Here is a 57,671-nt window from a genome sequence, read left to right as displayed (position 1 = left end):
AGGCACGTTTACCTTCAATGCGGCAGTGGGTTTCTGGACTTGAACCAAAGATACGGAAACCACCAAAGTCGAAGTAGAACAGATAGGGAGATGGGTTGATGCTGCGCAGGGCACGATACAGTTTGAAATCGTCGCCTTCGTACTGCTGGATGAATCGGCGGCTCAACACAATCTGGAACACATCGCCACGCAGACAGTGCTTAATGCCTCGGCGAATGTTCTCACGATGCTCGTCGTCGGTGAGTGTAGAACGCACATCGCCTATTGGATGGAAATCGTAAGCCTTGATATTGGCTTTGTTCATTGCCTTCAGAATGTCGTTTACTTTTTCCTCACCCTCAAGCGAAACAACCTTGAGCGTATTATTAAAGTGGTCGAACACAATCACCACCTTATATAATATATAGAGCAAGTCGGGGGCATCGTTCTTGGCTTGTGTCTCGTCCTTTACGTTGATATCCTCAAAATAGCGCACAGCATTAAAACTGGTATAGCCAAACAGTCCGCACAGCTTGGCATCGTCGCCAGTAACATTAATACGGTCGAGCAGTTCGTGGATAGCCTTGTCGCTGCGATAGGTCTTATTTACCTCTTTCTGCAGTGTGGTGCCATCGGGATAGGTGATGGTTGCTATGCCGTGCCCGATGGCCACGCTGGCCATAGGACCGATACCGATAAACGAGCGTGAGTTGTCCTTTTCGTGATAGTCTGAACTTTCCATCAGGGCGCTCTGTGGGTACAAATCCCTCAGGCGCATATATACCCCCACTGGCGTGTACAAATCCGCCAGAATGGTTTTGCTTGTAGTTGTAAAATTATAAGTAATCATAACTCTCAATCTTCAATTTTCAATCTTCAATTAAAACTCCCCGTATTCTCCCGCCATTGCTTTATTCTTCAGATAAGTCTCTACATCCTTATCGCCGCGACCAGAAACCGTCAGTACCACTACGTCAGTGGGCTTGAATGTGAGTTTTGAGAGAGCTGCAATGGCGTGTGCACTTTCGATGGCGGGGATGATACCCTCCATACGTGTCAATTCGTAACCGCCACGGATGGCTTCGTCGTCGTTGATACTCAGTACCTGTGTGCGACCTTTCTTGGCCATGTTGCAGTGCATGGGACCTACGCCGGGATAGTCAAGACCAGCACTGATGGTGAATGCCTCCTGTATCTGTCCGTTCTCATCCTGCATGACCAGCATTTTCGAACCGTGCAGAATTCCTGTCGTGCCTTTGTGGATGGTAGCAGCAGTATGGTTAGTCTGCCAACCGTGTCCGCCAGCCTCGGCCAGAACGATCTTGGTGCGCTCCTCGTTCACGTAGTGATAGATGGTGCCGGCTGCGTTGCTACCACCACCGATGCAGGCTATCAGATAGTCGGGATAGTCGCGACCAATCTTCTCTTCCAACTGCCATTTGATTTCTTCGCTGATCACGCTCTGCATACGTGCCACCAGGTCGGGGTAGGGGTGTGGGCCCATGGTGCTTCCTACGATATAGAATGTATCTGATGGGTGGCAGCACCAGTCGCGTATAGCCTCGCTACAGGCATCGCTCAGTGTCATGTTTCCTGTACGTACGGGATGCACTGTGGCTCCCAGCATCTTCATACGCTCCACGTTAGTGTGCTGGCGCTCCACATCGGTAGCTCCCATAAACACCTCGCACTGCATATTCATCAGTGCGCATACGGTGGCAGTGGCCACGCCGTGCTGTCCGGCACCAGTCTCAGCTATGATACGTGTCTTGCCCAACTTCTTAGCCAACAGAATCTGTCCGATAGTGTTGTTAATCTTGTGGGCACCTGTGTGGTTCAGGTCCTCGCGCTTCAGGTATAGTTGGCAGCCATACTTCTCGCTCATACGTCTGGCGTAATAAAGTGGACTAGGGCGACCTACATAATCCTTCAGCAGGGCATGGTACTCAGCCTTAAACTCTGCACTCTCGATGATAGGCAGATAGGCCTCCTGCAAGTCGTGTACACACTTGTAGAGTATCTCGGGCACGTAGGCGCCACCAAACTCTCCGTAAAAACCGTTCTCGTCAGCAAAATAATTCTCCATATGATATTTAATTTTCCGCTCGGCTTTGCCGCTTGGCTCCGCCAAGAATTTTCTAAGTTCAATTAAAAAAGGCCCGTCGCTGTCGCGACGAGCCTTTTTATACTATATCTATAGGTATACGGCATTAAACCTCGCGACTTGTTAATCTCGAGCTCTGCCACCACCAATAGTTGTTCTGAATTCTATTCATATTCTATGTTGTCTTTGTAACATTTCGCCTGCAAAAGTAAGTATTTCATTTCAAACCGCCAAACATTTTCTAAACTTTTTATTAAAAAAGTAAGCAAATGTTGCTTTTTGCTTACATAATTTACCCTAACACTAAACCTATTATACCAAAAAGGTAAAGCAAGGTTAGTGTTAGGGTAGAGGGAAAATGGCCTTCTGCTTTGCAGTTGCTATTTACTTAATATCTCTTTGATAAAGCGAGGTGTGTAGCCGCGTTTACTTTTAGCTACTTGTTCGGGAGTGCCGGCACAGAGAATCTCGCCACCACCACGACCACCTTCGGGACCAATGTCGATAATCCAGTCGGCCTGTTTGATAACATCGAGATTGTGCTCGATGATAATAACTGTATTGCCGCGATCCACCAGTTGCTGCAGTACCTGCATCAGGATACGGATATCCTCGAAGTGCAGTCCTGTGGTGGGCTCGTCGAGTATATACATGGTTTTACCTGTATCGCGTTTGGAGAGTTCTGTGGCCAGTTTAATGCGCTGACTCTCGCCACCAGAGAGGGTGGTAGAGGGCTGTCCTAACTTGATGTAGCCTAGACCTACATCCTGTATGCTCTTGATTTTTCGCAGGATGTCGGGCACATTCTCAAAGAACTCCACGGCCTGGTTGATAGTCATGTCGAGTACGTCGGCTATCGACTTGCCTTTGTAGCGCACTTCCAGTGTTTCGCGGTTGTAGCGCTTGCCATGGCAATCCTCACAAGGAACCTGAATATCGGGCAGGAAATTCATCTCGATGGTCTTATAACCATTACCGCCACAGGTTTCGCATCGTCCGCCTTTGACGTTGAACGAGAATCGGCCCGGTTTGTAACCACGAATCTTAGCCTCGGGCAGGTTGACAAACAGTGATCGGATATCGGAGAATACCCCTGTGTAAGTGGCAGGGTTGGAACGAGGAGTGCGACCGATAGGACTCTGATCGACACTCACCACCTTATCTATCAGGTCGAGCCCCTCGATGCTCTCATAAGGCATAGGTCGTTTGAGCGAGCGATAGAAATGGTGCGACAGGATGGGTTGTAGCGTCTCGTTGATAAGCGTACTCTTACCCGAACCACTCACACCGGTTACCACGATGAGTTTGCCCAATGGAAATTCGGCATCGATATGCTTGAGGTTGTTACCCGTGCAGCCACGCAGCACCAGACTCTCTCCAGAGCCCTTGCGACGGTTGGTGCAGGCCATAGTGAGTGTGCCGTTAAGGTATTGCGCTGTAAGGGTATTGGTCTTGAGTAGTTCGGCGGGAGTGCCTTGGAACACCACCTCGCCACCTTTGCGACCGGCACGGGGACCGATATCCACAATGTAATCGGCACTACGCATCATATCCTCGTCGTGTTCTACTACAATTACCGTGTTGCCGATGTCGCGCAGTTCCTTGAGCGAGTTGATGAGCCGCTCGTTGTCGCGTTGGTGCAAGCCAATAGAAGGCTCGTCGAGAATATAAAGCACATTAACGAGTTGTGAACCAATCTGAGTGGCCAGTCGGATGCGCTGGCTCTCACCACCCGACAGTGTTGCCGACTGGCGGTTGAGCGACAGGTAGTCGAGACCTACATCGAGCAGGAAATCCAAGCGTGTCTTGATTTCTTTCAGAATCTCCTTGGCAATAGTAAATTCCTGTTTCGACAGTTTATCACCAATTTCCAAACGGTCGATCCACTGGCGCAGTTCTACCAGATCCATATTGGCCAGTTCGGCGATGTTACGACCACCGAACGTGTATGAGAGTGCCTCACGGTTGAGACGCTGACCGTGGCATTCAGGACAGGTGATCTCGGCCAGAAACTGGTCGGCCCATTTCTGTCCGGTCGATGAATCGTCGTTCTCCATCACTCCACGCAGGTATTTGATGATACCATCGAAGGATACGAAATAGTCGCTGGATGTGCGTACCAAGTCTTTGTCGATGCGCACGTCTTCGAGCGAACCATAAAGTAGTTCGGTCATGGCATCGTCAGGAATATCGCTGATGGGTGTATTTAAGTCGCAATCAAACTTCTTCAGAATGGCTTCTACCTGCCAGAAAATCATCTGATTCTTATATTTTCCTAATGGTACAATGCCGCCTTCGCGGATAGTGGCTGCTTTGTTAGGAATAACCTTTTCAAGGTCGATCTCATTGATGACGCCCAGTCCTTTACAGTGTGGGCAAGCGCCTTGAGGCGAGTTGAATGAGAAATTGTTTGGCGCAGGATCGCTATAGCTGATACCTGTGGTAGGGCACATCAGACGCTTAGAGAAATGCTTTAGCTCACCTGTATCCTGGTCGAGAATCATAATGAGTCCGTCGCCTTGCTTCATGGCGAGTGAGATCGACTTTTTAAGTCGTTCTTCGTCAGGTGTCTCAGGAACTTTCATGCGGTCTATCACCACTTCGATATCGTGATTCTTATATCGATCAACCTTCATTCCTTGGGTGATTTCCTTTAATTCGCCATCTACACGTATGTGCAGATAGCCTTTTCGGCGCATGCTTTCAAATAACTCGCGATAATGACCTTTACGGCTACGTACCAGTGGAGCCAGAATATAAATTTTGTGTCCTGCGTAATCTTCGCTAATCATTTCGAGCACACGCTCTTCGGTATAGCGTACCATTTCCTCACCCGTGGCAAAACTATAAGCACGGCCTGCGCGAGCAAATAGTAGTCGCATGTAGTCATAAATCTCTGTAGTAGTGCCTACGGTAGAGCGTGGATTCTTATTAGTAGTCTTCTGCTCAATACTGATTACTGGCGAAAGACCAGTGATTTTGTCAACGTCAGGGCGCTCCATCCCGCCCAGGAAGTTTCGGGCATAGGCCGAGAACGTTTCGATATATCGGCGCTGGCCTTCGGCAAAGATAGTGTCGAAAGCTAATGACGATTTACCGCTACCGCTCAGTCCTGTTATAACGGTGAGCGAGTTACGGGGTATCTCTACATCAATATTCTTAAGGTTGTGTACACGTGCACCATACACGTTTATCTTCTCATCTTCTCTGTTCATTTCCTCTTAGTAAGTTTACGTCTTTGCGGATGTTGTATGTCACATCATCAGTACCATGGGCTTTCACCAGCACAAAATACACACCAACTTTAGCATCGTGACCCTGATAGGTTCCATCCCATCCTTCAGCAGGGTCGTTCCATTCATAAAGCTTCTGTCCCCACCTATTATATATATATGCATGAAAGTCGGTGAGATTCTGGTATGTTTTGGCTTTGTATATGTCGTTATGACCATCACCGTTAGGGGTAAAGGCATTTGGCATAATAAGCTTGCTCTCATAGCCTGTTGTGGCTGTTGAGTCTGTTGTATCCAAATTGCTCTGTGCTGTGGCCGAATGCGACAAAAACAGTGTCAAAATGGTAAGAATTGTTTGTTTAAACATCATTTTTGCTCCTTTAAAGTGCAAAGTTACTAAAAAATTGATAATTGACAATTGATATTTGATATTTATTTAGTACTTTTGTACGCGAAATGACTAAATTTTGAAAATATGACGCGAGTTTTAAGATATTTTTTGTTCTTAGTCGCCCTCTGTCTGGCAGTTGGTGTGGCTTCTGCGCAAGAGAGTGATCAGATACGCGGAATGCATAAAGTGAAGAAGAAGGAAACCATCTTCGGCATATCGCGTATGTATGATATCACCATCGAGCAGCTGATGAAGGCTAACCCAGAGATGAATCAGCCTGGTTACGAACTGAAGAAGGGTGATGTGTTGAGAATACCATTTGCTGAAAAGATGGTGGCTCCAGCTAAGCCAAAAGAGATTGAGGTTGTGGAGACAGACGATGTGCGTAAGCGTGCTATCCGTCTGGGTGTGATGCTGCCATTACATAATGTGAATGGCGATGGTAAGCGCATGGTAGAATATTATCGCGGCGTACTGATGGCTTGCGATAGTTTGAAACAGCGCGGCTTGTCGATAGATATTCATACTTGGAACACTGCCGAAGATGGCGATATCAATCAGGTACTGAAAGATGAAGCTGCTGCAAAGTGTGACCTGATTATCGGACCTCTTTACTCAAAACAGATGCCTGCTTTGTCGGCTTTTGTTGAGAAGCACAAGATCAAGCTTTTGATTCCTTTCTCCATCAATGCGCCTCAGTTGGCTGAGAATAAGTATATTTACCAGGTATATCAGAGCCACATTACTCAAAACACGGCTACGATAGAGCATTTTGTAAAGGGTTTCAAAAACTACCATACAGTGATTATTGATTGTAATGACTCTACCAGTCAGAAGGGAGAGTTTACTACTGCATTACGTCGCCAATTGGAACAGCAGAAGATGACTTGCAATATCACTAACCTGAAGTCAGGTGAGGCCGATTTCTTAAAAGCTTTCAGCCGCACAAAGCCTAATGTGGTAATATTGAATACAGGTCGTTCGCCCGAGCTAGGTATTGCTTTCTCAAAACTGAAAAGTTTGAAGGTTGCAGAACCAGATTTGGCAATCACGATGTTTGGTTATACTGAGTGGCTGATGTACACCCGATCACACTTGGAGAACTTCTATAAGTTCAATACTTATATTCCCTCAGTATTCTACTATAATCCGCTGTCGGCATCTACCAAGCGCCTGCAGCAGAAGTTCCGTTGGAATTTCCATACCGACATGCAAAACAATTTGCCGCGCTTTGCGCTGACAGGTTTCGACCATGCTTATTTCTTCTTGATGGGCCTGCACCGCGAGGGGCGTAAGTTCTTAGGGGATGAGAGTAATCCAGAATATGTTCAGACACCTTTGCAGTTTGAGCGTTATGGTAATGGCGGTCTGCGTAATCGTACACAGTTGTTTGTTCATTATACCCGCGATAACCGGGTTGAAACTATCAAGTTCTAAAGAATGGGGGATGTAAAGATGATAAAGCGAATATTTGTAATTTTTTCATTTTTCCATTTTTGTATTGCAACGGCAGTAGCTCAGGTTGGTGAATATCGCAACGACTTAGCTGTAGGAGTGAATGGTGGATATGTGATGAGTAGTGTGTCATTCGTTCCAAAAGTACCTCAATCTATGTTAGGTGGAATAACAGGTGGTATCACGGCTCGTTATACTTGCGAGAAATATTTTAGCAGTATTTGTGCAGTAACGGCAGAGTTGAATTTCGCTCAGATTGGTTGGGAGGAAAAGATCTGGGACATGAACGATCAATATGTCCCACTTCATACTGATCCATCGCAGAATTTGGCTTATCAGCGTAAGATGACTTATGTGCAGATTCCATTGTTGGCACGGCTTGGATGGGGACGTGAGCGTAATGGCTTTCAAGCATTCATTCATCTGGGCCCGCAGATAGGATTCTATTTGAACGATAAGGTAGATAGCAATTTTGACGTGCATGATCCTGCTTTTAATCCTGCTATAGAAAAAGGCCAGTTTGGCCCCGACTATAAATATGGTAGTTTGCGAGCTTCGCATGTGGTGGCACAAGATACGATGGCTATCGAGAATAAATTCGACTATGGTATTGCAGTAGGTGCTGGACTTGAATTCAGTAACTCTCGCTTTGGCCATTTCATGATAGAAGGTCGTTATTATTATGGCTTAGGTAATATTTATGGCAACACAAAACGCGACTATTTTTCACGTTCCAATTTCGGAAATATCGTTATCAAGTGTACTTATCTGTTTGACATCATCAGAACAAAGAATTCTAAAATCAAATAATAATTAATTATGTTCGAAAATCAACCCAAAGGTTTATTTGCGTTGGCTTTGGCCAACACTGGCGAGCGTTTCGGTTATTACACCATGCTGGCCGTATTTGCATTGTTTTTGAGAGCTAACTATGGTTTGGATGCTGGATGGGCTGGCGAAATCTATAGCGATTTCCTGATGCTCGTTTACTTTCTTCCTATTGTAGGAGGTTGGATGGCTGATCGTTTCGGTTTCGGTCGTATGGTCACCATCGGCATCATGATTATGTTTGCTGGTTATGTACTGTTGTCCATACCTCTTGGCGGCGACACATTCGCACTGATTGTGATGCTGCTGGCACTGGTATTGATAGGCTTTGGTACCGGACTGTTTAAAGGTAACCTCCAGGTAATGGTGGGCGACCTGTATAACGATCCACAGTATGCCAACAAGCGCGATGCAGGTTTTTCTCTGTTCTACATGGCTATCAACATTGGTGCGCTGTTTGCACCCACAGCAGCTGTGCGCATCATGGAGTGGGCTCAGCAGAATCTGGGTACATCGGTTAATGATTCTTACCACTTTGCTTTTGCTGTGGCATGCGCTTCGCTTATTCTGTCGATAGCTATCTATTATGCCTTCCGTGGCACATTCCGTCATGTTGAGGGTGGTAAGGGCAAGGCTGACAAGGCGCAGGCTGCCAGCAATGAGCCTGAGCTAAGCAAGGAAGAAACAACTCAGCGTGTGGTTGCTCTCTGCTTGGTTTTTGCTGTGGTAATCTTCTTCTGGATGGCTTTCCATCAGAATGGTCTGTCACTCACATACTTTGCTGACGAGTTTACCGCAAAGTCGGCTACAGGTGTAGATACCATGCCATTCGATGTGTTTAACCTGGTGCTGATTATCTTCGTCGTTTATGGCGGTTTCTCACTCTTCCAGAGCAAGACATCAAAAGGCAAGGGCATCTCTGCAGGTGTTATCGTAGTGGCGCTCGCCATTCTTGCCTACAAGTATTCACAGGCTACTGGCGAGGTGGCTATTTCTGCTCCTATTTTCCAGCAGTTCAACCCCTTCTATGTAGTGGCACTCACCCCATTCTCTATGGCCTTGTTTGCTGGTTTGGCTTCTAAGGGCAAGGAGCCTACTCCTCCACGTAAGATTGCTTATGGTATGCTGGTAGCAGCTTCGGCATTTATTCTGATGATGCTTGCATCGCAGGGATTGCTCACGCCTAACGAGCAGAAAGTTGCTGGTGAGGCAGGTACATTTGTTTCTCCTTACTGGCTGATTAGCACTTATCTGATTCTTACTTTTGGTGAGTTGTTGCTCAGCCCAATGGGAATCTCTTTTGTATCAAAGGTGGCTCCTCCAAAGCTCAAGGGATTGATGATGGGTGGTTGGTTTGTATCTACCGCCATTGGTAATAAGTTGGTAGGTGTAGGTGGTTACCTTTGGGGCGACATCGACCTCACTATTGTTTGGGGCGTGTTTATCGCAGTGTGTGTGATTGCTGCTCTGTTCATGTTTGCTATGATGAAGCGTCTCGAAAAGGTTTGCTAAATGATATCATTTATCCCATTCATAGTACTGATAGTACTCATTACATGTTGCGTTGCCGTATTTGGCAACGCAACTTTAGATGGTGCCAGTCAGGTGTCGTTATTGGCGGCATCGGCTGTTAGTGTGTTAATAGGCCATTTCTCCAAACGACTTGAATGGGAGAATCTTGAAAAAGAGATAACGGATAAGATAGCCAGCTGTACGCCGGCTATCATTATCCTGTTGTTAATCGGAGCCATCGGTGGAACCTGGATGGTTTCAGGCATCGTGCCTACGATGATTTACTATGGCATGCAGATTATCCGCCCCGAGGTATTCTTGGTGAGCAGTAGTGTGCTGTGTGCACTGGTGAGTTTGATGATAGGTTCATCATGGACTACCGTTGCAACTATCGGTGTGGCACTGATGGGTATCGGCAAGGCACATGGTTTTGATGATGGTTGGATTGCTGGTTCTATCATCACAGGTGCTTATTTTGGTGATAAGTTGTCGCCATTGAGCGATACTACTGTGTTGGCTTCGAGTGTATCGGGTACGCCGTTGTTTACGCATATCCGTTATATGCTTTATACCACGGTGCCTTCGTTCTTGGTATCGCTTTCTATCTTCCTGATTGCAGGACTGATGATGAACGTATCGGGTCATGGCAATGTGCAGGAGTTTATGGACGGCTTGCAGCATACGTTTGTGATTTCACCTTGGCTATTGGTAGTACCAGTACTTACTGGTGTGATGATAGCTCGTCGTTGGCCGTCTATGGTGGTGCTTTTCTTGGCGATATTGTTGGCATGCATCGTTGGATTGTTAGTACAACCAGAATTAGTGCGCCAGATATCAGGGCACGACGGTTTTTTGTCGTCGTATAAAGGTATGATGCAGGTTTGTTATGGCAGTACGAACATCGAAACAGGTGTGCCGATGCTTAATGAATTGGTGCATACGAGTGGTATGGGTGGAATGATGCCAACAATCTGGCTGATTATCTGTGCGCAGACATTTGGTGGTGCGCTGACAGCTACAGGACAGTTGGCTGACCTGATGAAACTTGTGCTGCGATGGGTACGTGGTACGGCTTCGCTGGTTGCTTCGACCGTTGGTACCTCGTTATTCTGCAATATCGCGATGGCCGATCAGTATCTGTCAATCATGCTGGCCAGTTCCATGTTTAAGGATGTATATAAGAAAGGTGGTTATGAGGCCCGCCTTTTGAGCCGTAGTTGTGAAGATGGTGCAACCGTTACCTCGGTACTGGTGCCTTGGAATACTTGCGGACTCACTCAAAGCACAGTTCTTGGTGTGGCTACGCTTACCTATCTGCCATATTGTTTCTTCAATATCTTGTCGCCTATCACCAGTATTCTTGTGGCAGGACTTGGTTGGAAAATCAAACGTAAATGATACTTAGTCTGCTGTTATCGGGATTCTTGACGTTTGTAGAGTTGAACTGCGAGAACTTTTTCAACTATACACACGATACAGGTAAGCAGGATACAGAGTTCCTTCCAGAATCAGAGAGACACTGGTCGTCAAAGCGTTATTGGCGTAAACTGAACATGGTAGCGCAGGAACTGCTTTCGTGCTCAGTTGAAGGTGATGGAATCCCCGACTTAGTAGCGCTTTGTGAAGTAGAGAACGATTCTGTGATGTATGATTTTACGCATCGTTCGCTGCTGCGTAATGCTGGCTATCAGTATTTGGTTACCTCATCGCCTGATGAGCGCGGGATAGACGTGGCATTGCTTTATGCTCCAGCATCGTTTGCGCCTATTCACAGTCATGCCATTCGTGTGAATCCTATCGAAGGCATGCGTGCTACACGTGATATTCTGTATGTTTGTGGCGAAACTGTTTCAGGTGATACACTGCATGTGTTTGTGGTGCATCAGCCTAGTAAATTTGGGGGCGAGAAACACAGTAGGCCATTCCGTCAGGCTGTGGCTCAGCGAGTTTGTGAATCGGTAGATTCTATTCGTGCAGTTTCGCCAGATGCTAAACTGATAGTTGCTGGCGACTTTAATGATGGTGCCGTTAGTCCTAGTCTTTTTGTGTATGAACAACATGGTTTGGTGAATTTAACCAAACAAGCACAGGGTGAAAATGGTGTTCGTGGCACCTATCGTTACAAAGGCGAGTGGGAGAGCATCGATCATATCTTAGGCAGTTCGTCTATCATGAATAAAGTAGATACAGCTTTTATTCATGCGCCACAGTTTTTGTTAGAAGAGGATACCAGATATGGTGGGTATCGCCCACGAAGAACATACGTTGGGCCTCGCTATCAAGGCGGCTTTAGCGATCATTTGCCGTTAGTGGTCCGACTTATTTTCTAATATTCGGCAATTGCAGTCCGTAATGTTTTCTCTTGTCTACTAACAGTATGGCAATCGCAGTTACGGCTGCTCCCAAAGCTGTGAATCCGAATATCAGCATTGATGTGGTATAGCTTGGATCTGTTTCGTTAGCTCTACCAACACACATTGGAATAACAGCACGCCCGAAGTTCTGTATGAAGAATATCATAGAGTAGGCAGTACCTAAACATTTCAGCGGTATAATCTTTGGTACACATGGCCACAAAGCAGCAGGTGCCAACGAATAGCCTACACTGAGTATTACCATCAGTGCAATAGCAAAAGCTCCTCCGTCATTTCCAAAAGCGGCAGGTATGGGAAGCGCGAATCCAAAGTGTACGGCAGTAAGCATGAGTGCGCCTGTAATCACTAAGGTCACGCCTTTACCATATCGGTCGTAAATCAAACCAAACAATGGTGTCATCAGAATGGTTCCGAAGGGGGCGATTGATGAGAAGAAACCTGCGATGTCTGGATCAACACCGTATTTCATTACCATCAGTTTGGTAGAGAACTTGAGAAATGGCGATACAGCTGAATAGAATAGCACACAGAACAGTGTGATAAGCCAGAAACCTGGATTACGAAGTGTTACAATAATATCGGAAAAATGAAATTTGTCTTCTGATGGAGGATTATTATAACTATCCACTCTACATTGTCCACTGTCATCTAATTTGCGGTCCATCAAGCAGAATACCAAGAATGCGAGTAGGCCGATGCACAAGAATACCAGCGAGATTAATAGTGGCATGGAGAGTGTGTAGTGGCGGGCAATGGGGGCTGAGATGCTGAGGGCTGCTGCTGTGCCCAGACGAGCCATCGCTAACTGTATGCCCATGGCCAAGGCCAGCTCATGACCAGTGAACCAACGTACCATTGCTTTTGAAACACTGATACCCGTCATCTCATAGCCTACACCGAATATCGCAAAGCCTAAGGATGCCCAAACAGCCGAAGCGGGCAATTGATAATCTAGGAATGCGATTGGCTCATTTCCAAATTCGGCTGATACGGCATAATACTTGATGAGTGTGCCAAAAGCCATCAGACTGCAGGCTAATGTGCCTGTAAATCGGATGCCCATCTTATCGAGAATCAAACCCGAAATAAAGAGCATCAACAGAAATACATTGATAAAACTACCTGCCCCTGAGAAGAAACCATAGTCGGCAGGTGTCCAGCCCAAACCGCCCTGTTCCTTGGGCAGTTCGAGTATGGTTTCCAATGGCGACATCACGTCATTAACGAAATAGCCCATCATCATGGCTGTTGCCACGATGATGAGCACTGTCCATCTCGCAATAGGCGAGTCGTTAAGTTGTTGACGGATTACCGCTGTCATACATTACTTTTTCTTCACAGGGTCACAGGTCAAACCGCATCCCAGCTTCTTGAATATCTTGCGATCAACCTCGCTGAGCATCACGGTGGTGTGCACCTGACAGCCACGCAACTTGGGTAACTGTTCCAAAGCCTTGCGGCAGTTTTCGTCGTCGTTCGACAAAACGCTCAGGGCTACTAGTACCTCATCGGTATGAAGGCGTGGATTCTTACCACCCAGGTATTCAATCTTAGTCTTCTGCACAGGTTCAATCAGACTCTGTGGAATGAGCTTGGCCTCATGATCAATCTCTGCCAGATGCTTGGTAGCATTGAGTAGCAGTGCGGCACTGCAACCCAGCAGTGGCGATGATTTGGCGGTGATGATGGTACCATCTTCCAACTCGATTGCTGCTGACTGCTGACCTGTTTCCAGCTTCTTCTCGTAAGCAGCTGTGGTAACAGGACGGAAAGCAGTGGTAATCTTTGCTTGGTTGAAGAGCATACGAATCTTGTTTACCTCACTCTCGTTATCGGCTCCATCGGCCATCTTGTTGGTGGCATCGTAGAATCGGCGGATAATCTCATCTTTCGAAGCCTTGCAGCACACCTCATCATCGCTGATGCAGAATCCGATCATGTTCACACCCATATCTGTGGGTGACTTGTAAGGATTCTCGCCATAGATACCCTCGAAGAGAGCATTCAGTACAGGGAAGATCTCAATGTCGCGATTGTAGTTAACTGCTGTTTTATTGTATGCCTCCAGATGGAAGGGGTCGATCATGTTCACATCGTTCAGGTCGGCAGTAGCTGCTTCGTAGGCGATGTTTACAGGATGCTTCAATGGTAAGTTCCATACGGGGAATGTCTCAAATTTAGCATATCCGGCACGTATTCCACGCTTATTCTCATTGTAAAGCTGGCTCAGGCAGGTAGCCATTTTACCGCTACCAGGTCCAGGAGCAGTTACGATGACCAGCGGGCGTGAGGTCTCTACATAATCGTTTTTGCCAAAACCCTCATCACTGGCAATCAGTTCCACATTGTGTGGATAACCGTCGATGGGATAGTGGATATACGATTTGATGCCTTCGCGCTCCAGACGATGACGGAACTGATCGGCAGCATGCTGACCGTTGTAGTGGGTGATAACCACACTACCCACCATGAAATTGCGGCTCATAAACTCATCACGAAGGCGCAGCACATCTTCATCGTAGGTAATACCCAGGTCGGCGCGTACCTTATTCTTCTCAATGTCCTCAGCGCTTACAACGATGACAATCTCGATACTGTCGCGCAACTGTCCCAGCATACGCAGTTTACTGTCGGGCTTGAAACCTGGCAGTACGCGTGATGCATGGTGGTCGTCGAACAGTTTGCCACCTAACTCCATATAGAGCTTACCATCGAACTGAGCGATGCGTTCCTTGATATGCTCAGACTGAATCTTGAGATATTTGTCGTTATCGAAACCTATTTTCATATTTATTCTGTAATGTTTGGAAGTTCAAGACCAAGACCTTTCTTCTTATCTACTACCTTCAGAACAAAGCCCAATACCAGGGCTGCAACGCCGAGCGATGCCAGCATAACCAGCGGAGCTGTATAGTTGAACTGAGTTGGATCGGTTACGCCAGGATTAGTCTGGTCAAGCACCTTACCGATGAGTAGTGGGAACAGCCAAAGACCGATGTTCTGAATCCAGAAAATCAGTGCATAGGCCGAACCAATAACCTTGGCATCAACCAACTTGGGCACTGAAGGCCAGAGCGATGCTGGAACGAGTGAGAACGAAGCTCCCAGTACCAGAATCGTGGTGTAGGCAATGATGATACCACCTACGGCATTGCCCTTGAACATTGGCAGAACGAAAGCAAAGGTGAGGTGACAGGCAATCAAGAGGATAGAACCTAAAACGAGCATAGTTGCTGCCTTACCGTGGTGGTCAAGATAGCTACCCAGGATTGGAGTAATGAGCACTGCCAGCAGTGGGAATACAGCAAAAATACTCTCGGCCGACTGGCGCATGAAACCCATATAGCAATAGGTGATAAGTGCAACGATTGAAAGAGCCAACAAACCGAATCGAAGGTTAGCTTTCTTCTGGAAGTTAGAAGCAAAACCAGCAGCTGCCACGATGAGCATGATGACATACTGAACGATGGTCACATCAGGCTGTGCCCAGAAAGAGTTAGCATCAGGAGCAGTCAGTGTGAGGTTGCACTGCAGCATGTTTACAGCATACTTCTGGAATGGGAAGATAGCTGAATAATACAGCACGCAGAGCAGGGCAACAATCCAGAAACCGGCATCGGTAAGAATCTTACCCAGGTCGCTGATTTTGAAAGGATCGTCTTTCTCCTCAGCCTCGCCAGTCTGTGCATCCAGTTTCTGGTCCATGAAGAAATAAACGATGGTCATGATGAGTGCGATACACATCAGTACCACACCGAAAGCTACTGAACGACTTACAGAAACCTCGCCACCCAAACGGGCAAAGAAAGGTGAGAAAATCATACAGGTGGCAACACCCAGGCGGGCAAGTGCCATCTCTGAACCCATAGCCAATGCCATTTCACGACCTTTGAACCACTTTACGATTCCACGACTCACGGTGATTCCTGCCATCTCGCAGCCACAACCGAAGATCATGAATCCGCAGGCTGCAAACTTGGCTGATGCAGGCATGCCCTCATAGAAGGGTGACACGCCCAGTTCGTCGAATACGGGGATATAATTCAGATTATTATTGAACCACGCTTCTAGTCCGGTTCCCATGAAGCTCTCGCTAACGGCATACCATTTCACACAGGCACCTACCACCATTACGGCAGCTGAAAGTACAGCAGTGAAACGAACGCCCATCTTATCGAGGATGATACCTGCGAAGATGAGGAAGAACACGAACACGTTGAGGAACACCTCAGATCCCTGCATGGTACCGAATGCTGTTGAGTCCCAACCACGAGTCTCCTGCATCAGGTCCTTGATAGGTGATAGGATGTCCATGAAGATATAGGCACAGAACATAGCCAGTGCCAGGAGTAAAAGTGCGGTCCAGCGCATACCGGCGCTATCGCGCAATGTTTTTTGAATTGCTTGAGTCATTATTTCTATTTTTTAATTCTTCAATTTTTTAATTCTCCTTCAGCCAACGATCCAGCCAGTTGAAGAAGGTGCGCTGCCACAGCACGCCGTTCTGTGGTTTCAGTACCCAGTGGTTCTCATCAGGGAAGATGAGCAACTCGGCAGGAATACCCTTCATGCGGGCAGCATTGAAGGCCGACATGCCCTGAGTGGCGTTGATACGATAGTCCTTCTCGCCATGAATCACGAGGATAGGAGTATCCCACTTGTCAACAAACTGGTGAGGAGAGTTTTTGTATGTCTTGTCGGCACGGGCTGTGCGATCTTTGTTCCAATAGGCATCATCGTACTCAAAGTTAGAGAACCAGTTCTCCTCGGTTTCAGTGTACATAGCCTCGAGGTTGAAAGCACCATCGTGAGAGATAAATGCTTTGAATCGTTTGTCGTGATTACCTGCCAGATAGTAAACTGAGAAACCACCGAACGAAGCACCTACGGCACCCAGGTGATCCTTGTCAACATAAGGCAAATTGTTGGCAGCATCATCGATAGCAGCCAGATAGTCCTTCATGCACTGACCAGTCCAATCGCCAGAGATCTCCTCCAGCCATTCCTGTCCGAATCCAGGCAGTCCACGACGGTTAGGTGCTACTACTACATAGCCCTGCGATGCCATAATCATGAAATTCCAACGATAGCTCCAGAACTGTGATACTGGGCTCTGAGGACCGCCCTCGCAGAACAGCAGGGTGGGGTACTTTTTGTTCTCGTCGAAGTTTGGTGGTAGAATCACCCATACAAGCATCTGTTTGCCATCGCTAGTGTTCACCCAGCGCTGCTGAACGGTTGGCTTAGCCAACTGATCCAGAATGTGTTTGTTCTCGAAAGTGAGCTGTTTGGCCTGTGTCTTCTCAGGCTTCTTGAAGTTTGGGGTAACGATATACAAATCGGCAGGTGATGTGTAGTTATGACGCTCCATCAGCAGCTGCTTACCATTGTTCATCAGGTGGATAGAACCAAAGTCGTCCCAGGTATTAGTAAGCTGCTTCAGTTCACCTTTCCAGTTCACTGCATAGAGGTTGATGGTAGCATGCCATACGCCAATGAAGTAGATCATCACGTCCTTATTGTCGCTCCATACAAAGTCCTCAACGCCAGAGTCGAAGCTCTCTGTTACATATTTCTTCTCACCAGTAGCCAGATTGTAAACACACAGACGCAGGCGGTCGGCCTCATAGCCATCGCGCTCCATCGAGGTCCAAGCTACATACTTTCCATCGGGCGAGAACTTTGGATTCTGGTCGTAACCTACGTTGTTCTTCAGATTCTCCTTGGCGTTCACGCTCTGGAATTTCAGCGTTTTGGTTGGATCAACCTTTGGTGCCTTATAATCGGCAGGCTTACAGAGATTCTTAGTTTCGCGCGTACCTATTATATATAAATAGATATCAGAGTCGGTAGAGATAGAATACTCCAGACCAGTCTTCTTGCGGCAGGTATAAGCAATCGACTTAGAGTCAGGTGCCCAGTCCAACTGCTCGATACCACCGAATGGCTCCATAGGGCACTCGTATGGCTCACCCTCCAGGATGTCAATACCATCCTTGATGCCATCTTCGGTTACATCAGCTACGAAGGGGTGCTGGATTGACTCTACATAGTGATCCCAGTGACGATACATAAGATCGGTAACCAGTCGTCCTGTTGCCTTTGGAAGGTCTGATGGGTTTTTCTTGATAATCTCATTGAATTCGAGTGAGTGGAGCAGAATCACCTTCTTGCCATCTGGAGAGAACTTGAAACCCTCGATGTCTTTTGAAGTCTTCGAAATCTGCTTGCGATCAGAACCATCAGGGTTCATAGTCCACAGCTGTCCTCCACTCAGAAAGGCAATCTTACCATTATACCAGGTTGGATCACTTTCACTCTTGCTACCAGTAGTCAAGGTAGTATTGCCAGTTCCATCGGCATTGATGATGGCAATCTTCTGCTGACTCTTGTTGGCTTTTACGCTGTAGTAGCCAATCTGGTAAACAATCTGCTTACCGTCTGCCGATGCTTCAGCAGCACCTACGCGTCCCATAGCCCAAAGTGCTTCGGGTGTCATGAGATTGCTGCTCAGCTTGATATTTTGTTTTCCTATTTTCACTGTTTCTTCAGCTTTTGCTGGATTAGCTAACATTGCTAGTCCCAGTAGAATTACTAAATATTTCTTCATTTTTATCTTTTTTGTTGGTTCATTCTTTGTTTTTGCAACTCTTCTGCCTGCTTTTGCATAGCCTCCAGACGGGCTGCCAGTCCAGATGTCTTCTTGTTGGGATTGTTCTTGTTCTCCTTATACTTAGCCTCCAGAATGGCGAGCAGCTTCTCGTCGTTGGTAGTCTTGCGGAGTGTCCACATGATGGCTGCTGAGAAGAACAGTGAGATAAAGTAGTAGAAGTTCAAACCTGATGAATAGTCGTTGAACATGAAGAAGAACATCACTGGCATCAAATACATCATCCACTGCATCATCTTCATCTGCTCAGCCTGCTGACCCACCATCTGGTCGCGCTGCTGGCGCATGGTCATGTAGCTGTAGAGCACGTTGGCTACACAGAACAGAATACATGTAAGCGACAAGTGATCGCCGATACCCCATATCTGTGTGCCCCATTCGATGATAGGGTCGTAAGTTGAAAGGTCGCTAATCCACAGGAACGACTCGCGGCGCAGCTGGATCGCGTTAGGCACGAAGAAGAACATCGCCATCCAGATTGGGAACTGAATCAGCATTGGCAGACAGCCGCCAAGTGGCGATACGCCATACTGCGAATAGAGCTGCATCATGGCCTGTTGTTTCTTCATCTGATCCTCGGGCTTGTCATACTGCTTGGTAGCCTCGTCGAGTTTGGGTTTCAGCACGCGCATCTTAGCTGATGACATATAACTCTTCTTCACCATAGGGAAGGTGATCACCTTGAGCAAGAGGGTGATAAGAATAAGCACGATGCCCATTGAGAAGCCCCAAGAGGTGAGCCAGTCGAATACATAGATAGTAAACCAGCGGTTAATCCAGCGCACTAACCACCATCCCAAGTTAACCAGTTGCTCCAAATCGAGGTCCTTGCCAAATGTGCTCTGCTGTTCCACATCCTTAATCAGGCGGAAGTCGTTAGGACCGATATACATCTCAAACTCGGTTGCCTTGGCACCTGTGGGGTCGAAGGCTGTTTTCAGTTTGGCGTTAAACTGCTTCAGATAACCAGATCCCTTCTTCTGAGGAACGCTTGTGAGCAGCGAATTAGCAGCAAACTCGTCCTTAGCAATCAGAGCTGCTGAGAAGAATTGGTTCTTGAAAGCCACCCAGTCTAATGCTTCATCAATATTCTCGTCGATCTTTTCTGAAGTCTCGTTCAGATAGTCTGTTCCGCCATTTTTCTCTTTGTAGGTAACTGATGTATAACGGTTTTCGAAAGTAAATCCTTTCTCCTGCTGGCGGGCCAGATCTGTCCACTCGATATCCATCTGCTGGTAGTTGGGCGCAAACATGCCCTGCAAGCCATTGGCCTTAATGTTGAAGTGTAGCATGTAATCCTTACCCAGCGTGTAATTCAATTCGATGCTACCGCCATTGCCTGCCTGTGCAGTCATGGTGAGCGTCGAATCTGTTACATTGGATGGTGTAAAGAATAAATCTTTGGTAATGATGTTCTCCGATTTTCCTGCCAGCATAAAGTTCATCTGCTGGGTCTTCTCATCGAAGAGGGTTACATCCATACCATCTTCCAGATTCTCGAATCCTTTGATGACGGCTTTAGCCAGTGTACCGCCTTTTGTGTTAAAAGTTAGCTCAACCTTGTCGTTCTTCAGAACAACTGGTTGATTCTTGCCATTGAGAGCGGCATAGAACAGTGCTGTTGTGTCACCCTGAGCAGCCGCTTCAGCCTGTGCCTTACGTGCAGCCGCTTCAGCCTGCTGCTTTTTGGCTGCATTTTGTTTCATCGCTGTAGCAATGCTGTCTTGTTTTCTCGCTGCTTCGATCTCCTCTTTTGATGGCTGATTGTACCAGCTGAAGCCGATAAGTACCAGCGCAATGAGGGCAAAGCCGATAATTGTGTCTCTATTCATTTTATTTTGCTTTTTTATTAATGTACGCGTAAATCAAGGTGCAAAATTACGAAAAAAATGCGAAAAGAATGCAATCTATGGCCAAAAAATTGTATCTTTGCACCAGATATGAGAAAAGTAGCATTATTATTTGCAGTATTTGGAATGCTTAGCGCCTATGCTGCACAACCAAAAGATACATTAGACGGACGCTTTTATCGCCTGTTTGCACCTGTCACTTTCTATCATAATGTAGCCAATAAGTCACTTTCTATTTTGCAGGATTCTGTTGAGCAGGATCCTGTTGCTGACGCTATTGATGCAGCCTTGTTGCATGTTTATTTAAACCGCCCTGATTTGGTGAATACTACCGAGTCTGAGTTGCAAAAAACTGGAAATATCCGTAGAGACGTAGATAATCCTTTTAAAAATCAAGTTAAACTGGTTGAGAAAGTTGAAGGCCCAGTTATAGATACGCCAGATGATGTGCCTACAACGATACTGGTTCAGAAACCCGACTTCTGGACTAAGAAAGGTGATGGCTATCTGCAGTTTATGCAGAACTATGTCAGCGGCAACTGGTCTAAAGGAGGTGAGAGTAACTACTCGATGGTAGGCGCGCTGACGCTTGAAGCCAATTATGATAATAGAAACAAGTGGAAGTGGGATAATAAGTTGGAGATGAAGCTAGGTTTCCTTCGTTCTCGCACCGACACGGTTCATAAGTTCAAGTCCAATGAAGACCTGATTCGTTTCACTAGTAAGGTTGGATTGCAGGCCGCCAAGAATTGGTACTACACTTTCCAGATGTTGGCATATACACAGTTTACGCAAGGTTTAAAGTCGAACGACAGTATCATTTACTCTGATTTCGGTTCGCCTTTTAATTTGAACTTTGGTCTTGGTATGGATTATAAACTTGCTACCAAGGATAAGAAATTGTCGGGAACAGTCAACCTTTCGCCTATTGCTATCAACTATCGTTATGTTGACCGTTTGTCCCTCGCAGAGAACTTTGGCTTGAAAAAAGGTAAACATTCGTTAGTCGACTTAGGTTCTCAGCTTACAGCTGATATAAGTTGGAAAATTAACGATGTGATTACATGGAAGTCGCGCCTCTATGCATTCACATCGTATAAGCGTACAGAGATAGAGTGGGAAAACACTTTCGCTCTGCGTGTGTCCAAATATATCTCGGCCAATCTGTTCCTCTTCCCCCGTTTCGACGATACTGGCAAGAAGGATGATGACTTAGGATACCTCCAGTTCAAGGAGTATAGCTCGATTGGCTTCTCTTACGGATTTTAGTTCTCAGTCATTTCTCCCTCGATATAGAGGCGAGTCATTTCTACTACGCCGTTGGTACGGATAGTGATTGACTTCTTGAAGTGGCCGGGGAACTTGCCAGCACCGTTGTAGGTTACTTTTATCTCGCCTTTCTCGCCTGGCTTGATGGGATCCTTGGTGTACTCAGGTACGGTGCAGCCGCAGCTAGCCACAGCCTGATTGATTACTAATGGCTTTTCGCCTACGTTGGTATAGGTGAAAGTGTAAGTCACAACAGGATTCTTTTCTGAGAAACTACCAAAATCATGTGTCAGTTTGTCGAACTTGATTTCAGCAGGTTTTTGGGCCAATGCGGCTGTCAGACCGCATACCATCATCAAAGCTATCAATGCAATCTTTTTCATCTTTATTTGTCGTTTAAATAATTAAATCAGTGCAAAGTTACTATAAAAATATGAATTAAAGACGAAGAATTAAGAAATATGTTTGTCTATTATCAATTTTTTATGTAATTTTGCACCTTAAATGAATAAATAGCAATTAAATATGTACAGAACAAAGACTTGTGGAGAGCTTCGGCTCCAGGATGCCGGTAGTGTTGTAACACTGGCCGGATGGGTACAGCGAAGTCGTAAGATGGGAGGAATGACCTTCGTTGATCTTCGCGATCGTTACGGTTTGACTCAGCTTGTTTTCAATGAGGCTGACGATGCAGAACTCTGCGAGCGTGCTAATAAGCTTGGTCGTGAATTTTGTATTCAGATTAAAGGTGAGGTGAGTGAGCGCCAGAGCAAGAATCCCAAGATGCCTACTGGCGATATCGAGATTCTGGTAAAAGAATTGAATGTGCTGAGCGAGAGTCTTACTCCTCCGTTCACAATCGAAGATAATACTGATGGCGGTGATGATATTCGTATGAAGTATCGCTATCTTGACCTGCGTCGTGCAGCTGTTCGTAAGAATCTTGAGTTGCGTCATCGTATGACCATCCTGATTCGTAACTTCCTCGATGCTAAGAACTTTATCGAGGTTGAGACACCTATCCTGATTGGATCTACTCCTGAGGGTGCTCGCGACTTCGTGGTTCCTTCACGTATGAATCCTGGTCAGTTCTATGCACTGCCACAGTCGCCACAGACACTGAAGCAGTTGCTGATGGTTTCTGGTTTCGATCGTTACTTCCAGATTGCCAAGTGCTTCCGTGATGAGGACCTGCGTGCCGACCGTCAGCCTGAGTTTACACAGATCGACTGCGAAATGTCGTTTGTTGATCAGGAGGATGTTCTTCAGATCTTTGAGGATTTGGCTCGTCATCTCTTTAAAGAGGTACGTGGCATTGAACTTCCTGCACTTCAGCGAATGACTTGGCATGAGGCTATGCGTCGCTTCGGTAGCGATAAGCCCGATTTGCGTTTCGGTATGGAGTTCGTTGAACTGATGGATCAGCTCAAGGGAACAGGCACCTTCCCCGTATTCAACGAGGCTACTTATATTGGTGGTATCTGCGTGCCTGGTTGCGCTAACTACTCTCGCAAGCAGCTTGATGAACTCACAGAGTTTGTAAAGCGTCCTCAGGTAGGTGCTAAGGGTTTGGTTTATGTTAAGTTTAATGAGGATGGCACTGTTAAGTCATCTATTGATAAATTCTATACACCAGAAGTCTGGGCTAAGGTTAAGGAGGCTATGGGCGCTAAGGATGGCGACCTTGTTTTGATTCTCAGTGGTGATAATGCCAATAAGACGCGTGTTCAGCTTTGTACACTCCGTTTGGAGATGGGCGATCGTCTTGGATTGCGTGACAAAGATAAGTTTGTTTGCTTGTGGATTGTTGACTTCCCTCTCTTTGAGTGGAGCGATGAAGAGCAGCGCCTGATGGCTACCCACCATCCGTTCACAATGCCTAATCCTGACGATATCCCTCTGCTTGATACTGATCCTGCCAAGGTTCGTGCCGTAGCTTACGATTTCGTTTGCAATGGTGTCGAAGTTGGTGGCGGTTCTCTTCGTATTCACGATGGTAAGCTTCAGGAAAAGATGTTCCAGATTCTTGGCTTTACTCCTGAGCGCGCCATGGCTCAGTTTGGCTTCCTTATCAATGCCTTCAAGTACGGAGCGCCCCCTCATGCTGGTTTGGCTTTCGGTCTTGATCGTTTTGTTAGTTTGATGGCAGGTCTTGATAGCATCCGTGACTGTATTGCATTCCCAAAGAATAACAGCGGTAGAGATGTGATGCTTGATGCACCTGGTGAGCTGGATCAGAAACAGCTTGATGAGTTGAACTTGCAGGTTGATATACGTCAAGAATAATTACATTTTGCTAAAAAATCCTAAATGCCAGTAAGTTGTCTTAAATAAAAGCGGTATTTTTGCATTCGAAAATTAACAGGAGTTTTACACTTCAAATAGAGTATTAATTTTTTAGAACTATGGCAGAAAAGAAAGCAACAGCTAAGAAGGCTACTGAGACAAAGGCAGCCGCAGCTAAGAAGACAACCGTAAAGAAAACCGCAGCTCCTAAAGCAGCTGCAAAGGCAGTTCTCGCAATCAACGCTGAGAATGTAGGTTTTAAGGCAGGTGATGTATATCAGGCACTTGCTGCAGCAGGTAAGGCTCTCGCCGTAAAGGAGATTGCAAAGGCTGCTAAGATTTCTGAGGAGGAGACTCTTCTCGGTTTGGGTTGGCTCTTCAAAGAGGGCAAACTCGCTAATGAAGGTGACAAAGTTACATTGGCATAAGCCATTTAACGAATGATAAAGAAAGGTCGGTAATAGCTTTTACCGACCTTTTTTAAACGAATATAATGACATACGATAAGCAGATATTGAGCATACTTACCAGCGTGGGAGATAAGGGCATCAGCGTTATGCAGATGTCCAAGCATGTGTATAATATGAATTTGAGTTTTTTCTATACACCCGACCTCAATGAAATCCGTGCTTATGTGCAGCAGTATCTGCTTAAGAATTCTAAATCATCACAGTCGTTGATTGAATCTACGGGGCGTCGTGGTTATTATCGCTTGAATACCCAGAACAATCCCGATGCCCGTCAGCTGATGTTAGAATTCGGCAATTCTTTGTAAACAGCTTTGTATAGCTCAAGCAGTTGCTTGGCGGTATGCTGCCATGAAAACAATTGGGCTCTTTTCAGTCCAATAGCTTTTTGTGCATTGTAGTATTCCTCGTCAAGCTCCAGTTGTAGCATCTTTTCTGCAATTTCGTCAGGGTTTTCCGGGTTGATGAGAATGGCGTCATCTCCTCCAATCTCCGGCATTGATGATGTATTTGATGTGATGACAGGTGTGCCGCAAGCCATAGCTTCAAGTAGAGGAATACCAAAACTTTCTCTGAGTGAAGTATATAGAAAAGCAAAGGCACTGTTATAGATATATGGCAAGTCGCTGTTTACGATATATCCTGGCATAACGATGTTCTGCCTGATATTCTCAATGTGGTTTCTTTCAATAATGCCATCTAGGTATGCCTGATCCAGGTCTGCCATCAGCAATTTGCGTTTTACAGTCGATTCTTTGAGGTATTTGGAATATGCCACCAAAGTACGTTCTGTATTCTTCTTGGGGTCGGTATTTCCCAGGAAGAAAAAATAGCCAGGTTTGTCTATGTATGATTGATAGATGTCTGCCACATCCCTTAAAGGCTTGAACCATTCATTATATCCGTTATAAATCATGGCCATTCTGCTTTCTGGGATATGCAGTTTATTTATGATGTTCTGCTTCTCAAAGTTGGACACCGTAATGATTCGCCGACATTTCTCAAGGATTTTTGGCACCACTTTGCGCCTATATAGCCATCCCAGGTTCTGGTAAATGGATTTGTTATTTTTGTCGCGTGGCTCCAGAAATATGATGTCATGCAGTGTCAGGATGAGTGGTATATCGCAGAATATCGGTGCCGTGTTACTAGTACAATGTAGTATGTCCAGATTGTATTTCTTTACAGCTTTTGGCAGTGTAATTTGCTCCCATACAGGATAGAAACTTTCTCCAATCACTATGATATGCACATTCTTAGAATCTTTTAGGCATCTGTCAATACCAGGTGCTACAAAAACAAAGTATTCATTTTGGGTATCAATCTTTTGCAGTTCTCTGATCTCTTGCAGAACCACATAGTCCATACCGTGCTTATTCCTTCGGAATACCCTTTGTGCTTCGATGCCTATTCTCATATCTGTTTGATTACTTTTGCTGGTACACCTGCTACGAGAGAGTGGGGTGGAACATCCTTTGTTACTACGGCTCCTGCTGCTATTACGCTATGTGTGCCGATTGTTATGCCTGGCAGAATCACAGCATTGGTTCCAATCCATACGTCATCTTCAATCGTTACGGGATTAGTTCTTACACCTTGTTCGTCTATCCGTTTGCCTGCGTCGCTGAAGTTGTGGTTTAGTGCTGTAACAGTAATGCCTTGTGCCAAGTTTACGTGGCTACCTATTTTTACCGGACCAATAATGGTGTTGTGCAAGCCTATTCTGGTATAGTCGCCAATCTCCACATCACCTACTGCATTATTGATACAGGCAAATGATTCTACTACCGAATAGTTGCCAATTGAGAATTTTCGATAGGGTGGCGTGTCCATTCTTACAGAATGATGAATCACAGCGTGTTTCCCTCGGTGCTGGTATAATGGTGCCAATAATCTGACAAACCAACGTGGTCTTGTTTCCACTTGGTTCATGATTACCCAGTCAATGAGTTTTTTTAACTTTGGGTTATCTTTCAATTTAGCTCTTACGCTTTCGTTGTCCATCACTTTCTATCAGCGTCTTCCATTGTTCTGCAATCACGTTGGCATTGAATCGTTGCGAAATCATGATAGCTTCATTCGATTTTAGTTGCCACTCCATGGTAGTGGCATCTTGCAGTCTTCTTGACAGGTCATCCGCATCCCCACTCTTAAAGTACATGCCGAAGTCGCCTAAAATTTCCTTGCTTGATGGCAGGTCCGACGAAATAACAGGCAGTCCGTGAGCCATCGCTTGTACCAGCACCAGTCCAAAGTCTTTCCATCTCGAACTCGATACATAGACGCTGGCTTGCGAATAGAACATCTGTATATCCTCTGTAAATGGGTGAATCTTTATCCTTTTTGTTAGGTTTCGCTCCTCTATCATCTGCACTAACGCCTTTTTCTCCGAACCATCTCCAACAATGTCCAGATACCAATCTTCATTATGTTGTGCAAACTTCTCGAAGGCTTTAATCAACAGGTCGAACCCCTTATGCTGAGGCAATAGTCGGCCTACAGCCAAGAAACGTTTGTTTTTTCCTGTTGATGGCGCTCCGGGCTTGATAGTTAGCGGATTTGGAATCACAAACGGCGAGAATCCATAGGCATGATAATACATTTCAGAGTCCTGCAAGTATAGTAGCACCGTCTCATCCAGTTTCTGCAACTGGCGGCCGTAGTGATATTTCAGTTCTGTTCTTAAGTAAGGCGATGCCTCTCTTATGAAAGCATTGAATGAGTTGTAAATCCAGCCAATGGCTTTTACGTTACCTAAATCCCTTTTGATAGTGGCCAGTCGCATGGATAGATATGAGTTTACCGCAATAATCGTGTCAAATTGGCCTTCTTTCAGAATCTTAACCACAGCCTCTCTCTTCTGTCTTGGGAAAGAGCTGTGTGCATATAAGTCAGATGTGATAGGTGTTTTGGGCAGAACGTTTTTGTACAGGTGGCTATAAACGTTGTATAACATGCTTTTCCATTTTCCGGTCTCAGGAAAGTGGGTAAACAATACTTTTACGGGATAGTCTTTCAAACCATACATAGATAAGTCTTGTTGCTCTGGTGCTTCAAAACTTACAATGGTCACATCATAACATTTTGATAGCTCCTCAGCGATCACGGCTGTCACTCTCTGCATGCCACCCGATTTAAAAATGCTATCTGTAATAAAACAAATCCTCTTCATATGTGTAAAAGCCAAATATCGTTGACAAAATTACAAAATTATTTGGATTTTCCAAAATTTTCTGATTTATTTCTCAAAAAAAAGAGGCTATTCTATCAATTCTTTCCACTTACTGATAATATTCTTTATATCAAATCTTAGTGCGATAGACTTTGCTTGTTCCGATTTTTCCTGCCAGTTGATATGTGTAGCTTCTTCCAATCGGTTTGCTAAGTCCTCTACATCTCCGTTTTTGAAATACATGCCAAAATCGCCCATAATTTCTTGGCTTACAGGTAAGCCTGATGAAATGATGGGGAGTCCATGTGACATAGCCTCAACCAATACCAATGGCATTCCCTCCCATCTGGAACTAAGCACATATATCTGTGCTTTCGAATAGTAATCTTGAATATGATTGGTGAATGGATGAATTGCAATTCGGTCTTCTAAGTTATAATTGGCAATCATCCTTCTATAGATGTTTTCTTCTGCACCTTCACCAACGATATCCAATTTCCATTCGCTATTCTTTTGCGCAAACAGATGGAATGCTTCTATCAATAAGTCAATTCCTTTATGTAGAGGAGTGAAACGTCCAATGGCAAGAAATCTTTTACTTGTGCCTGTTGACGATGGCCCTTGCTTGAGCGTTAATGGGTTATATATCACTGCAGGTGTAAATGCGCTATCAAATGCGGTAAAGCGATTTGCGTCATCTTTACATAAAGCCACTACCTGATCTAGTTTTTTAAATTGATAGATGTAATGCCTTCGTCTTTTAGCACCGATATAATAATGTGAATCATTGCCAAAAAGCGCTTCATACGAATTGTGTAGCCATCCTATCAGTTTCGTGTCAGGCAGACTCTTTCTTAATGTGGCCAGCCTTGCTGCTAATGGAGCATGTACACCTATTATGATATCGTAATGGCCTTGTTTTAATTCTGCGTGCAAAGCATTTTTAAGTTCTGAGGGATATGAACAATGGGCATATAAATCCGAACACCATTTTGCTTTTGGCTGAAGTGAAAGATAGAGTGCGCTGCAGGCTTTACAAATGTATTGTTTCAGTTTGCCTACCTGTGGATATGAAAAGAACCGATATGTGATGTCTGCTTCGTTGAGGTTGTATAGTGATTTGTCTAACTGTTCAGGTTTGTCAAAAGTTACAATACTTACATCATAATCCTTTGCCAATTCCTTGGCAATTACAGCGGTCACTCTTTGCACACCGCCAATACTGAAGATGCTGTCAACTACAAAGCAAATTCTCTTCATTTCCACATAAAAAGTATTATTACGTTGACAAAATTACGAATAATTTTGGATTATTCCAAATTTTATCCTATATTTGCACAAAAATCTGATTGAATATGATGAATGAATACGATTATCTGATAGTTGGAGCAGGCATATATGGTGCAACATTTGCATGTCTGGCTCATCGACAAGGAAAACGCTGTTTAGTGATAGATAAGCGCAACCATCTTGGGGGTAACATCTATTGCGAGAATATCGAGGGTATTAATGTTCACAAGTATGGTGCTCATATTTTTCATACGTCGAATAAAAAAGTATGGGACTTCGCAAATTCTATTGTCGAATTCAATCGTTATACCAATTCTCCTATAGCTAATTATAAAGGCAAACAGTACAATTTGCCATTCAATATGAATACCTTCTATCAGATGTGGGGTGTGCTTACACCTGCTGAAGCTCAGGCAAAGATTGAAGAGCAGCGCCAGGAAGCATTGGCAAAGATGAAGGCCGAAGGCGCTGATGAACCCAGGAACTTGGAAGAGCAAGCCCAGCTGTTGATAGGTAAGGATATCTATGAGATACTGATCAAAGGTTATACAGAGAAACAATGGGGGCGCAAATGCAGCGAACTCCCAGCTTTTATTATCAAACGTCTGCCGGTACGTTTCGTTCATGATAATAACTATTTCAACGACCGTTTCCAGGGCATCCCCATTGGTGGCTATAATAAGCTCATTGATGGTTTGCTAGAAGGCGTTGATGTCAAACTGAATGCTGATTTTTTTGACGACCGTCAGTATTGGGAGAGTATTGCTGATAAAGTATTATATACTGGTAAACTTGATGAGTATTTTGATTACCGTTTCGGAAAACTCGAATATCGTACTGTTCGTTTCGAAGAAGAAATCCTCGATACCCCCAACTACCAGGGTAATGCAGTGATGAATTTCACTGATGCCGAGGTTCCTTATACTCGTATCATCGAGCACAAGCATTTTGAAATGTTTGGTGATGATGTATATAAATGCCCCAAGACTGTTATTTCTCGTGAATATTCCACAGAATGGCAAGACGGCATGGAGCCTTATTATAGTGTCAACGACGATAAGAACATGGCCCTTTATCAGCGATACAAGGACCTGGCCGATCAAGAACCCAATCTGATTCTTGGTGGTCATCTGGCCGAATACAAATATTACGACATGGCTCCCATCATGGAGAAAGTAATGGGGTTATTCGGACAACTATAAGGAGGGTAAAGTTTTGAAGAAATTAGCTTTTCTGTGCAATAACATGAAATCGACAAACGGGGTCGAACGTGTTTGGTCCCAGAGGTTAAGTCTGTTGGCGGAAAGTGGTATGTACGAGGTCTATTTGATCACATACAATCAATACGGCGCTCCTTTCTCATTCCCCATCTCCGATAAAGTCCATTATATTGATCTGGCAACGAGATATATTGAGCGTTGTTCTTATCATGGTTTGTTTCAATATATAGATAGGTATGTTTGTAGGAAATCATTTAAACGATTATTTCATCGATGTATTGAAGATATTAAGCCACATGTTGTGACTTGTGTTGATATGCATTTAGCTGATTTGGAGGCTGTTATTTCAATAAAATCCGATGTCGTGAAGGTTGTTGAGTGCCATTGTGGTCTTTCTGCTTATTTCGAGGATTTAGAGAAAATAGAAAATAAGTATAAGAAAAATAGAGAAAGATCTCTGAAACAGAAGCAAATCCTGACCATTAGCAAATTCGATAAAATTATTGTAATGACAGAGAATGAAAGAGTAAAATGGCATTTAGATGATAGAGTTGTCTTTATTCCGAATATGCTTGTATCTTATCCAGAATGTCTTCCAGAATGTACAATTTCGCAGCATCGCATTATAAGCGTAGGTCGTTATGCTTATCAGAAAGGATATGATTTGTTAATAGAAGCTTGGAGGGTTGTTCAAAAAGAACATTCTGACTGGTCGCTTCATATTTATGGAAGCCACGATGGTGATGTGGGGGATTATGATCAATTGCAAGATGTGATAAATAAGAACTTGATATATAATGTCTATCTGCATCCGGCAACTAATGATATCTATTCTAAGTATTGTGAAAGCGATTTTTATGTACTATCTTCTCGCTTCGAGTCTTTTGGCTTGGTCTTGATAGAGGCAATGTCATGTGGCTTGCCTGTTATTGCATTTGATTGCAAGTATGGGCCTGGTTCTATTGTGAATGATGGTGATACAGGAATTCTTGTTCCGCCATTAGATGTGCAGAAATTAGCTCAATCAATCTGTTATATGATAGAGCATGCTGATGAGCGTATAAGAATGGGGCGAAATGCACGAACTGCTGTCCTACCGTATAAAGCAGAAAGAGTTATGTCTATCTGGCATCATTTCTATCAATCTGTATTGTGTGCAAATAAAATATAGTTTATTACCTTTTGCATTTGATTTTCCCATGATAGATGTTTTATTGAAGTTCTTATATCTGCGGGTGATAGTGTGAGATGCTGATAGAAATCTATGATTCGATTAATGTCGATCGGTGTCTCGTCGGCTGGAGCTTTTAAAACATATTTTTTGTCATCGAAATCCTCATCTGTTTCAGAATAGATAAATGGTATGCCTCTTGCAGCATATTCCCTGTTTTTGAGTGTTTTTATTTTGTCTATTCCTACACGATGCCTTCCTAAACTTCCTATACCAAAGTCACACTCGTCGAAAATCTTATCAAGTTCTTCTCCATGTTTTTTACCATGAAGTATGATATATTCTTCAAGATGATGGTCGGCAATTATTTGTTTGAACATTAATTCGTCGTTAGCAAAGAAGAAATAACCTACTATATGGAACTTTACGATGGTATCGTGGGGCGCGGCGTAATATGCTGCAAGTCCTTTGATGACTCTGTCGAATCCATGCCAGGGGTGAATCTCTGCAACGCCAATTAAATTGATAACAGATGAATCGGTCGTGTTTGATTTTTTTATTTTAATGCTGTCGAAATCAATGCCATTTGAAATACGGATAGTTTTCTTTCCAAATATCTCATTTACATCAGAAAATGTAATAATGGCATCCAATTGCTTGGCCAAAATATGCCTAAATAACCTGTCTTGGAATATTTGTTTGCCCATACCTTGTGATAGGTATTCTGCATCGTAGGGGTATGTTGGTATCTCCATAACCACCTTCATACCTGCTTTTTTCATCTTTTTCACCATGTTGATGGTGAAGGGATTGGCATTATGGTTGGATCGTATATATACAAATGTGATATGCTCTTTAATAGCATATTTGACTATAGATGAGAACTCTGTCCTTTTCAAAATTTTGCTCTTAAGACCGCTTCCATAATCAGCAATGATCTGCCCGTCAACCATTCTTGTTTTGTTGCCTTTTTCTTCCATATAGCATAAATGCGTGTGGATGCCACAAGCATTGAGGGCATTTATCTGGTAAGTTATTTTCTTGCTGATTCCATTATTTGGATCGAAACCGTGAAAAACTATAAATAAAGCTTTCTTATCCATCTTTAGATGTAACCTTTTTTCTTTCCAATAGTTGTGAGAATACTTGTTGTCATGAATGCAGGAATGACACCTAATAGATAGAATGCAATATTAATCATTCTGTATTTCTTGAACCTAAGGATTTCTTTTATTGACAACGGATGCTTGAGTGCGTCTTTGATTACTTGGTTTTCAAGTGTTGGAACAATTCTATCCTTATTCTTTAAAAAACCACAAATGGCATAGAACATCAATATCATTCCTTTCGTGCATCGGGTTTCAAAATATGGCTTATCTTTTAATTCTTTGCATTTGTCTTTTAAATAAGAGTACACTCTTATAAACTCCTTAATATCATCGAGTTTGATTTCTTTTCGGTATTGATAGTTCGAAAGAGAGTTGTCTCTAATCACATAGTAATATGTGTAGTCAGTAATCAATACTGCACTGTTTACCAATGGTGTAAGGTCGCAACTGCAAATCATATCGTCGCAGAATTTGGCCTTCTTGAATCTGATATGATGTTTTTCTATGAAATCATGTCTTATAAGAGTATTCCATATATAGTCTCTGAATGTTGGATGTAACGACTGATTAGCAAATCTCGCTAAACCATCAGGCTCGTTGATCACTAAATAAGGCTGGTTGAGATAGGCTTGGCCAATATCTATATATTGTCCTTCTGGATTAACAGGTTTTACTGAGCCATAAACAGCCTCTGCATTATGCTCTATAGCTTGAAGGTATAGTTTTTCAATACAGTCTTCTGAGATGTAGTCGTCTGAGTCGAGTAGAAAAATGTACTCTCCTTGTGCTTCTTCCAAAATGCGATTGCGTGCAGCCCAACACCCCATATTCTGTGGTTGTGTGATAATTCTGATATTTTTTCCACGAGGATGTGACTCTTGTAATTCCTTGATGATTTCAATGGAGTTATCTGGCCCCCAATCGTCAATGGCAAGTATTTCTATATCGTCTTTGAAAGTTTGATTCAATACAGAAAGCATGCACTTTCGGATATACTTCTCTACGCCATAAACAGGCATGCCGACAGTAACTTTGTATTTGTAACTATCCATCTTTGTGAACTGTTTGTTATTTGTGCGCTAAGATACGTGTTTTTTTTCAGAATTGCAAATCAAACACACTTTTTTTATTCTTTTTTCTCAAAAACATAGCACTTTGTTTGGTAGTATGTTTGAAATTATGTATTTTTGCAAAAAATAATATAGCAGTTATGATACCTAAAATTATTCATCTGTGCTGGCTGAGTGGTGATCCATATCCCCCAAAGATAGCTAAATGTCTTAGTACATGGAAAAAGTATCTACCAGATTATGAGGTGATGCTTTGGGATACGAAGCGTTTTAATCTGAATTCGTCCATTTGGGTTCGTCAAGCATTTGAAAAAAAGAAATATGCTTTCGCTGCAGATTATATTCGATTTTATGCCCTCTATAATTATGGTGGTATATATTTGGACTCAGATGTAGAGGTATTAAAGAGTTTTGACGATTTGCTGGATTTGCCCTATTTCATGGGTGCAGAGAAAGCTCAAACGCCGGAAGCTGCAATTATGGGCGCTGAGAAAGGCTGCGATTGGATAAAGGCTTGTTTAGATTATTATCAGGATCGTCCTTTTGTCAATGAGGATGGAAGTTTGAATATTCAGACTGTTCCTGATATTATGATTCGTCAAATTGAAGAGATAAAACCAATACGGGTTCTAACTCTTGAAGATAGTCTGAATATACGTAATTTGGACATGCAAAAAGAGGTTTTAGAGTTTAATGATGCATTCTTTTCTCCAAAAGTATTCGATTCTCGTGAGGTAGAGATTACTCCCTATACATATGCTATTCATCATTATCAAAACTCCTGGTTCTCTCCTAAAGCGAAAGCGTATTATCGACTAAGAGCGTATTTTGTTAAATTCTTGGGACGGGATGTTGTTAGAAAAGCAGAATTGTTCCTTATGCCGTGGAAATTTAAATAAATTGATTATAAATATTTGTAATCTTACTAGCTTTTTTTGGATAATAGAGATTTGATATTGTGATAGATGTTTTGTATAAAACGCGCCTGTCTGTTGCTTAGATGTTTCCAAACAAAGCGATTTATTCTCATGTTAAGTGGAAACCAACTTCCTCTGAAATGGTGTATTGAGAATGTTTCTTTAGTTAATTGATCGAATTCTGAAGTATCGCAATTTTTAGGACTAAAAAACATAGATGAGAAAACTTGTACAGAAGAACTTGCTGATTGGAAATCTGATATCTTGTCCAAAATAGATATAGTTTCAATGTTTTGTTTCATGATATGTGGAATCATGAAAGAATAATCAAAGGATCCATCTTCTTTGATAAAATGCCGTTGATGATAAGACTTCATACATTTATGGAGAAACTCATTGCCTGGTTGGGCGCCAAAAGTGGCCGCTTCAATATATTTTCTATCTGAGTTCTCCATCCCCAAAACATATTCAAAATCTAAGAGAGGAGAAAAGTCTTTTAGGACTTCTACGTCTGTATCAAGATAAAAATCACCATATTTGTACACGGCATATAGACGGATATAGTCAGAAGCATGAGAATACACTTTGGCCTGATAGGCTTCTTTCACCCAAGGTTCATCAATTTCTTTGAGACATGATTTGTCCCAAAGACGTAATTCCCATCCAGGTAATTTCTCTTTCCAACTTTGGATGCACTTCTTGACTAGTGGGGGATACTCATCTTCTCCTAACTAGCAATAATGAATTATTTTTGGAATCATATTTATAATTTCTTGCAAAGATACGTTTATTTTATTATTTTTCCAAATGTTCTATTTGGAAATGTTGTTAAATATTGTACATTTCCGCAAAATATTGTGGTTGTTTTATTAGATTTAGTGTAACTTTGTATTCAAAAAGATAATTATTAATGAATGATGAATAGATACAAGATAGTAATCTGCACGCCGGCAATTTATTCTGCTGGTGGCGTTGAGAGAGTGGTGGCTGTAAAAGCGAACTACTTTTCTGAGCATTTGGGCTATGATGTGACTATCATTGTAACTGAAGGAGAGGGTAGGAAATGTTTTTTTCCACTTTCTGACAGCGTCGAGGTTATTAATTACGAGTTAGACTTTGAGGAGTTGTGGAGATTGCCTTTTTGGAAGAAGGTGCTTGTCTATCTGCGTAAACAGCATGAATTTAAAAGAAGATTAAAGGCAGATTTGTTGAGAATCCGTCCAGATTTTGTTATTACGACATTACGACGAGAGATAAATTTTGTTAACAAGATTAATGATGGAAGTTTTAAGATTGGCGAGTTACACGTGAACCGTGCCAATTATCGTAACTTTGATGAGCAAGGCTCTAATTGGGTTAAAAGGTTATTTGCTCGGTTTTGGATGAACAATCTTTTAGAGCATCTGAAACGATTGGATAAAATGGTTGTCTTGACGGATAATGCCTTCGGCGACTGGCCAGAACTCTGTAATGTTGTGAAGATACCTGATGCTCTTCCATTCCGGATAGATGGTAAAAGTGATTTGTCTGTTAAGCGTGTCGTGTCAATAGGGCGTTATGCCTATGATAAAGGGAATGACTTGTTGTTACAGGCATGGGCAATCATCGAGAAAAAAATGCCAGACTGGACTTTGGATATTTATGGCAATGGTAATCAGGAACCTTATCAAATGCAAATGGCTGAATTAGGCATAGATCCGCATCGTTGTCATCTTTATGGACCAGTATCTGATGTAAAGAAAGAATATCTTGCTAGTTCTATTTTTGTGCTCCCTTCACGTTTCGAAGGTTTTGGGCTTGTTATCATCGAAGCGATGGCATGTGGCGTTCCTGTTGTAACTTTTGATTGTGAGAATGGTCCTCGATCTATTATTACAAATGATGTGGATGGCTTCCTTGTTCCGCCGTTTGATGTTAATCTGATGGCAGAAAAACTTATACTGTTGATGAAGGAACAAGAGCTGCGATGTAAAATGGGAATGAATGCACAAGCTGCAGCTTCTCAATACGATATCGATAGGATTGGGCAGCAATGGAAACAATTATTTGATGAGTTGAAGAACCGATGAAGCAGTATGATGTAACAATAGGTATTCCCATATACAACTCAGTTAGTTGTATTCAGACTTCTTTGATGTCTGCTTTAGCTCAGTCGTATCCGTCTATTGAGTTTCTCTTGGTAGATGATGGCTGTGATGATGGAACAGTTGATGTGGTGAGTTATATCATTGCTGAACACTCTAGACGAGATGATATCCATATTATATCTCATCAGAAGAATCTAGGCGTTTCTGCTTCCAGAAACCAGATTATTGAAGAGGCAAAAGGCGAATATCTCTATTTCATGGATTCTGATGATACGATCGAAGAAAATACGATAGAACTTTTGATACAAAACATTCGGCAATATGATGCAGAGATGGTTTTTGGATCATACGAGAAAGTTGATATGTCTGGGCACCGAGTGGTTTATCAATATCCTTCATTGCAATTTTTCGGAGATGATGAGTTGGCTAGCTTTGCATATCGGAAATATGCAGGTATTCAGGCATCTGCCTGTAATTATATAGTAAAGACAGAACTTCTACGTAGCCATCATCTGCGGTTTATTGATACTAGTTATTGGGAAGATTTTGTGTTTACTTTTGATTTGGTAACTGTTGTCTCGCGTGCAGTATTGCTTCCAAATATAACTTATCACTATATTTGCAGATGTAATTCTTTATCGCATTATCAGGAGCGTATAGGGATTTCAAAAGATGAAGTCATGCAGAGTGTGAAAGCGAATAGGCATCTTGTTAAAACTTCGTATATGCTATGTGATAAGGTCTATTTCCCCAACCGTTGCTATGTTGTGGCAATGACTAATTTTTACGTTGCCTGTGCCATTTTGAAACGCAGGAATGCAATTACACCTTTTTTCTCTAATCAAGAGATCAAATCTATCATGTGTCATCCCGCTTCATGGCGGCAGATCTGTTCTTTCCGCCAGGCACGACTAAAGAATATGTTTATATATATGATAGGTAAATTGCCTTCTTCATTATGTGTGGCCACAATATGGCTGATGGGTAGAGTGAAAAAGTTAATCTGAAATTTGGAGATTTGTAGAAAAGTTTGTATCTTCGCACACAAAACCTATGCATTATGGCTAATTGGTACGAAAAATATCTGTCAATATATGGTAAATCTTTGGCTGAGATTCCTGTCGCTGTGCTGGATGAGATCAAAACCAATCTTGCTCAGAAACAGAGTCAAGAGCCTTTGGTATCTGTGGTAGTGATAGCATATAATGAGGAACGCAGGTTAGCTGCCTGTTTGTGGTCTCTCAGTGAACTCCAGACCAAATATCCCATAGAGATACTGGGAGTTAATAATAATTCCAAAGATCGCACCGAAGGGGTCTATCAACGTTTGGGACTTCCATATTTCAATGAACAGAAACAAAGTCCCGGATTTGCTCGTAGATGTGGGTTAGAACATGCTCGTGGCAAATATCATTTTTGTGTTGATGCAGACACTTTTTATCCGTCTCAATATGTTGATTTGATGATGACCAAGTTGGCAAAACCAGACGTGTCGTGCGTCAGTTCCTTCTGGAGTTTCTTTCCAGATGAAAACCATTCCCGATTTGGATTGTTCTTTTTTGAAATGATTCGCGATATGTTCTTATTTGTCCAGCATTTTAAACGTCCAGAACTTTGTGTACGAGGTATGGTGTTTGCGTTTAATGCAGAATATGCACGGCAGGTTGAAATTAGAACAGATATTCGTCGTGGCGAAGATGGTTCATTGGCATTGTCATTAAAACCATTTGGTAAAATTGCTTTTCTCTATAATCGTAAGGCTCGTCCTGTTACTGGTTACGGAACAATTGGCTCTCAATCACTTTGGCAGAGTTTTGTGCAGCATGTTAAAATACAAGGAAAGGGCTTATCGCGTATATTTTTCAAGAAAGATCACTATGAGGATAGTGAAGATAATCTCGTTAAGCAAAGATGATACTGCTATATGTAACAGATGCTTACGCTGTATTGGGTGGCCTGGAAAGGGTGCTGGCAGACAAGATGAATTATCTTGCAGAAGAATGTGATTATGATATTTATCTTCTAACCATTAATCAAGGGCGTCATGATTTCCCTTTTCCGTTGCATCATAAGGTAAGGCATATTGATCTGGGAATAGGTTTGCATCAGCAGTATGCTTATCATGGATTCAAACGCTTGTTGAAGAATAGAGAGCTGTATCGTTTACTAGAGAGAAGAATACACGAAACCCTTTTGCATGTAGCAGTTGATGTGATGGTATGTGTAAAGCTTGATTTCGTGGGTGTTCTGAATAAAGTTCGTAGGAATGTACCATTGGTGGTTGAGTCACATTCATTATGTAAGGCAGAGGAGATTGCTGGTGCAGGATGGCTTCGCCGACTTCATGTTTGGACTTTCAAACGTCAGGTTAGAAAAGCAAGTGCGGTGGTCGCTTTGACTGCTGGTGATGCTAGGGATTGGCGTTGTTATAATCAGCATGTGTGTGTCATTCCTAATGTAGTTCATTTTAGTGATAGGTGTAACAATAATAGTCGTACAGAGAATTCGGTTGTTTTTGTTGGTCGTAACGACAAACAAAAAGATATCAACAGCTTGCTTCATATTTGGTCTTTGGTTTATGCCAAGCATCAGGATTGGACACTAGAGGTCTATGGCGATTTTGAAATCAATGCACCAGGTATCCGTGTGTTTAAACCCACTTCAGATATGATGGCGCATTATAGTTGTGGCGCAATACTGATTCTTACTTCGCTTTTCGAACCCTTTGGCTTGGTGCTTCCAGAGGCGATGAGTTGTGGCTTGCCAGTAATAGCATTTGATTGCCCTTATGGGCCAGCAGAGATTATAACCGATGGGGGCGATGGCTTCTTAATCAAGAATAGGAATGTTAAGGCATTCGCTGAACGTGTCTGTCAGTTGATTGAGAATCCTGATTTACGTATTCAAATGGGGCAAGCTGGCATCGAGTCGGCCCAACGTTATCGGGCAGATGTTATTATGCCAAAATGGAAGGAACTTTTCGAGCAGCTTTGCCGAAAAGGATAGGCCATCTTCTTCTGTAGATAATCAATGGTAATAGCACGAGTTCTATGGTGAGTGCTATCATCAGGCATGCGCTCCAATCATAAATGATGTTAGGATGATGGAGTGTCTTCTCTATACCAAAATCTATGATGCCTATCATCATCCGGTGTAGGCCGAAAATGAGCATGGTGCCGATAGATATAAGTGTTATCAGTTGGCACTTGATACTATTGAGTGCCTTTGCTAGGTGGATAAAGGCGATGACTGATATGAGGTTGACTACATAGTATAGCGCAATATGAAGGGGGAATATGTCCTCGTTGATATGCCAATAAAACAGAATGAGACAGGTCGATAGGGTGGTGATACCTATGGCTAAATCTTTTGCTAGATTTAATGTCTTCAAATGTTCCCATTGGTGGGAAACATTTCCAAGGAAGAAGAAACACAGACAACGAATAAAACCATGATAGGTAATATATGGGGCATAGTGGTAATATTTGTTTGCACCATAAAGTATCATGGTTATGATAGAGATAATCAGCATCACTTTCTGGCCGTGTCTGTATCGATTAAGCACATCTGTAAGGAGGTGCATCATGAATAGTGCAATCAAGAACCAGGTCACGCCATTCAACTCGCAGGAGAAACTGCTGTTTAATTGGCCTAATAGTGTACCCGTTATCGGTTTGATGGCGTCAGAGAGTGTTATGCTGTCATGCTCAATATAGAACTTAGCCAACCAGTAAGGGTAGTAGAGTGCATTATATAATAAGTAAGGTATTAAGAGGGCATAGCCATATTTCTTGGCTGACTCTTTTACTGAAAGTTCTTCTTTCTTCAGATAGCCAGAGATAAAGAAGAATGTAGAAAGAATAACCGATGCTAAAAACTGCAGATGAAAGGTGTCTTCCTGTTGAGGTAGGTGGCAGAACACCACTACCGTCATACAAAAGGCTTTAGCCCAATCTATCCAGTTAATTCTTTCTTTCATGATGCAAAAGTAGCATTTTCTGCTGAAATGCACAAATGTTCCAATATTTTTCTGTACTTTTGTGGGCGAAATGGGTAAACAGAGAATTGAATACATAGACGCGATGCGAGGATTTACGATGATTCTCGTGGTGTTTGCACATGTGTGTCATTTCTGTTTGGGCGATTCGCGGATGGGTTATAATGCCGTGTTTATCCTGTTTCGATTACCATGCTTTTTTATGATTAGTGGCTGGCTGTTTGAGTCGGTAGCTCAACGCCCGTTTAAGGACGTCGCCAGACATAAGGCGATGGTACAACTGCTGCCTACCTTTATATTTCTGTTGCTCTTGGCACCACCACCAGAGTTTTTTCATCAGTTAGGTACGCTCAAAGGAGGGTATTGGTTTACCTTTGCCCTTTTTGAGTATTTTATCCTCTATATGCTGCTGATTCGTATCAGCAGAAAGTGGACGCCGTTGATGGCTGTGGCATTAACTGTTGGTGCTTTCATATATGCCCGCTATTATGATAGTCTGCGTTCTGTAGCCGATGGTTATCAATTGTGGTTGATAGATGCATCTGGTTTCCTGAGCATAACCACCTGGCGCTTATTCTTGTTTTTTTATTTAGGAACTTGTGTCAAGCGGCATTTCGATACCTTTATTCGATGGACGGATAAACCAGTAGTAATCGCATTGGTTACGGCTGTCTTTGCCTTGGTTGCTTCCACCTCGCACCATGACAATCTGATGTTCGAGATGTTCCGCTTCTATGTGGGGGGGATTACTGGTATGGTGATGGTATTTACGTTCTTCCGACTTACTTCTGCATGGCTTCAAAGATGGCATGTTTCAAAACCTTTGCAGTATGTGGGTACGCGAACATTGGATGTCTATCTGCTGCACTATTTTTTCCTGCCACGATTCCTCATGGCTTATGCAGAACAGCTAAAAGCATACGACAGTCAGTTTGTTGAGTTCGTTGTGATACTCCTGATATCGTTGGTGGTACTGGCGCTTAGTTTGATTGCCAGCTATGTGATTCGTCTCAGTCCGTTCTTAGGGCATTATCTGTTTGGCGTGAAATATAGCGATAAATCCTAAGTCAGGTTCTGGAAGGTGTAATACCATAGCTTATGCCACCAGTCTTGTAAGGTGAAGTTTCCGCTCATCGTCTTGTTCAGCAGAAATTTGCCTTCGTCTTCAAGGGGCTCAGCAAGCAGATGCCCAGCATCAAGGTTAAATACCTCTTTCATCAGCCACATGATGCCGCGAGTAAAGCGGGTCAGTCCTAAGTTCTTAATCTCCTCTTCTAAGGTTCTTTCTGAAAATTGATATTGATTTTTATTCTCATCACCATAGTGGAGTACAAAGAATAGGTCCATTAAATCTCGTAATCGCATTTGGCGATCAAGAAAAAGGTTGTAAAGATGAACAATCTGAAGAATGATGGTCATCGCATGCGATGGCACAATCAATTCGCCCACTTTACTGAACATCAGGTCGTTGTTTAAGAGCAGCCACTTCTCAAATCGATGATTGCGCTGATTTGCTTTGCCTGCATTCAGCTCGGTAAAGACGTGTACGTTGATATCCTTCCATTGATTCAAATCCACTTGGTTCCTATAACCAAATACATAGAGGCTTATGCTTCTGGTGTATCTCTGCATTTGAAGTTCACGGTCGTAGAAACGTGCCAATCCTGGTCCGGTTATAATGGATGAGCGCAAGTGGTGCGTTCGTAATTCCTCTTGAAGTCTTATCAGTCTTCTGCTCCTGCCACGATTCATTTCTTTGGTTTGCTCTACTTCTTTCAACCAGTCGTGCGATAATTCCTGAGGCGCCACAAGCCCATGTTCCTGTAATCTGGTAATACCATGATAACAGATGCCTGCTATAGCATGGCGTCTGGACAGCTCGAATAATTTTCGCCACTCGTCTGGTTCGGGGAAGCGGCTCATGCCGTCTAGCTGTCCCACTGAAACTTGCACTAACTCAAAGAATAGTTTTCTCATCGTGGTAAAACATGAAGATACTTAATGATAACGATCGTGATACCCAGTGCTAATATGGATGAGGCTATGCACCCCAGTACCATATAAAGCATGGCGGCAAAAGCATTGATAGGTGTGAAACCGCCCAGTAATATGCCGCAAAACAGCAAGGGTAGGGTGGCTAATGCTAATGTTGATAAGTTGGCAATGGTAGGTGAAAGGATGGCCAACACACTAGTACGTATAAAAGGTATCAGCGATTGCCATTGTGAGGCGCCATTACCTAAAAGGAAATCATATTGTGAGCGATTCTGTTGCAGCATGTTCACAAAGTTGCTCACCCCTTTTATCTGCATGGTTGCTGTATGTCCAAGTAGGATAGCCATTACTGGTACAAACCACCTAACCGTGATGGAGTCTATGGGTAGTACGGTAAACAGTAGCCATAATCCTGTCAGCAACACGCCTGTAAACATACCGCCACAAGTTGGAAACAGATAACTTTTGACAGGCACCTTGCATCTGTTGATGACAAGCCATCCTGCCCATATCGACATCACTAACAACCATCCTGTTGCTATCCACAGGCTGTTAATCTTATACACACCCCAGATTACTAACGAGAATACAAATAGTTGTATAATGCCTTTTGCAAAAGCAAGGGCAAATGGTCTGATGGATGGGCGGTCGAAAAGATAGAGCGCTCCCAAAGGCAGCGCTAAAAGCAGAAGTGCTAGTAGTGTGTGCAGTATTAATGATGTCGTCATGATATGAACTGGTTTAAATCAATAATATGGTGGGAGTTAGCAATGAGCTGAGGGTTGCGACTGGCTATCAGCACGCATTTGCCCTTAGCTGCCTGCTCTTGCAGTAATTGCAACATCTGAGGCGCATATCCTGGTGAGAGATGAGCTGCAGGTTCATCAGCCACAATGATGGTCTTGTCTGTTGCGGCTGCGATAGTCTCACTAGCCAGACGGAATATATCCTCTGATGACAAAGGTTCTGTCTCAGGAATACTTGTTGCTGTAGGCAGGATGTTATTCCATATACAATATTCTTCAGGTTCAGTAACTGGTATTTCTGGCTTGTATAGATGGTGGCGCAGCATGTGCATGGTTTGAGGCAGATAGCACATCAATTTACGGAATGCAGGTGCTGATTGTATCGTTAATAGTTCGCCGTCCACACTCACAAATCCTTCTGTAACAGGTAGAAACCCCATTAGCGTACGCAGAAAGGTTGTCTTTCCCGAACCTTCTGGGCCCGTGATGCAAGTTATCTTTCCGTCGTCCGCAATAAAGGATAGATTCTTTACTAAAACCTTCCCTGAAACGGATATTGTAGCGTCTTTAACCTCTAACATAGCAATTTGTTAATGCAAAATTACAAAAAAATCTCATCATGCCATCAGTTATTACTCATTTTTTTGTAACTTTGCGCCAAAAATATGAGCATAGAAAAATTTAATGGAGAAAAAAGGTGGCGTTTGCCAGCTGAATGGGAGCCACAATCAATGGTGCAGCTAACTTGGCCGCACGATAAAACTGACTGGGCGCCCATGCTCAATGAAATCACTGAGACTTACAAGGAGATGGCGGCCGCCATCTCAAGCCGCGAGAATCTTCTGGTCGTTGGCCCTGAGGAAGTTGAGTTAACTGTCAACTGTCAACTGTCATCTGTCAACTCAAACGACACTTGGGCTCGCGACCATGGTTTTATCACGTTAGTAGATGATGCGGGTGGCGCCCGTCTGCTTGATTTCTGTTTCAATGGTTGGGGTGAGAAGTTTGCTGCCAATCTTGATAATGCCATCAATCGCCATATCTATGATGAAGGTCTGGTGAAAGGCGAATATGTTGACTGCCTTGATTTCGTGCTCGAAGGTGGTTCGATTGAAAGCGATGGCAAAGGTACTGTTTTTACCACTTCATGCTGTTTGTTGGCACCTCATCGCAACCAGCCGATGACTAAGGAGGAAATAGAATTGCGACTCAAGCGCGATCTCTGTGCCGAGCGTGTGCTTTGGATAGATTATGGTCATCTTGTGGGAGATGATACAGATGGACATATCGATACCTTGGTGCGAGTGGCTCCTCATGATACCTTATTATATATAGGTTGCGACGACGAGAATGATGAACAGTATGCCGACCTGAAAAAGATGGAAGAGCAGCTCAAGACCTTCCGAACCGTTGATGGTAAACCCTATAACTTGATAAAGTTGCCTATGCCTCGCCCCATCTTTGATGAAGATGGCGAGCGTTTGCCTGCTACCCATGCCAACTTCCTGATTATGAATGGTGCCGTCTTGGTGCCTACTTACAATCAGTCTGATTTAGATGCTGAGGCTATGAAACTGATAGGGGAAGCTTTCGAGGGCAGGGAGATAGTCGGTATAGATTGTAGAAGTATTATTAAGCAGCATGGATCTCTTCATTGCTGCACCATGCAATATCCAAGATTATGAGAGAACTGAGAGTAGGTTTTTTGCAGCAGCATAATACTGCAGACGTGAAGGATAATATCCTGAGATTAAGCGAAGGAATTGCCGATTTGGCAAGACGTGGTGCACAGCTCATTGTATTACAGGAGCTGCACAATAGCCTGTATTTCTGTCAGACCGAGGATGTGGATTTATTTGATCTTGCTGAACCCATACCAGGACCGTCAACCCGCTTGTATGGTGAACTGGCCAAGCAGTTGGGCGTGGTACTTGTCGTGTCGCTTTTCGAGAAGCGTGCCCCCGGCCTGTATCATAACACGGCAGTGGTTATCGAGAGCAATGGCGAGATAGTCGGCAAATATCGTAAGATGCACATTCCAGACGATCCTGCTTATTACGAGAAGTTTTATTTCACACCTGGTGATTTGGGCTTCCATCCCATCCAGACATCAGTCGGCAAGTTAGGTGTACTGGTGTGCTGGGATCAGTGGTATCCAGAGGCAGCCCGCCTGATGGCTTTGCAGGGAGCTGAAATGCTCATCTATCCTACGGCCATTGGCTATGCCGAGAGTGATACTCCCGAGGAACAACAGCGCCAGCGTATGGCATGGCAAACCGTGATGCGTGGTCATGCCGTGGCTAACGGATTGCCAGTAGTTGCTGTTAATCGTGTTGGTTTTGAAGCGGATCCTTCCGGTCAGACTGGAGGCATTCAGTTCTGGGGTACCTCATTCGTGGCCGGTCCTCAGGGCGAAATCCTTTATGAAGCATCTACCGATGATGAGGAGAGTATTGTCTTAGAGATGGATATGGAGCGCTCTGAACAAGTTAGGCGTTGGTGGCCATTCCTGCGTGATCGGCGCATCGAGGCCTACGGAGATATAACCAAGAGGTTTATCGATTAAAGGTAAAAAGATAAAAAAGTAAAAATATAAGATACAATGTCAAATCAACTAAGATTCCAGGTTGTAGAGGAAGCTTTCAAGAAAAAAGCTGTTGAGGTGAAGGCGCCTATCGAGCGTCCTTCTGAGTATTTCGGAAAGTATGTTTTCACTCGTGAGAAGATGTATAAATATCTGCCTATCACAGTGTACAACAAACTGATTGATGTAATTGACAATGGAGCTCGTTTGGACCGTTCGATTGCTGATGAGGTGGCCGATGGTATGAAGAAATGGGCTCAGGAGATGGGTGCAACCCATTATACCCACTGGTTCCAGCCTTTGACTGAAGGTACAGCCGAGAAGCATGATGCCTTTGTAGAACATGATGGCAAGGGTGGTATGGTAGAGAACTTCAGTGGTAAGTTGTTGGTACAGCAGGAACCTGATGCTTCAAGTTTTCCTAATGGTGGTATCCGCAATACCTTCGAGGCTCGCGGCTATTCTGCTTGGGATCCTACATCACCAGTATTCATTATCGATGATACACTCTGTATTCCTACCATCTTTATAGCTTATACTGGTGAAGCGCTCGACTACAAGGCACCTTTGTTGCGTTCGCTGCATGCTGTTAATAAGGCTGCCACCGACGTGTGCCAGTATTTCTATGAAAATGTAACCAAGGTTCAGGTGAACTTGGGTTGGGAGCAGGAGTATTTCCTGGTTGATGAAGGCTTGTATTCGGCTCGTCCAGATCTGATGCTCACTGGTCGCACCCTGATGGGACACGAAAGTGCCAAGAACCAGCAGATGGACGATCATTACTTTGGTACTATCCCCGATCGTGTGCAAGCTTTCATGAAGGATTTGGAAATTCAGGCTTATGAGTTGGCTATTCCTTGTAAGACGCGTCATAACGAGGTGGCACCTAATCAGTTTGAGTTGGCACCAATCTTCGAGGAGTGTAATCTGGCAGTCGATCACAACATGTTGCTCATGTCGTTGATGAAGAAGGTGGCTCGTAAGCATGGTTTCCGTGTACTGCTCCACGAAAAGCCTTTTGATGGTATCAATGGTAGTGGTAAGCACAATAACTGGAGTCTGACTGCCGATAATGGTACTCTGCTCCACGCTCCTGGTAAGAATCCTGAAGAGAACCTGCGTTTCGTTACCTTCATAGTCGAGACGCTGATGGCTGTATATAAGCACAACGGTCTGCTCAAGGCCTCTATTGTGAGCGCTACAAATGCTCATCGTCTGGGTGGCAATGAGGCACCTCCTGCCATCATCAGTTCGTTCCTGGGCAAGCAGCTCACAGAGCTCCTTGACCATATCGAACTTTCTGACAAGGATGACCTCTTTAATATTAAGGGCAAGCAGGGTATGGAGATTGATATCCCACAGATTCCTGATTTGATTATCGATAATACCGATCGCAACCGCACGTCACCATTTGCGTTCACTGGTAACCGTTTCGAGTTCCGTGCACCAGGTTCTTCGTCTAACTGTGCATCGGCTATGATTGCACTTAACTCGGCTGTAGCTGAGGCGCTGCAGAACTTCAAGCACCGTGTGGACAAGCGTATTGCTAAGGGCGATAGCAAACTTTCTGCCATTGTTGATGTCCTGCGTGAGGATATCAAGACTTGCAAACCTATTCGTTTTGATGGTAATGGTTATAGCGATGAGTGGGTGGCTGAGGCTGCTAAGCGTGGCTTGGATGTAGAGAAGTCAACACCGAAGATTATCGAGCATTATCTTGATAAGGATAGCATTAAGATGTTCGAGTCGGTTAAGGTGATGAATCGTAAGGAGCTCGAGGCACGCAATGAGGTGAAGTGGGAGACATACGTGAAGACTGTTCAGATTGAAGCTCGTGTTATGGGCGACCTCTCGATGAATCACATCATTCCTGTGAGCACACACTATCAGAGTCAGCTCATCAAGAATGTACAGGGCATGAAGGATGTGTTCCCCAAGGCTGAGGCTGAGCGTCTCTCGGCTCGCAATATGAAACTGATTAAGGAGATCGCCGAGCGTACGGAGCGTATCGAACAATTGGTTGATGACTTGACAGAAGCACGTCGTGTGGCTAATCGCATCTATAATATCCACGAGCGTGCCATGAGCTATCATGATACTGTTTGTCCAAAGATGGATGCTATCCGTTATGAGATAGATCATCTGGAGATGATTGTGGAAGATGGTCTGTGGTCGCTGCCTAAATATCGCGAATTATTGTTTATAAGATAAAAAGGTATATATGAAGAAAATCATCACAATACTATGGCTAGTACTGACTGTGTTAAGTGTCAGGGCCCAGATAATGGACCCAGTACACTTCACCACACAGTTGAAGGATTTGAAGAATGGCGAGGCTGAGCTCGTCTTTAAGGCTACCATTGATGCCGGTTGGCATGTTTATTCTACCGGTCTTGGCTCTGATGGCCCTATTTCAGCCACGTTCAACTCTGTGAAAATGGATGGTGCACAGCCTGTTGGAAAATTGCAGGCTCGTGGTAAAGAAATCAAGCAGCAGGATAAACTCTTCGGGATGGAAGTACGGTATTTTGAGAATGCTGTTACTTTTGTACAAAAGATAAAGTTTACCAAACCCAAGTATGATATCGACTGCTATGTGGAGTATGGTGCTTGTAATGATCAGGCCTGCCTGCCTCCATCTGAGGTTCAGCTGAAAGCGTCAGGTGCAAGTTCTCTGGCTGAAAGTCAGCCAGAGCAGCAGATTTCTGCTGCTGATACTAGCCTAACTAGTCCGGCTAGCACTGTTAGCCCCGCTGCCGATTTCGGCAGCGATAGCCTGGCTGCCAATCTTTGGACGCCGGTTATCTCTGAGCTTCAGGCTTTTAATGGCAATTCGGCACCTACGGAGAGTATGGCTCTGTGGTTGATATTTATCGAGGGCTTCTTGGGTGGCTTCATCGCTTTGTTCACGCCTTGTGTATGGCCTATCATTCCAATGACGGTATCCTTTTTCTTGAAGCGGAATAAGGATCGTTCTAAGGCAATCCGTGAGGCGACTACTTATGGTCTGAGCATTGTAGTTATCTATGTGCTGTTAGGTTTGGCAGTAACCTTACTGTTTGGTGCTAGTGCGCTCAATGCTTTGGCAACCAATGCGGTGTTCAACATCTTCTTCTGTCTATTGCTGGTGGTATTCGCCGCTTCGTTCTTAGGCGCATTTGAGATAACTCTGCCGTCATCTTGGTCAACAAAGATTGATGAGAAATCAGAGAGTACCACTGGTCTGCTGAGCATCTTCCTGATGGCATTTACCTTGGCTTTGGTATCGTTCTCTTGCACTGGTCCTATCATTGGCTTCCTGTTGGTGGCTGTCTCAACTCAGGGTAGCATTGTGGCACCAACTGTAGGTATGTTGGGATTTGCAATAGCATTGGCCATTCCATTCACATTGTTTGCCATGTTCCCCTCTTTGCTCAAGTCGGCTCCTAAGTCAGGAGGCTGGATGAATGTCATTAAGGTGACACTTGGTTTCATTGAATTGGCTTTCGCACTCAAGTTCCTCAGTGTGGCTGATTTGGCTTATGGCTGGCATATCCTCGACCGTGAGGTGTTCTTGGCATTGTGGATCGTCATTTTTGGTCTGCTGGGTGCTTACCTCTTGGGTTGGATTAAATTCCCACATGATGACGATCAGCATCGCACCAATGTGCCTCAGTTCTTTTTGGCAATGGCATCGTTGGCATTCACTATCTATATGATTCCTGGTTTGTGGGGCGCACCACTTAAGGCCATCTCTGCCTTCGCTCCTCCGATGAATACGCAGGACTTTAATCTGCAGAAGACAGTGACCGAAGCTAAGTATAAGGACTACGAGCAGGGCATGGCTGCAGCCAAGGCTGAGCATAAGCCTGTCATTATTGATTTTACAGGCTTTGGATGCGTCAACTGCCGTAAGATGGAAGCTGCTGTATGGAGTGATCCTCAGGTGGCTGACATCCTGAATAATAAGTATATCTTGATATCACTTTATGTGGATGACAAGACACCACTTGCTACACCTATCGAAGTAGAGGAGAACGGGCAGAAGCGCACATTGCGTACTGTTGGCGATAAGTGGAGCTATTTCCAGCGTGTCAAGTTTGGCGCCAACGCCCAACCATTCTATGTGATATTAGACGAAAAAGGCCACCCGCTTGCGGGTAGCCGTTCTTACGATGAGGATATTCAAGGATATATAGATTTCTTGAATAAAGGTTTGAAATAGAAAAAACCCCGCTTCATTGAGGCGGGGGCTTTTTATTACTTGTTCTTCAGAGCAGCGATGCTTTCTTTCAGTGCTGCAATCTTCTCTTCCGAATCACTTTGCTTCTTGCGTTCAAGAGCTACAACTGCCTCTGGCGCATTTGCAACAAAGCGCTCATTCGAGAGCTTTTTCTTGACGCCAGCCAGGAAACCTTCGAGGTGCTGCAACTGAGCCTCCATCTTGGCAATCTCGGCTTCCACATCAATCATGTCGCCAACAGGAACGGCAAACTCATCGGTGCCTACCATGAAGGCAGATGCGGTGGCATCCTTCTCTGCAACGACGTTGATGCTCTTCAGATTGGCCATCTTGATAACTACTGCATCGAAGGCATCATAGTCATTCTTGCCAACAACCTGAAGGTCGAGCTGCTCTTTGGGGGCGATGTTCTTCTGGTTGCGAACCATACGCACACCTGATACAATCTGCTTCACATTCTCAACCTGAGCGATGAGTGCTTCGTCATCGTTGGTTGGAGCGTCGAGCTTCAGGCTGACACGCATAATTGATTCGCCTTCCTGACGGTCATAGAGGTGCTGCCACAATTCCTCAGTGATGAATGGCATGAATGGGTGCAGCATCTTCAGCAGAATCTCGAAGAACTCAAGGGTCTTGTCATAAGTTGCCTTGTCGATAGGCTGAGGCTCACCATTGATGTAGGCGGGCTTAACCATCTCGAGGTACCAACTTGAGAACTCATCCCAGAACAGTTTGTAAACTGCCATCAGGGCCTCGCTGATACGATACTTCTTAAACAGATCCTCAACCTCGGCATTGGTCTGCTTCAACTTAGCCTCAAACCAAGCGGTAGCAATCTTGCCAGCCTCTGGCTGCTCGATATCAGCCACCTTCCAGCCCTTAACCAAGCGGAATGCATTCCAAATCTTATTGTTGAAGTTACGTCCCTGTTCGCAGAGAGCTTCGTCGAAGAGGATATCGTTGCCAGCAGGAGCTGAGAGCATCATACCCATACGCACACCGTCGGCACCAAACTTCTCAATCAGTTCGATAGGATCTGGTGAGTTACCCAGTGACTTTGACATCTTGCGACCCAGCTTATCACGAACGATACCTGTGAAATAAACGTTCTTGAAAGGCATCTTGCCAATATACTCGTAGCCAGCCATGATCATACGTGCTACCCAGAAGAAGATGATATCTGGACCTGTTACCAGGTCGGCAGTGGGGTAGTAGTAGTTGATCTCCTCGTTACCAGGATTGTTGATTCCGTCGAACAGAGAGATTGGCCACAGCCATGAAGAGAACCATGTGTCAAGTGCATCCTCATCCTGCTTCATATCGCTCAACTGCAGGTTTGCGTTGCCACTTTCCTTACGAGCCAGCTCCAATGCCTCTTCGGCAGTCTCGGCTACTACAAACTTCTCTTCATCATAGTAGTAAGCAGGAATACGATGTCCCCACCACAACTGACGAGAGATACACCAATCCTGGATATTCTCCAACCAGTTCTTATAAGTATTCTTGTATTTTGCTGGATAGAACTTCAGTTCGTCATTCATTACTGGTGGCAGAGCGATGTCAGCAAAGTGCTGCATCTTCAGGAACCACTGCAGTGAGAGGCGTGGCTCGATGGCGGTGTCAGGGTTGCGCTCAGAGTAACCTACCTTATTAATATAGTCCTCAATGCGCTCCATCAGTCCGGCAGCCTGCAGGTCCTTGCTAATCTGCTTGCGGCAGTCCATGCGGTCCATACCTACATAGAGTGGGCTCTGCTCAGAGATGGTACCATCGGGATTAAAGATGTCGATAGTCTCCAAGTTGTGAGTCTTACCCAACATATAGTCGTTAGTGTCATGAGCAGGTGTTACCTTCAAGCAACCGGTACCAAACTCGATGTCAACATAGCGGTCCTCGATGACTGGGATGACACGTCCTACAAGAGGTACAATCACCTTGTGGCCTTTCAACCACTGGTTCTTGGGGTCCTTCGGGTTGATACACATAGCAGTATCACCCATGATAGTCTCTGGACGGGTAGTGGCAACCACAGCGTAATAGCCCTTCTCATCCTTATGGATGATGTTGCCCTCAGCCTGCAGTTGTTCAATATTCAATGTTCCATCTTCAATATCTGCTACGTAGTACTTCAGGTGGAACAGATGACTTTGCTCCTCTTTATAGATAACCTCCTCGGTAGAAAGTGCTGTCAGTGCTTTTGGATCCCAGTTTACCATACGAAGACCACGGTAAATGAGTCCTTTGTTATAAAGGTCTACAAACACCTTGATGACGCTCTTACTACGTGTTTCATCCATGGTGAACGCTGTGCGGTCCCAGTCGCAACTGGCACCCAAACGGCGCAACTGCTTCAGGATGATACCGCCATGCTCGTCGGTCCAATCCCAAGCATGCTTCAGGAATTGCTCACGTGTCAAGTCACGCTTCTTGATACCTTCGCCGGCGAGTTTCTTCACCACCTTAGCCTCGGTAGCGATAGAAGCATGGTCGGTACCTGGTACCCAACAAGCATTCTTTCCCTCCATGCGAGCACGACGCACCAGAATATCCTGGATAGTGTTGTTCAGCATGTGTCCCATGTGCAATACACCTGTTACATTTGGTGGTGGGATGACGATTGTGTAAGGTTGACGTCCGTCGGGCTTACTGGCAAAGAGTTTGTTGTCGAGCCAGTACTGATACCATTTCGATTCGACCTCTTTTGGGTCGTATTTGCTAGCTAATTCCATATATAATATTTTAATATTTTGCAAAATTCGCTGCAAAATTACTAAATTTCCATTTAAAATTCGTACTTTTGCACGGAAAATGATTGATTTATGCATACAAAAGAAGAAAAAATGCAGGCTTTCGGTCGATTTCTTGACGTTTTAGATGCGTTAAGAGCTAATTGTCCATGGGACAAAAAGCAAACCAACGAGAGCCTTCGTCCCAATACCATCGAAGAGACTTATGAACTCTGCGATGCTCTTATAAAGAATGATATCCCTGATATTTGCAAGGAATTAGGCGATGTGTTGCTGCACATCTGTTTCTATGCCAAGATAGCTGAAGAGAAGGAGCAGTTTGATATGGCCGATGTTTGTAACGCGCTTACTCGAAAGATGATTACCCGCCATCCCCATGTTTATCATCCCTCACAGATTGATGCTGAAGATCCCAAGCCTCTGCCTTATGTTCCTAGTAATGCTAGTAATGTTAGCCAGGCTCATGTAACAAGCGTTACTCAAGTCTTGGAAAATTGGGAGCAGATAAAACTGAAGGAGAAGGATGGCAATAAGTCGGTGTTGGCTGGTGTACCCGATGCGCTTCCATCGCTTATCAAGGCATATCGTATCCAAGACAAGGCCCGCAATGTTGGCTTCGATTGGGAAGACCGCCAGGATGTATGGAAAAAGGTGCATGAAGAGCTGGCAGAACTCGAAGCTGAACTGAATAAGGAGGATAAAGAAAAATCGACTGAGGAATTGGGTGATTTCCTGTTTAGCGTGATTAATGCAGCCCGATTATATAAACTGAATCCGGATAATGCGCTTGAAAAGACCAATCGTAAGTTTATCAACCGATTCAACTATATCGAGGCGCATAGCATCAAGATGGGTAAGCCGCTCAAGGATATGACCTTAGGCGAGATGGATGCCCTCTGGAATGAAGCCAAGGAAAAGTTGAAGAATTAAGACCTAAAGATATGAAAAAGTTAGTTTTTCTGAGTGTGGCGATGGTCGCTATGATGATGCTGAGCTGTGGTGGTAACAGTCATCAGGCTGAGCGTGAAGAGGATACGGTAGATGTGAACGATTTGATTCGTGATCATACCCTCTATGGCCTCTGTGGTGGCATACCGTCGGCTTCTGTATTAAAGGTGATAACCGATAGCGGCGATACATTGACACTTAATGTGACTCGAGCACAGAGAGATCATAAGATGCTTGGTTCGATAAAAGTTGGCGATCGCCTGGCTGTGATGACTAACAAAAATCAGACCGAAGCAACTGAGGTAATCAATATAAACCTGTTGCTTGGCGACTGGGTGATGCCCGATCCGCTGGATGGTAGTGACGAAATAGGAATTCGTATCAAAGAGGGTGGTGTAGCAGAGTCAATCGAGATGACGAACATCACCTACCGTACATGGAGAATCTTTAATGGTCAACTTGAGATAACTTCAATTCGTGAAGGCGGTGGACAATCAGAGGAGACTAACTTTTTTGAGATTCTGAAACTTTCTCATGATACACTTGTGTATAAAACTATAGGTAAACCTCAGGACGAAGAGGAGACGCTGGAATATACACGTTGGAAAGAAAAACCTGTGCCCGATTTGCATGGATTAAAGCTTGAGGAGCATCAGGATGAGTATATGAAATTGTAATTATTAAGTATCAAAGCTTGGAACCATTTAAAGTTCATATATTAGGATGTGGCAGCGCGCTGCCCACACTTCGTCATAATGCGTCATCGCAGGTGGTTGAAGTGCGCGAGAAAGTGCTGATGCTCGACTGTGCTGAGGGTACTCAGATGCAGTTGCGTAAGTGTCGTGTACGCTTTACCAAACTGAGTCATGTGTTTATTACCCATCTGCATGGCGATCACTGCTTTGGGTTGATTGGCATGATTTCAACGTTCGGTTTGTTGGGTAGAACAGCCAAGTTGCATGTCCATGGACCGAAGGAACTGGGGGAGGAATTAGAGCGTCAGTTGGCATTTTATACCCATGACTTGGGGTTTGAAGTGGTGTTCCATCCCGTTGACACTACGAAGCGTGCTGTCGTTTACGAAGATCGTAGCATTACCGTCGAAAGCATTCCGCTGATACATCGCATGCCTTGTTGCGGTTATCTGATAAGCGAAAAACCATCGCAACCCCATATACGTCCTGAGATGCTGGAGTGCTATGGTGTTCCACGTAGTCAGATTAATAATATCAAGGCTGGGGCCGACTGGACCACGCCTGATGGCGATGTGATTCCCAATGAACGCTTGGTGATACCTGCCGATCCTGTGCGCAGCTATGCTTATCTTTCTGACACGCGCTATATACCAGATCTCTGGAAGCAGGTAAAAGGGGTAAGCACGCTCTACCATGAGAGTACCTATGGCGATGACCATCTGCCACAAGCTGAGAAGTATTGTCACTCCACGGCTCGACAGGCTGCTATGGTGGCTCGTGATGCCGGTGCCGGTAAGTTGCTTTTAGGGCATTATAGCTCGCGTTATGAAGACGAAACGGTATTGCTTGATCAGGCAAAAGAGGTGTTTGAGAATAGTTATTTGACCACCGAAATGGCAGTCTTTGATGTGTAGAAGTGTCTGAAATACTACTTTTTTAGCTTAAAATTTTGTCATTTCGAAAGATTTACCTAACTTTGCCCCGACTATAGATAAATTGCTTATGCGGAGATTTCTACTCATTTCAACCATATTGTTCCTACTGGCAGCCCCGGTTTTGGCTACTGGTATGCTGATGGATCCGGCTCATTCGACGCAAATCGATGATGTGTCGATAGTGGTCGAAGGGCGAATTGTTACTGTGAGTGGTGCTCAGGGCGAAAAGCTCAAAGTAGTGTCGCTGACAGGCCGTCTGGTGGCAGAATATAATATTGATGCCCCTGTTCAGCGTGTGGAACTTAATCTTTCAAAAGGGTGTTACATACTAAAGGTAGGAAAAGTTGTTCGCAAGGTATCTATTCAATAAGTGTAGGCTTGTTGAGCATCTGCATGGTACTGGTTTCCTGCTTTGGTCAAGGAGGCAGGTTGTCAGAGGCTGAGCGTTCTGCTTTCGGCGAATATGTCAATCAGTTGGATAGTTCCCTTACCGGTGTATGGTTTGATAGAATGGGCGTTTCAGCAGATGCTGATTCCGTATTGACCTATCTTCGTCGTGAGGTGCCTCGTAATGGGCTAGATACAACTGCATTTTTCTTACCTGAGATCGCAAGTGATTTGGCGATTGTTCATCAGTTGGCTTTTGATTCTGTTGGTGTGAGTATCAATGAGGTATTGCCTCGCCTGGATGCGCATCTCACCAAAGCCTATGTGCGTTATGTCACCGGTCAGCGCTATGGATTTATGAAACCACGTGTTTTTAATCGCATGGATCCAAAGATAGGTAATCCCGATATTTTTGCACGTGTGTTTGATTATGATCCAGCTTTACCAGATACTACCGAAGCTTGTAAGAAGATGAAAGAGAGCGATCGCGTGGCATATCTGGTGTCGTCTGCCCCTCAAACTTATATCTATAAGGCGCTGATAAATGAAATGGATAAGACGACGGATGCTGAGAAACGTCAGCAACTGGCTGTAAATATGGAGCGCTGCCGTTGGCAGATTACACACCCCGAAGCTAATCAGCGTCAGATATTGGTGAATATTCCCTCTCAACAGCTTTGGGCTGTTTGTGCTGATAGTGTGCTCGATATGCGTATCTGTTGTGGTGCTGTGCCAACCAAGACCCCTTTGTTGCATAGTGCCATCAGTTATATGCAGATAAATCCAGAGTGGGTCATCCCGTATAACATAGTAAAAACTGAGGTAGTGCAGCATGCAGGAGATTCGGCCTATTTCGCTCGCAACCGCTATTCTATTATTGATAAAGAATCTACAGATACGCTGAATGTAAGTAGTGTAGATGCCAATGCTTTGCTCTCGGGCAGACTGCGTATCAGTCAGAAGGGGGGAGTAGGCAACTCGCTTGGGCGTATCGTATTCCGCTTCCCAAACGATTTTTCGATTTATCTTCATGACACCAATAACCATGCAGCTTTTCAGCGCGAGCGACGCACTTTATCGCATGGCTGTGTCAGGGTGCAGAAGCCTTTTGAACTGGCATGCTTCCTGCTAGCAGGTGTTGACGAATGGACACTTGAGAGCATTCGCATTTCTATGGATATCCCTCCAGTTACCAATCGTGGTCGTGAATGGCTAAGCAAGCATGCTGATGCGTCACGGCCTTATCGACTGATAGGGTATCATGGTGTGAAGCCGAATGTGCCTTTATACATATTGTATTATACAGCCTTTCCTAATCCCAAGACAGGAGCAATCGATTATTGCCCTGACTTGTATGGATTTGATAAGGTAATAAGTAAAGAATTGAAATGGATAAGCGAAGGGAGTTCGAGTCGATAGTTCGCGAGCATAGTGAGAGGCTATACTGGCAGATACGTCACATCGTGCTCACCCACGACGATGCTAATGACGTGCTTCAGAATGTTTTTCTGAAAGCATGGAATGGCTTTGATGAATTTCATGGCGAGTCTAAGATATCTACTTGGTTGTCGCGCATAGCAATCAATGAGAGTCTTGACTTTTTGCGTCACAATAAGCATGTGGCTTCTACTACATCTGAAGATCTCTCAGTGGCTAACAGTTTGCTGGCAGATGATTATTTTGATGGCAATGAGACTGAAGCTATGTTGCAGCAAGCTGTGTCACAGTTGCCTGATGTGCAACGTACTGTGTTTCAGTTGCGTTATTTTGATGAGATGAAATATAGCGATATGAGCGAGCTGCTGAAAACGTCGGAGGGAGCACTAAAAGCGTCCTATCATATTGCGGTGAAAAAGATTACAGAATTTTTTAAGTCGCGCGATTAAACTATTTGAATATCAATACGTCATATATACGATGAAAGAAGAAATGTACATACAGGAAAAGGTTGGAAAACGGG

Annotated in this window: 48 protein-coding genes and 2 pseudogenes (2 of these 50 cut by a window edge); 28 read left to right on the top strand and 22 right to left on the bottom strand. The window is 44.2% G+C overall.

The annotated features are described in order from the left end of the window. From T360_RS0109480 to T360_RS0109465, 4 genes and pseudogenes are all read right to left on the bottom strand, one after another. Nucleotides 1-829: the 5' portion of an anthranilate synthase component I family protein gene (locus T360_RS0109480; protein WP_028912572.1), read on the bottom strand. It extends 563 nt beyond the left edge of the window; 829 of the gene's 1,392 nt are visible here — the first part of the coding sequence; it begins with the start codon at nt 827-829; its stop codon lies beyond the left edge, outside the window. 30 nt (nt 830-859) lie between these two features. After that, entirely contained in the window at nt 860-2,065 is a 1,206-nt protein-coding gene (gene trpB, locus T360_RS0109475; RefSeq protein WP_028912571.1) for a tryptophan synthase subunit beta, read from the bottom strand. A gap of 398 nt (nt 2,066-2,463) precedes the next feature. Beyond that, the gene (gene uvrA / locus T360_RS0109470) at nt 2,464-5,298 is read right to left on the bottom strand and encodes an excinuclease ABC subunit UvrA (RefSeq protein WP_028912570.1); all 2,835 of its coding nucleotides are present in this window, start codon (nt 5,296-5,298) and stop codon (nt 2,464-2,466) included. Further along, nucleotides 5,282-5,578: pseudogene (locus tag T360_RS0109465) on the bottom strand (gliding motility-associated C-terminal domain-containing protein); the annotation flags it as partial. The pseudogene T360_RS0109465 and the gene uvrA, both read right to left, overlap by 17 nt. Nucleotides 5,579-5,791: 213 nt before the next feature. Here T360_RS0109465 and T360_RS0109460 point away from each other — a divergent pair. Genes T360_RS0109460 through T360_RS0109440 form a run of 5 tightly spaced genes read left to right on the top strand, consistent with a single transcriptional unit; the run spans nt 5,792 to nt 11,832 of the window. Beyond that, nucleotides 5,792-7,144, top strand: coding sequence for a LysM peptidoglycan-binding domain-containing protein (locus T360_RS0109460; protein ID WP_028912568.1), 1,353 nt, complete (start codon nt 5,792-5,794; stop codon nt 7,142-7,144). Nucleotides 7,145-7,162: 18 nt separating this feature from the next. Beyond that, a complete protein-coding gene (locus T360_RS0109455) occupies nt 7,163-7,972 on the top strand; it encodes a porin family protein (protein WP_028912567.1) in 810 nt (269 codons plus the stop codon). A 9-nt stretch (nt 7,973-7,981) separates the two neighbouring features. Beyond that, nucleotides 7,982-9,502: a peptide MFS transporter gene (locus T360_RS0109450; protein WP_028912566.1), complete on the top strand. Its 1,521-nt coding sequence runs from the start codon at nt 7,982-7,984 to the stop codon at nt 9,500-9,502. Next, nucleotides 9,503-10,900: a Na+/H+ antiporter NhaC family protein gene (locus tag T360_RS0109445; RefSeq protein ID WP_028912565.1), complete on the top strand. Its 1,398-nt coding sequence runs from the start codon at nt 9,503-9,505 to the stop codon at nt 10,898-10,900. After that, nucleotides 10,897-11,832, top strand: coding sequence for an endonuclease/exonuclease/phosphatase family protein (locus T360_RS0109440; RefSeq protein WP_028912564.1), 936 nt, complete (start codon nt 10,897-10,899; stop codon nt 11,830-11,832). The genes T360_RS0109445 and T360_RS0109440 overlap by 4 nt, the downstream gene beginning before the upstream one ends. Here T360_RS0109440 and T360_RS0109435 read toward each other — a convergent pair. Genes T360_RS0109435 through yidC form a run of 5 tightly spaced genes read right to left on the bottom strand, consistent with a single transcriptional unit; the run spans nt 11,822 to nt 20,379 of the window. Further along, nucleotides 11,822-13,198: a nitrate/nitrite transporter gene (locus T360_RS0109435; protein ID WP_028912563.1), complete on the bottom strand. Its 1,377-nt coding sequence runs from the start codon at nt 13,196-13,198 to the stop codon at nt 11,822-11,824. The two genes, T360_RS0109440 and T360_RS0109435, sit on opposite strands and share 11 nt — an antisense overlap. A 3-nt stretch (nt 13,199-13,201) precedes the next feature. Further along, nucleotides 13,202-14,665, bottom strand: coding sequence for a DUF1846 domain-containing protein (locus tag T360_RS0109430; RefSeq protein ID WP_028912562.1), 1,464 nt, complete (start codon nt 14,663-14,665; stop codon nt 13,202-13,204). Between the two features lie 2 nt (nt 14,666-14,667). Next, nucleotides 14,668-16,290 carry an MFS transporter gene (locus tag T360_RS0109425; protein WP_028912561.1) on the bottom strand — a complete coding sequence of 541 codons (1,623 nt, stop codon included), beginning with the start codon at nt 16,288-16,290 and terminating at the stop codon, nt 14,668-14,670. A gap of 28 nt (nt 16,291-16,318) precedes the next feature. Further along, complete coding sequence (locus tag T360_RS0109420; protein ID WP_028912560.1) at nt 16,319-18,487, bottom strand: S9 family peptidase; 2,169 nt, start codon at nt 18,485-18,487, stop codon at nt 16,319-16,321. A gap of 2 nt (nt 18,488-18,489) precedes the next feature. After that, nucleotides 18,490-20,379, bottom strand: a complete 1,890-nt coding sequence (gene yidC / locus T360_RS0109415) for a membrane protein insertase YidC (RefSeq protein ID WP_028912559.1) — start codon at nt 20,377-20,379, stop codon at nt 18,490-18,492. 108 nt (nt 20,380-20,487) lie between these two features. Here yidC and T360_RS0109410 point away from each other — a divergent pair, with 108 nt between their 5' ends. Beyond that, nucleotides 20,488-21,666 carry a DUF3078 domain-containing protein gene (locus T360_RS0109410; protein ID WP_028912558.1) on the top strand — a complete coding sequence of 393 codons (1,179 nt, stop codon included), beginning with the start codon at nt 20,488-20,490 and terminating at the stop codon, nt 21,664-21,666. On the opposite strand, the gene T360_RS0109405 is transcribed toward T360_RS0109410, so the two are convergent. Continuing rightward, nucleotides 21,663-22,049, bottom strand: a complete 387-nt coding sequence (locus T360_RS0109405; protein WP_028912557.1) for a DUF1573 domain-containing protein — start codon at nt 22,047-22,049, stop codon at nt 21,663-21,665. The genes T360_RS0109410 and T360_RS0109405 overlap by 4 nt on opposite strands. 142 nt (nt 22,050-22,191) lie before the next feature. Here T360_RS0109405 and aspS point away from each other — a divergent pair, with 142 nt between their 5' ends. The 3 genes from aspS (at nt 22,192) to T360_RS15085 (ending at nt 24,727) form a co-directional block, all read left to right on the top strand. Next, the gene (gene aspS / locus T360_RS0109400; RefSeq protein ID WP_028912556.1) at nt 22,192-23,952 is read left to right on the top strand and encodes an aspartate--tRNA ligase; all 1,761 of its coding nucleotides are present in this window, start codon (nt 22,192-22,194) and stop codon (nt 23,950-23,952) included. A gap of 119 nt (nt 23,953-24,071) precedes the next feature. Continuing rightward, a complete protein-coding gene (locus T360_RS0109395) occupies nt 24,072-24,380 on the top strand; it encodes a winged helix-turn-helix domain-containing protein (protein WP_028912555.1) in 309 nt (102 codons plus the stop codon). A gap of 65 nt (nt 24,381-24,445) precedes the next feature. Further along, a complete protein-coding gene (locus T360_RS15085) occupies nt 24,446-24,727 on the top strand; it encodes a hypothetical protein (RefSeq protein WP_051523499.1) in 282 nt (93 codons plus the stop codon). On the opposite strand, the gene T360_RS0109385 is transcribed toward T360_RS15085, so the two are convergent. From T360_RS0109385 to T360_RS0109370, 4 genes are all read right to left on the bottom strand, one after another. After that, the gene (locus T360_RS0109385; protein ID WP_028912554.1) at nt 24,694-25,836 is read right to left on the bottom strand and encodes a glycosyltransferase family 1 protein; all 1,143 of its coding nucleotides are present in this window, start codon (nt 25,834-25,836) and stop codon (nt 24,694-24,696) included. The genes T360_RS15085 and T360_RS0109385 overlap by 34 nt on opposite strands. Continuing rightward, the gene (locus tag T360_RS0109380; protein WP_028912553.1) at nt 25,833-26,423 is read right to left on the bottom strand and encodes a DapH/DapD/GlmU-related protein; all 591 of its coding nucleotides are present in this window, start codon (nt 26,421-26,423) and stop codon (nt 25,833-25,835) included. The genes T360_RS0109385 and T360_RS0109380 overlap by 4 nt, the downstream gene beginning before the upstream one ends. Continuing rightward, entirely contained in the window at nt 26,398-27,591 is a 1,194-nt protein-coding gene (locus tag T360_RS15080; RefSeq protein WP_051523498.1) for a glycosyltransferase, read from the bottom strand. Before T360_RS15080 ends, T360_RS0109380 begins: the two co-directional genes overlap by 26 nt. Before the next feature lie 87 nt (nt 27,592-27,678). After that, complete coding sequence (locus T360_RS0109370; protein WP_028912552.1) at nt 27,679-28,851, bottom strand: glycosyltransferase; 1,173 nt, start codon at nt 28,849-28,851, stop codon at nt 27,679-27,681. 98 nt (nt 28,852-28,949) lie between these two features. Here T360_RS0109370 and glf point away from each other — a divergent pair, with 98 nt between their 5' ends. After that, nucleotides 28,950-30,083: a UDP-galactopyranose mutase gene (gene glf / locus T360_RS0109365; protein ID WP_028912551.1), complete on the top strand. Its 1,134-nt coding sequence runs from the start codon at nt 28,950-28,952 to the stop codon at nt 30,081-30,083. 13 nt (nt 30,084-30,096) lie between these two features. Beyond that, the gene (locus tag T360_RS0109360) at nt 30,097-31,272 is read left to right on the top strand and encodes a glycosyltransferase family 4 protein (RefSeq protein ID WP_155949465.1); all 1,176 of its coding nucleotides are present in this window, start codon (nt 30,097-30,099) and stop codon (nt 31,270-31,272) included. Here T360_RS0109360 and T360_RS0109355 read toward each other — a convergent pair. Further along, nucleotides 31,242-32,375 (bottom strand): glycosyltransferase family 1 protein, encoded by a 1,134-nt coding sequence (locus T360_RS0109355; RefSeq protein WP_028912549.1) that lies wholly within the window; start codon nt 32,373-32,375, stop codon nt 31,242-31,244. The two genes, T360_RS0109360 and T360_RS0109355, sit on opposite strands and share 31 nt — an antisense overlap. 2 nt (nt 32,376-32,377) lie before the next feature. Beyond that, nucleotides 32,378-33,433: a glycosyltransferase family 2 protein gene (locus tag T360_RS15815; protein ID WP_028912548.1), complete on the bottom strand. Its 1,056-nt coding sequence runs from the start codon at nt 33,431-33,433 to the stop codon at nt 32,378-32,380. 158 nt (nt 33,434-33,591) lie between these two features. On the opposite strand from T360_RS15815, the gene T360_RS0109345 reads away from it, so the two are divergent. After that, nucleotides 33,592-34,350, top strand: coding sequence for a glycosyltransferase family 32 protein (locus T360_RS0109345; protein ID WP_028912547.1), 759 nt, complete (start codon nt 33,592-33,594; stop codon nt 34,348-34,350). 26 nt (nt 34,351-34,376) lie between these two features. Here T360_RS0109345 and T360_RS15070 read toward each other — a convergent pair. Further along, nucleotides 34,377-35,084: pseudogene (locus T360_RS15070) on the bottom strand (glycosyltransferase family 32 protein); the annotation flags it as partial. A 198-nt stretch (nt 35,085-35,282) separates the two neighbouring features. Between T360_RS15070 and T360_RS0109335 the strand changes: the two are divergent. From T360_RS0109335 to T360_RS0109320, 4 genes are read left to right on the top strand one after another with little or no spacing between them, the layout of a single operon-like run. Beyond that, nucleotides 35,283-36,437 carry a glycosyltransferase family 4 protein gene (locus T360_RS0109335; protein ID WP_028912546.1) on the top strand — a complete coding sequence of 385 codons (1,155 nt, stop codon included), beginning with the start codon at nt 35,283-35,285 and terminating at the stop codon, nt 36,435-36,437. Beyond that, entirely contained in the window at nt 36,434-37,462 is a 1,029-nt protein-coding gene (locus tag T360_RS15810) for a glycosyltransferase family 2 protein (protein ID WP_028912545.1), read from the top strand. The genes T360_RS0109335 and T360_RS15810 overlap by 4 nt, the downstream gene beginning before the upstream one ends. A gap of 53 nt (nt 37,463-37,515) precedes the next feature. After that, nucleotides 37,516-38,370: a glycosyltransferase family A protein gene (locus T360_RS0109325; RefSeq protein WP_028912544.1), complete on the top strand. Its 855-nt coding sequence runs from the start codon at nt 37,516-37,518 to the stop codon at nt 38,368-38,370. Further along, nucleotides 38,367-39,461: a glycosyltransferase gene (locus tag T360_RS0109320; RefSeq protein ID WP_028912543.1), complete on the top strand. Its 1,095-nt coding sequence runs from the start codon at nt 38,367-38,369 to the stop codon at nt 39,459-39,461. The genes T360_RS0109325 and T360_RS0109320 overlap by 4 nt, the downstream gene beginning before the upstream one ends. On the opposite strand, the gene T360_RS0109315 is transcribed toward T360_RS0109320, so the two are convergent. Beyond that, nucleotides 39,412-40,434, bottom strand: coding sequence for an acyltransferase (locus T360_RS0109315; protein WP_028912542.1), 1,023 nt, complete (start codon nt 40,432-40,434; stop codon nt 39,412-39,414). The two genes, T360_RS0109320 and T360_RS0109315, sit on opposite strands and share 50 nt — an antisense overlap. A gap of 70 nt (nt 40,435-40,504) precedes the next feature. Between T360_RS0109315 and T360_RS0109310 the strand changes: the two genes are divergently transcribed. Beyond that, on the top strand, nt 40,505-41,518 hold the full coding sequence (locus tag T360_RS0109310) for an acyltransferase family protein (protein WP_155949463.1): 1,014 nt from the start codon (nt 40,505-40,507) through the stop codon (nt 41,516-41,518). Here T360_RS0109310 and T360_RS0109305 read toward each other — a convergent pair. The 3 genes from T360_RS0109305 to T360_RS15805 are packed head-to-tail and all read right to left on the bottom strand — an operon-like array spanning nt 41,515 to nt 43,774. Continuing rightward, the gene (locus tag T360_RS0109305; RefSeq protein WP_028912540.1) at nt 41,515-42,429 is read right to left on the bottom strand and encodes a nucleotidyltransferase family protein; all 915 of its coding nucleotides are present in this window, start codon (nt 42,427-42,429) and stop codon (nt 41,515-41,517) included. The two genes, T360_RS0109310 and T360_RS0109305, sit on opposite strands and share 4 nt — an antisense overlap. After that, entirely contained in the window at nt 42,426-43,175 is a 750-nt protein-coding gene (locus T360_RS0109300) for an ABC transporter permease (RefSeq protein WP_028912539.1), read from the bottom strand. The genes T360_RS0109305 and T360_RS0109300 overlap by 4 nt, the downstream gene beginning before the upstream one ends. Further along, the gene (locus tag T360_RS15805) at nt 43,172-43,774 is read right to left on the bottom strand and encodes an ATP-binding cassette domain-containing protein (protein ID WP_051523496.1); all 603 of its coding nucleotides are present in this window, start codon (nt 43,772-43,774) and stop codon (nt 43,172-43,174) included. Before T360_RS15805 ends, T360_RS0109300 begins: the two co-directional genes overlap by 4 nt. An 84-nt stretch (nt 43,775-43,858) precedes the next feature. On the opposite strand from T360_RS15805, the gene T360_RS0109290 reads away from it, so the two are divergent. The 4 genes from T360_RS0109290 to T360_RS0109275 are packed head-to-tail and all read left to right on the top strand — an operon-like array spanning nt 43,859 to nt 49,981. After that, nucleotides 43,859-44,878 carry an agmatine deiminase family protein gene (locus T360_RS0109290; RefSeq protein ID WP_028912538.1) on the top strand — a complete coding sequence of 340 codons (1,020 nt, stop codon included), beginning with the start codon at nt 43,859-43,861 and terminating at the stop codon, nt 44,876-44,878. Further along, a complete protein-coding gene (locus T360_RS0109285) occupies nt 44,875-45,759 on the top strand; it encodes a carbon-nitrogen hydrolase (protein WP_028912537.1) in 885 nt (294 codons plus the stop codon). Before T360_RS0109290 ends, T360_RS0109285 begins: the two co-directional genes overlap by 4 nt. Nucleotides 45,760-45,795: 36 nt before the next feature. Continuing rightward, on the top strand, nt 45,796-47,988 hold the full coding sequence (locus T360_RS0109280; protein ID WP_028912536.1) for a glutamine synthetase III: 2,193 nt from the start codon (nt 45,796-45,798) through the stop codon (nt 47,986-47,988). A 10-nt stretch (nt 47,989-47,998) separates the two neighbouring features. Next, the gene (locus T360_RS0109275) at nt 47,999-49,981 is read left to right on the top strand and encodes a cytochrome c biogenesis protein CcdA (protein ID WP_028912535.1); all 1,983 of its coding nucleotides are present in this window, start codon (nt 47,999-48,001) and stop codon (nt 49,979-49,981) included. A 35-nt stretch (nt 49,982-50,016) separates the two neighbouring features. Here T360_RS0109275 and T360_RS0109270 read toward each other — a convergent pair whose 3' ends face one another. Further along, the gene (locus T360_RS0109270) at nt 50,017-52,728 is read right to left on the bottom strand and encodes a valine--tRNA ligase (protein WP_028912534.1); all 2,712 of its coding nucleotides are present in this window, start codon (nt 52,726-52,728) and stop codon (nt 50,017-50,019) included. Nucleotides 52,729-52,818: 90 nt separating this feature from the next. Here T360_RS0109270 and mazG point away from each other — a divergent pair, with 90 nt between their 5' ends. The 7 genes from mazG to T360_RS15800 form a co-directional block, all read left to right on the top strand. Then, complete coding sequence (mazG, locus tag T360_RS0109265) at nt 52,819-53,676, top strand: nucleoside triphosphate pyrophosphohydrolase (protein ID WP_028912533.1); 858 nt, start codon at nt 52,819-52,821, stop codon at nt 53,674-53,676. Nucleotides 53,677-53,687: 11 nt separating this feature from the next. After that, nucleotides 53,688-54,371, top strand: coding sequence for a lipocalin family protein (locus T360_RS0109260; protein ID WP_036929317.1), 684 nt, complete (start codon nt 53,688-53,690; stop codon nt 54,369-54,371). Nucleotides 54,372-54,388: 17 nt separating this feature from the next. Next, entirely contained in the window at nt 54,389-55,303 is a 915-nt protein-coding gene (locus T360_RS0109255) for a ribonuclease Z (RefSeq protein ID WP_028912531.1), read from the top strand. An 88-nt stretch (nt 55,304-55,391) separates the two neighbouring features. Continuing rightward, the gene (locus T360_RS0109250; protein ID WP_051523495.1) at nt 55,392-55,694 is read left to right on the top strand and encodes a T9SS type A sorting domain-containing protein; all 303 of its coding nucleotides are present in this window, start codon (nt 55,392-55,394) and stop codon (nt 55,692-55,694) included. 23 nt (nt 55,695-55,717) lie between these two features. Beyond that, nucleotides 55,718-57,130: a L,D-transpeptidase family protein gene (locus T360_RS0109245; protein ID WP_081772762.1), complete on the top strand. Its 1,413-nt coding sequence runs from the start codon at nt 55,718-55,720 to the stop codon at nt 57,128-57,130. Then, a complete protein-coding gene (locus T360_RS0109240) occupies nt 57,100-57,597 on the top strand; it encodes an RNA polymerase sigma factor (RefSeq protein ID WP_036929315.1) in 498 nt (165 codons plus the stop codon). The genes T360_RS0109245 and T360_RS0109240 overlap by 31 nt, the downstream gene beginning before the upstream one ends. Before the next feature lie 43 nt (nt 57,598-57,640). Continuing rightward, nucleotides 57,641-57,671 carry the 5' portion of a hypothetical protein gene (locus T360_RS15800; RefSeq protein WP_155949461.1) on the top strand. The gene runs 326 nt beyond the window's last position, so only the first 31 of its 357 coding nucleotides appear in the window; it begins with the start codon at nt 57,641-57,643; its stop codon lies beyond the right edge, outside the window.

It is taken from the genome of Prevotella sp. MA2016 (assembly GCF_000619825.1).
Classification (GTDB): domain Bacteria; phylum Bacteroidota; class Bacteroidia; order Bacteroidales; family Bacteroidaceae; genus Prevotella.
Note: the sequence above shows the minus strand (reverse complement) of the source record. Positions and strands in the feature narration are given on the sequence as shown.

What these genes read in the sequence shown, in the direction of transcription:
- trpB (WP_028912571.1), bottom strand. Translation starts at nt 2,065, where the DNA reads ATGGAGAATTATTTTGCTGACGAGAACGGTTTTTACGGAGAGTTTGGT.
- uvrA (WP_028912570.1), bottom strand. Translation starts at nt 5,298, where the DNA reads ATGAACAGAGAAGATGAGAAGATAAACGTGTATGGTGCACGTGTACAC.
- T360_RS0109460 (WP_028912568.1), top strand. Translation starts at nt 5,792, where the DNA reads ATGACGCGAGTTTTAAGATATTTTTTGTTCTTAGTCGCCCTCTGTCTG.
- T360_RS0109455 (WP_028912567.1), top strand. Translation starts at nt 7,163, where the DNA reads ATGATAAAGCGAATATTTGTAATTTTTTCATTTTTCCATTTTTGTATT.
- T360_RS0109450 (WP_028912566.1), top strand. Translation starts at nt 7,982, where the DNA reads ATGTTCGAAAATCAACCCAAAGGTTTATTTGCGTTGGCTTTGGCCAAC.
- T360_RS0109445 (WP_028912565.1), top strand. Translation starts at nt 9,503, where the DNA reads ATGATATCATTTATCCCATTCATAGTACTGATAGTACTCATTACATGT.
- T360_RS0109440 (WP_028912564.1), top strand. Translation starts at nt 10,897, where the DNA reads ATGATACTTAGTCTGCTGTTATCGGGATTCTTGACGTTTGTAGAGTTG.
- T360_RS0109435 (WP_028912563.1), bottom strand. Translation starts at nt 13,198, where the DNA reads ATGACAGCGGTAATCCGTCAACAACTTAACGACTCGCCTATTGCGAGA.
- T360_RS0109430 (WP_028912562.1), bottom strand. Translation starts at nt 14,665, where the DNA reads ATGAAAATAGGTTTCGATAACGACAAATATCTCAAGATTCAGTCTGAG.
- T360_RS0109425 (WP_028912561.1), bottom strand. Translation starts at nt 16,290, where the DNA reads ATGACTCAAGCAATTCAAAAAACATTGCGCGATAGCGCCGGTATGCGC.
- T360_RS0109420 (WP_028912560.1), bottom strand. Translation starts at nt 18,487, where the DNA reads ATGAAGAAATATTTAGTAATTCTACTGGGACTAGCAATGTTAGCTAAT.
- yidC (WP_028912559.1), bottom strand. Translation starts at nt 20,379, where the DNA reads ATGAATAGAGACACAATTATCGGCTTTGCCCTCATTGCGCTGGTACTT.
- T360_RS0109410 (WP_028912558.1), top strand. Translation starts at nt 20,488, where the DNA reads ATGAGAAAAGTAGCATTATTATTTGCAGTATTTGGAATGCTTAGCGCC.
- T360_RS0109405 (WP_028912557.1), bottom strand. Translation starts at nt 22,049, where the DNA reads ATGAAAAAGATTGCATTGATAGCTTTGATGATGGTATGCGGTCTGACA.
- aspS (WP_028912556.1), top strand. Translation starts at nt 22,192, where the DNA reads ATGTACAGAACAAAGACTTGTGGAGAGCTTCGGCTCCAGGATGCCGGT.
- T360_RS0109395 (WP_028912555.1), top strand. Translation starts at nt 24,072, where the DNA reads ATGGCAGAAAAGAAAGCAACAGCTAAGAAGGCTACTGAGACAAAGGCA.
- T360_RS15085 (WP_051523499.1), top strand. Translation starts at nt 24,446, where the DNA reads ATGACATACGATAAGCAGATATTGAGCATACTTACCAGCGTGGGAGAT.
- T360_RS0109385 (WP_028912554.1), bottom strand. Translation starts at nt 25,836, where the DNA reads ATGAGAATAGGCATCGAAGCACAAAGGGTATTCCGAAGGAATAAGCAC.
- T360_RS0109380 (WP_028912553.1), bottom strand. Translation starts at nt 26,423, where the DNA reads ATGGACAACGAAAGCGTAAGAGCTAAATTGAAAGATAACCCAAAGTTA.
- T360_RS15080 (WP_051523498.1), bottom strand. Translation starts at nt 27,591, where the DNA reads ATGAAGAGGATTTGTTTTATTACAGATAGCATTTTTAAATCGGGTGGC.
- T360_RS0109370 (WP_028912552.1), bottom strand. Translation starts at nt 28,851, where the DNA reads ATGAAGAGAATTTGCTTTGTAGTTGACAGCATCTTCAGTATTGGCGGT.
- glf (WP_028912551.1), top strand. Translation starts at nt 28,950, where the DNA reads ATGAATGAATACGATTATCTGATAGTTGGAGCAGGCATATATGGTGCA.
- T360_RS0109355 (WP_028912549.1), bottom strand. Translation starts at nt 32,375, where the DNA reads ATGGATAAGAAAGCTTTATTTATAGTTTTTCACGGTTTCGATCCAAAT.
- T360_RS15815 (WP_028912548.1), bottom strand. Translation starts at nt 33,433, where the DNA reads ATGGATAGTTACAAATACAAAGTTACTGTCGGCATGCCTGTTTATGGC.
- T360_RS0109345 (WP_028912547.1), top strand. Translation starts at nt 33,592, where the DNA reads ATGATACCTAAAATTATTCATCTGTGCTGGCTGAGTGGTGATCCATAT.
- T360_RS0109335 (WP_028912546.1), top strand. Translation starts at nt 35,283, where the DNA reads ATGATGAATAGATACAAGATAGTAATCTGCACGCCGGCAATTTATTCT.
- T360_RS15810 (WP_028912545.1), top strand. Translation starts at nt 36,434, where the DNA reads ATGAAGCAGTATGATGTAACAATAGGTATTCCCATATACAACTCAGTT.
- T360_RS0109325 (WP_028912544.1), top strand. Translation starts at nt 37,516, where the DNA reads ATGGCTAATTGGTACGAAAAATATCTGTCAATATATGGTAAATCTTTG.
- T360_RS0109320 (WP_028912543.1), top strand. Translation starts at nt 38,367, where the DNA reads ATGATACTGCTATATGTAACAGATGCTTACGCTGTATTGGGTGGCCTG.
- T360_RS0109315 (WP_028912542.1), bottom strand. Translation starts at nt 40,434, where the DNA reads ATGAAAGAAAGAATTAACTGGATAGATTGGGCTAAAGCCTTTTGTATG.
- T360_RS0109310 (WP_155949463.1), top strand. Translation starts at nt 40,505, where the DNA reads ATGGGTAAACAGAGAATTGAATACATAGACGCGATGCGAGGATTTACG.
- T360_RS0109305 (WP_028912540.1), bottom strand. Translation starts at nt 42,429, where the DNA reads ATGAGAAAACTATTCTTTGAGTTAGTGCAAGTTTCAGTGGGACAGCTA.
- T360_RS0109300 (WP_028912539.1), bottom strand. Translation starts at nt 43,175, where the DNA reads ATGACGACATCATTAATACTGCACACACTACTAGCACTTCTGCTTTTA.
- T360_RS15805 (WP_051523496.1), bottom strand. Translation starts at nt 43,774, where the DNA reads ATGTTAGAGGTTAAAGACGCTACAATATCCGTTTCAGGGAAGGTTTTA.
- T360_RS0109290 (WP_028912538.1), top strand. Translation starts at nt 43,859, where the DNA reads ATGAGCATAGAAAAATTTAATGGAGAAAAAAGGTGGCGTTTGCCAGCT.
- T360_RS0109285 (WP_028912537.1), top strand. Translation starts at nt 44,875, where the DNA reads ATGAGAGAACTGAGAGTAGGTTTTTTGCAGCAGCATAATACTGCAGAC.
- T360_RS0109280 (WP_028912536.1), top strand. Translation starts at nt 45,796, where the DNA reads ATGTCAAATCAACTAAGATTCCAGGTTGTAGAGGAAGCTTTCAAGAAA.
- T360_RS0109275 (WP_028912535.1), top strand. Translation starts at nt 47,999, where the DNA reads ATGAAGAAAATCATCACAATACTATGGCTAGTACTGACTGTGTTAAGT.
- T360_RS0109270 (WP_028912534.1), bottom strand. Translation starts at nt 52,728, where the DNA reads ATGGAATTAGCTAGCAAATACGACCCAAAAGAGGTCGAATCGAAATGG.
- mazG (WP_028912533.1), top strand. Translation starts at nt 52,819, where the DNA reads ATGCATACAAAAGAAGAAAAAATGCAGGCTTTCGGTCGATTTCTTGAC.
- T360_RS0109260 (WP_036929317.1), top strand. Translation starts at nt 53,688, where the DNA reads ATGAAAAAGTTAGTTTTTCTGAGTGTGGCGATGGTCGCTATGATGATG.
- T360_RS0109250 (WP_051523495.1), top strand. Translation starts at nt 55,392, where the DNA reads ATGCGGAGATTTCTACTCATTTCAACCATATTGTTCCTACTGGCAGCC.
- T360_RS0109245 (WP_081772762.1), top strand. Translation starts at nt 55,718, where the DNA reads ATGGTACTGGTTTCCTGCTTTGGTCAAGGAGGCAGGTTGTCAGAGGCT.
- T360_RS0109240 (WP_036929315.1), top strand. Translation starts at nt 57,100, where the DNA reads ATGGATAAGCGAAGGGAGTTCGAGTCGATAGTTCGCGAGCATAGTGAG.